This window comes from Aliiroseovarius pelagivivens, assembly GCF_900302485.1.
GTDB classification, from domain to species: domain Bacteria; phylum Pseudomonadota; class Alphaproteobacteria; order Rhodobacterales; family Rhodobacteraceae; genus Aliiroseovarius; species Aliiroseovarius pelagivivens.
This window is the reverse complement of record NZ_OMOI01000001.1, coordinates 909,357-966,767: the sequence shown is the minus strand read 5'-3', so window position 1 is coordinate 966,767 and position 57,411 is coordinate 909,357. Positions and strand designations below refer to the sequence as shown.

General features: G+C 59.1%; 54 protein-coding genes (2 of these 54 running past the window's edge). 11 read left to right on the top strand and 43 right to left on the bottom strand.

The features are described from left to right. The 28 genes from ALP8811_RS04730 to ALP8811_RS04595 all read right to left on the bottom strand — a co-directional run. Positions 1–1,363, bottom strand: the 5' portion of a protein-coding gene (locus ALP8811_RS04730; RefSeq protein WP_108856013.1) for an NADH-quinone oxidoreductase subunit M. 182 nt of this gene lie to the left of the window's left edge; only the first 1,363 of its 1,545 coding nucleotides appear in the window; the start codon lies at positions 1,361–1,363; its stop codon lies beyond the left edge, outside the window. Further along, positions 1,363–3,510: an NADH-quinone oxidoreductase subunit L gene (gene nuoL / locus ALP8811_RS04725; protein ID WP_108856012.1), complete on the bottom strand. Its 2,148-nt coding sequence runs from the start codon at positions 3,508–3,510 to the stop codon at positions 1,363–1,365. The genes ALP8811_RS04730 and nuoL overlap by 1 nt, the downstream gene beginning before the upstream one ends. A 6-nt stretch (positions 3,511–3,516) precedes the next feature. Next, on the bottom strand, positions 3,517–3,822 hold the full coding sequence (gene nuoK, locus ALP8811_RS04720) for an NADH-quinone oxidoreductase subunit NuoK (protein ID WP_108856011.1): 306 nt from the start codon (positions 3,820–3,822) through the stop codon (positions 3,517–3,519). Between the two features lie 68 nt (positions 3,823–3,890). Next, entirely contained in the window at positions 3,891–4,505 is a 615-nt protein-coding gene (locus ALP8811_RS04715; RefSeq protein ID WP_108856010.1) for an NADH-quinone oxidoreductase subunit J, read from the bottom strand. Then, complete coding sequence (locus ALP8811_RS04710) at positions 4,502–4,909, bottom strand: carboxymuconolactone decarboxylase family protein (protein ID WP_108856009.1); 408 nt, start codon at positions 4,907–4,909, stop codon at positions 4,502–4,504. Before ALP8811_RS04710 ends, ALP8811_RS04715 begins: the two co-directional genes overlap by 4 nt. A gap of 9 nt (positions 4,910–4,918) precedes the next feature. Further along, entirely contained in the window at positions 4,919–5,410 is a 492-nt protein-coding gene (nuoI, locus tag ALP8811_RS04705; RefSeq protein ID WP_108856008.1) for an NADH-quinone oxidoreductase subunit NuoI, read from the bottom strand. A gap of 3 nt (positions 5,411–5,413) precedes the next feature. Continuing rightward, positions 5,414–6,451, bottom strand: a complete 1,038-nt coding sequence (gene nuoH, locus ALP8811_RS04700) for an NADH-quinone oxidoreductase subunit NuoH (protein ID WP_108856007.1) — start codon at positions 6,449–6,451, stop codon at positions 5,414–5,416. 37 nt (positions 6,452–6,488) lie between these two features. Next, positions 6,489–8,510, bottom strand: coding sequence for an NADH-quinone oxidoreductase subunit NuoG (gene nuoG, locus ALP8811_RS04695; protein ID WP_108856006.1), 2,022 nt, complete (start codon positions 8,508–8,510; stop codon positions 6,489–6,491). A 59-nt stretch (positions 8,511–8,569) separates the two neighbouring features. Further along, the gene (locus ALP8811_RS04690) at positions 8,570–8,980 is read right to left on the bottom strand and encodes a DUF5333 domain-containing protein (protein ID WP_146183990.1); all 411 of its coding nucleotides are present in this window, start codon (positions 8,978–8,980) and stop codon (positions 8,570–8,572) included. Between the two features lie 147 nt (positions 8,981–9,127). Beyond that, a complete protein-coding gene (nuoF, locus tag ALP8811_RS04685; RefSeq protein ID WP_108856004.1) occupies positions 9,128–10,423 on the bottom strand; it encodes an NADH-quinone oxidoreductase subunit NuoF in 1,296 nt (431 codons plus the stop codon). Positions 10,424–10,429: 6 nt separating this feature from the next. Then, the gene (locus ALP8811_RS04680; protein WP_108856003.1) at positions 10,430–10,654 is read right to left on the bottom strand and encodes a DUF5337 domain-containing protein; all 225 of its coding nucleotides are present in this window, start codon (positions 10,652–10,654) and stop codon (positions 10,430–10,432) included. A 9-nt stretch (positions 10,655–10,663) separates the two neighbouring features. Beyond that, positions 10,664–11,839, bottom strand: a complete 1,176-nt coding sequence (locus ALP8811_RS04675) for an NADH-quinone oxidoreductase subunit E (RefSeq protein WP_108856002.1) — start codon at positions 11,837–11,839, stop codon at positions 10,664–10,666. Further along, on the bottom strand, positions 11,839–13,059 hold the full coding sequence (locus ALP8811_RS04670; RefSeq protein ID WP_108857430.1) for an NADH-quinone oxidoreductase subunit D: 1,221 nt from the start codon (positions 13,057–13,059) through the stop codon (positions 11,839–11,841). Before ALP8811_RS04670 ends, ALP8811_RS04675 begins: the two co-directional genes overlap by 1 nt. Beyond that, positions 13,059–13,916, bottom strand: coding sequence for a sulfotransferase (locus tag ALP8811_RS04665; RefSeq protein WP_181363689.1), 858 nt, complete (start codon positions 13,914–13,916; stop codon positions 13,059–13,061). Before ALP8811_RS04665 ends, ALP8811_RS04670 begins: the two co-directional genes overlap by 1 nt. Before the next feature lie 5 nt (positions 13,917–13,921). Then, positions 13,922–14,533, bottom strand: coding sequence for an NADH-quinone oxidoreductase subunit C (locus ALP8811_RS04660; protein WP_108856000.1), 612 nt, complete (start codon positions 14,531–14,533; stop codon positions 13,922–13,924). Between the two features lie 3 nt (positions 14,534–14,536). Then, positions 14,537–15,070, bottom strand: a complete 534-nt coding sequence (locus ALP8811_RS04655) for a NuoB/complex I 20 kDa subunit family protein (RefSeq protein WP_108855999.1) — start codon at positions 15,068–15,070, stop codon at positions 14,537–14,539. After that, positions 15,061–15,426 (bottom strand): NADH-quinone oxidoreductase subunit A, encoded by a 366-nt coding sequence (locus ALP8811_RS04650; RefSeq protein ID WP_108855998.1) that lies wholly within the window; start codon positions 15,424–15,426, stop codon positions 15,061–15,063. The genes ALP8811_RS04655 and ALP8811_RS04650 overlap by 10 nt, the downstream gene beginning before the upstream one ends. 310 nt (positions 15,427–15,736) lie before the next feature. Continuing rightward, entirely contained in the window at positions 15,737–16,102 is a 366-nt protein-coding gene (locus ALP8811_RS04645; protein WP_108855997.1) for a hypothetical protein, read from the bottom strand. Between the two features lie 17 nt (positions 16,103–16,119). Further along, positions 16,120–16,902: a crotonase/enoyl-CoA hydratase family protein gene (locus ALP8811_RS04640; protein ID WP_108855996.1), complete on the bottom strand. Its 783-nt coding sequence runs from the start codon at positions 16,900–16,902 to the stop codon at positions 16,120–16,122. Between the two features lie 2 nt (positions 16,903–16,904). Continuing rightward, positions 16,905–17,759 (bottom strand): hydroxymethylglutaryl-CoA lyase, encoded by an 855-nt coding sequence (locus tag ALP8811_RS04635; protein ID WP_108855995.1) that lies wholly within the window; start codon positions 17,757–17,759, stop codon positions 16,905–16,907. Positions 17,760–17,763: 4 nt separating this feature from the next. Beyond that, positions 17,764–18,441 (bottom strand): glutathione S-transferase family protein, encoded by a 678-nt coding sequence (locus ALP8811_RS04630; RefSeq protein WP_108855994.1) that lies wholly within the window; start codon positions 18,439–18,441, stop codon positions 17,764–17,766. Next, entirely contained in the window at positions 18,438–20,378 is a 1,941-nt protein-coding gene (locus ALP8811_RS04625) for an acetyl/propionyl/methylcrotonyl-CoA carboxylase subunit alpha (RefSeq protein WP_108855993.1), read from the bottom strand. The genes ALP8811_RS04630 and ALP8811_RS04625 overlap by 4 nt, the downstream gene beginning before the upstream one ends. A gap of 70 nt (positions 20,379–20,448) precedes the next feature. Further along, positions 20,449–20,889 (bottom strand): thermonuclease family protein, encoded by a 441-nt coding sequence (locus ALP8811_RS04620; protein ID WP_108855992.1) that lies wholly within the window; start codon positions 20,887–20,889, stop codon positions 20,449–20,451. 3 nt (positions 20,890–20,892) lie between these two features. Beyond that, complete coding sequence (locus ALP8811_RS04615; RefSeq protein ID WP_108855991.1) at positions 20,893–22,497, bottom strand: carboxyl transferase domain-containing protein; 1,605 nt, start codon at positions 22,495–22,497, stop codon at positions 20,893–20,895. A gap of 1 nt (position 22,498) precedes the next feature. After that, complete coding sequence (locus ALP8811_RS04610) at positions 22,499–23,035, bottom strand: lysozyme inhibitor LprI family protein (protein ID WP_108855990.1); 537 nt, start codon at positions 23,033–23,035, stop codon at positions 22,499–22,501. Then, positions 23,035–24,195, bottom strand: a complete 1,161-nt coding sequence (locus ALP8811_RS04605) for an isovaleryl-CoA dehydrogenase (protein WP_108855989.1) — start codon at positions 24,193–24,195, stop codon at positions 23,035–23,037. Before ALP8811_RS04605 ends, ALP8811_RS04610 begins: the two co-directional genes overlap by 1 nt. A gap of 153 nt (positions 24,196–24,348) precedes the next feature. Further along, a complete protein-coding gene (locus tag ALP8811_RS04600; RefSeq protein ID WP_108855988.1) occupies positions 24,349–25,551 on the bottom strand; it encodes a DegT/DnrJ/EryC1/StrS family aminotransferase in 1,203 nt (400 codons plus the stop codon). A 43-nt stretch (positions 25,552–25,594) separates the two neighbouring features. Further along, entirely contained in the window at positions 25,595–26,278 is a 684-nt protein-coding gene (locus ALP8811_RS04595) for an HAD-IA family hydrolase (RefSeq protein ID WP_108855987.1), read from the bottom strand. Between the two features lie 132 nt (positions 26,279–26,410). Here ALP8811_RS04595 and glmU point away from each other — a divergent pair, with 132 nt between their 5' ends. Genes glmU through ALP8811_RS04575 form a run of 4 tightly spaced genes read left to right on the top strand, consistent with a single transcriptional unit; the run spans position 26,411 to position 30,953 of the window. Further along, on the top strand, positions 26,411–27,766 hold the full coding sequence (glmU, locus tag ALP8811_RS04590; protein WP_108857429.1) for a bifunctional UDP-N-acetylglucosamine diphosphorylase/glucosamine-1-phosphate N-acetyltransferase GlmU: 1,356 nt from the start codon (positions 26,411–26,413) through the stop codon (positions 27,764–27,766). A gap of 2 nt (positions 27,767–27,768) precedes the next feature. After that, positions 27,769–29,589, top strand: coding sequence for a glutamine--fructose-6-phosphate transaminase (isomerizing) (gene glmS, locus ALP8811_RS04585; RefSeq protein ID WP_108855986.1), 1,821 nt, complete (start codon positions 27,769–27,771; stop codon positions 29,587–29,589). An 18-nt stretch (positions 29,590–29,607) separates the two neighbouring features. Next, positions 29,608–30,156: a pyridoxamine 5'-phosphate oxidase family protein gene (locus ALP8811_RS04580; protein WP_108855985.1), complete on the top strand. Its 549-nt coding sequence runs from the start codon at positions 29,608–29,610 to the stop codon at positions 30,154–30,156. Continuing rightward, positions 30,153–30,953: a DNA alkylation repair protein gene (locus ALP8811_RS04575; protein WP_108855984.1), complete on the top strand. Its 801-nt coding sequence runs from the start codon at positions 30,153–30,155 to the stop codon at positions 30,951–30,953. Before ALP8811_RS04580 ends, ALP8811_RS04575 begins: the two co-directional genes overlap by 4 nt. On the opposite strand, the gene ALP8811_RS04570 is transcribed toward ALP8811_RS04575, so the two are convergent. From ALP8811_RS04570 to ALP8811_RS04560, 3 genes are all read right to left on the bottom strand, one after another. Further along, entirely contained in the window at positions 30,950–31,576 is a 627-nt protein-coding gene (locus ALP8811_RS04570; protein WP_146183989.1) for a DUF6639 family protein, read from the bottom strand. The two genes, ALP8811_RS04575 and ALP8811_RS04570, sit on opposite strands and share 4 nt — an antisense overlap. 204 nt (positions 31,577–31,780) lie before the next feature. Further along, a complete protein-coding gene (locus tag ALP8811_RS04565; RefSeq protein WP_245924563.1) occupies positions 31,781–33,442 on the bottom strand; it encodes an AMP-binding protein in 1,662 nt (553 codons plus the stop codon). After that, a complete protein-coding gene (locus tag ALP8811_RS04560) occupies positions 33,442–33,906 on the bottom strand; it encodes a D-galactarate dehydratase (RefSeq protein WP_108855982.1) in 465 nt (154 codons plus the stop codon). The genes ALP8811_RS04565 and ALP8811_RS04560 overlap by 1 nt, the downstream gene beginning before the upstream one ends. A gap of 94 nt (positions 33,907–34,000) precedes the next feature. Between ALP8811_RS04560 and moaA the strand changes: the two genes are divergently transcribed. After that, positions 34,001–35,008, top strand: coding sequence for a GTP 3',8-cyclase MoaA (gene moaA, locus ALP8811_RS04555; RefSeq protein WP_108855981.1), 1,008 nt, complete (start codon positions 34,001–34,003; stop codon positions 35,006–35,008). Between the two features lie 20 nt (positions 35,009–35,028). Here moaA and ALP8811_RS04550 read toward each other — a convergent pair whose 3' ends face one another. Then, positions 35,029–36,192, bottom strand: a complete 1,164-nt coding sequence (locus tag ALP8811_RS04550) for a M20 aminoacylase family protein (RefSeq protein WP_108855980.1) — start codon at positions 36,190–36,192, stop codon at positions 35,029–35,031. 376 nt (positions 36,193–36,568) lie between these two features. Between ALP8811_RS04550 and ALP8811_RS04545 the strand changes: the two genes are divergently transcribed. From ALP8811_RS04545 to ALP8811_RS04530, 4 genes are all read left to right on the top strand, one after another. Then, positions 36,569–38,278, top strand: coding sequence for a peptide ABC transporter substrate-binding protein (locus ALP8811_RS04545; protein WP_108855979.1), 1,710 nt, complete (start codon positions 36,569–36,571; stop codon positions 38,276–38,278). 66 nt (positions 38,279–38,344) lie between these two features. Next, positions 38,345–39,355 (top strand): ABC transporter permease, encoded by a 1,011-nt coding sequence (locus ALP8811_RS04540; protein WP_108855978.1) that lies wholly within the window; start codon positions 38,345–38,347, stop codon positions 39,353–39,355. Then, positions 39,348–40,247: an ABC transporter permease gene (locus ALP8811_RS04535; protein WP_245924561.1), complete on the top strand. Its 900-nt coding sequence runs from the start codon at positions 39,348–39,350 to the stop codon at positions 40,245–40,247. The genes ALP8811_RS04540 and ALP8811_RS04535 overlap by 8 nt, the downstream gene beginning before the upstream one ends. Before the next feature lie 162 nt (positions 40,248–40,409). Beyond that, positions 40,410–41,507 carry a YeeE/YedE family protein gene (locus ALP8811_RS04530; RefSeq protein WP_306418706.1) on the top strand — a complete coding sequence of 366 codons (1,098 nt, stop codon included), beginning with the start codon at positions 40,410–40,412 and terminating at the stop codon, positions 41,505–41,507. Here ALP8811_RS04530 and ALP8811_RS04525 read toward each other — a convergent pair. From ALP8811_RS04525 to ALP8811_RS04480, 10 genes are all read right to left on the bottom strand, one after another. Next, on the bottom strand, positions 41,440–42,726 hold the full coding sequence (locus ALP8811_RS04525; RefSeq protein ID WP_108855975.1) for a DUF3422 family protein: 1,287 nt from the start codon (positions 42,724–42,726) through the stop codon (positions 41,440–41,442). The two genes, ALP8811_RS04530 and ALP8811_RS04525, sit on opposite strands and share 68 nt — an antisense overlap. Before the next feature lie 108 nt (positions 42,727–42,834). Then, entirely contained in the window at positions 42,835–44,241 is a 1,407-nt protein-coding gene (gene murD, locus ALP8811_RS04520) for a UDP-N-acetylmuramoyl-L-alanine--D-glutamate ligase (RefSeq protein ID WP_108855974.1), read from the bottom strand. Between the two features lie 100 nt (positions 44,242–44,341). Further along, on the bottom strand, positions 44,342–45,424 hold the full coding sequence (gene mraY, locus ALP8811_RS04515; RefSeq protein ID WP_108855973.1) for a phospho-N-acetylmuramoyl-pentapeptide-transferase: 1,083 nt from the start codon (positions 45,422–45,424) through the stop codon (positions 44,342–44,344). Between the two features lie 20 nt (positions 45,425–45,444). Continuing rightward, complete coding sequence (locus tag ALP8811_RS04510; protein ID WP_108855972.1) at positions 45,445–46,860, bottom strand: UDP-N-acetylmuramoyl-tripeptide--D-alanyl-D-alanine ligase; 1,416 nt, start codon at positions 46,858–46,860, stop codon at positions 45,445–45,447. Then, positions 46,857–48,347 carry a UDP-N-acetylmuramoyl-L-alanyl-D-glutamate--2,6-diaminopimelate ligase gene (locus ALP8811_RS04505; protein WP_181363688.1) on the bottom strand — a complete coding sequence of 497 codons (1,491 nt, stop codon included), beginning with the start codon at positions 48,345–48,347 and terminating at the stop codon, positions 46,857–46,859. The genes ALP8811_RS04510 and ALP8811_RS04505 overlap by 4 nt, the downstream gene beginning before the upstream one ends. Before the next feature lie 16 nt (positions 48,348–48,363). After that, the gene (locus tag ALP8811_RS04500; protein ID WP_108855971.1) at positions 48,364–50,169 is read right to left on the bottom strand and encodes a peptidoglycan D,D-transpeptidase FtsI family protein; all 1,806 of its coding nucleotides are present in this window, start codon (positions 50,167–50,169) and stop codon (positions 48,364–48,366) included. Further along, complete coding sequence (gene ftsL / locus ALP8811_RS04495; protein ID WP_108855970.1) at positions 50,166–50,507, bottom strand: cell division protein FtsL; 342 nt, start codon at positions 50,505–50,507, stop codon at positions 50,166–50,168. Before ftsL ends, ALP8811_RS04500 begins: the two co-directional genes overlap by 4 nt. Beyond that, entirely contained in the window at positions 50,507–51,505 is a 999-nt protein-coding gene (gene rsmH / locus ALP8811_RS04490; protein WP_108855969.1) for a 16S rRNA (cytosine(1402)-N(4))-methyltransferase RsmH, read from the bottom strand. The genes ftsL and rsmH overlap by 1 nt, the downstream gene beginning before the upstream one ends. 1 nt (position 51,506) lies before the next feature. Next, the gene (mraZ, locus tag ALP8811_RS04485; protein WP_108855968.1) at positions 51,507–52,010 is read right to left on the bottom strand and encodes a division/cell wall cluster transcriptional repressor MraZ; all 504 of its coding nucleotides are present in this window, start codon (positions 52,008–52,010) and stop codon (positions 51,507–51,509) included. Between the two features lie 659 nt (positions 52,011–52,669). Then, on the bottom strand, positions 52,670–53,743 hold the full coding sequence (locus tag ALP8811_RS04480) for an Mrp/NBP35 family ATP-binding protein (RefSeq protein WP_108855967.1): 1,074 nt from the start codon (positions 53,741–53,743) through the stop codon (positions 52,670–52,672). A gap of 430 nt (positions 53,744–54,173) precedes the next feature. Here ALP8811_RS04480 and ALP8811_RS04475 point away from each other — a divergent pair, with 430 nt between their 5' ends. Further along, positions 54,174–54,389, top strand: a complete 216-nt coding sequence (locus tag ALP8811_RS04475) for a DUF1127 domain-containing protein (RefSeq protein ID WP_108855966.1) — start codon at positions 54,174–54,176, stop codon at positions 54,387–54,389. Between the two features lie 354 nt (positions 54,390–54,743). On the opposite strand, the gene ALP8811_RS04470 is transcribed toward ALP8811_RS04475, so the two are convergent. After that, a complete protein-coding gene (locus tag ALP8811_RS04470; protein ID WP_370738875.1) occupies positions 54,744–57,146 on the bottom strand; it encodes an ATP-dependent helicase in 2,403 nt (800 codons plus the stop codon). A gap of 224 nt (positions 57,147–57,370) precedes the next feature. On the opposite strand from ALP8811_RS04470, the gene topA reads away from it, so the two are divergent. Further along, positions 57,371–57,411, top strand: partial view of a type I DNA topoisomerase gene (gene topA / locus ALP8811_RS04465; RefSeq protein ID WP_108855965.1) — the 5' end (the start) only. 2,512 nt of this gene lie beyond the right edge of the window; only the first 41 of its 2,553 coding nucleotides appear in the window; it begins with the start codon at positions 57,371–57,373; its stop codon lies off the right edge, out of view.

Sequence of the window (57,411 nt, the reverse complement as noted above, 5' to 3'; positions counted from 1 at the left end):
TGATCGACTTCAGGCTTTCCTTGATCAGGTCGCCAAAGACGACACGACGGTAAAGGTAAAGCGCGTAAGCGGCCGAGAAGATCACGCCCGAGGTCGCAACCAGAGCTACCCAGGTGTTGGCTTTGAACATGCCGACCAGCGTCAGGAATTCACCGACGAAACCCGAAGTGCCCGGCAGGCCTACGTTTGCCATGGTGAAGAACATGAAGATCAGCGCGTAAGCTGGCATCCGGTTCACAAGGCCGCCATAGGCCGAGATCTCGCGGGTGTGCATACGGTCATAGATCACGCCAACACACAGGAAGAGCGCGCCCGAGATGAAGCCGTGGCTCAGCATCTGGAAGATCGCGCCGTCCAAACCTTGTTGGTTCAACGAGAAGATACCGGCAGTGACATAGCCCATGTGAGCAACCGACGAATACGCGATCAGCTTTTTCATGTCTTCCTGAACCAGCGCCACTAGCGAGGTGTAAACAATGGCGATCGCCGACATCCACAGGACAAAGCAGGCCATCGTGTCTGCCCCAATGGGGAACATCGGAAGCGAGAACCGCAGGAAGCCATAGCCACCCATTTTCAACAGGATCGCAGCCAGAACAACCGAACCAGCGGTCGGGGCCTGAACGTGTGCATCAGGCAACCAGGTGTGCACCGGCCACATCGGCATCTTGACCGCGAAGCTTGCGAAGAAGGCCAGGAACAGCAGCGTCTGAGCGCCGCCCACGACCTGAATGCCCAGTAGGCTGAAGTCTTCCGAGCCGAAGCTGTGGTTCATCAGGGTCGGAATATCCGTCGTGCCTGCGTCGACGAACATATAGATCATCGCAACCAACATCAGGACCGAGCCAAGGAACGTATAGAGGAAGAACTTGAAGGACGCATAGATGCGCTCTTTGCCGCCCCAGATACCGATGATCAGGAACATCGGGATCAGACCTGCTTCGAAGAACAGGTAGAACAGCACCAGATCCAGTGCCATGAAGACGCCCAGCATCAGGGTCTCGAGCAGCAGGAAGGCAATCATGTATTCCTTCACGCGGGACGTAACACCCCAGCTGGCCCAGATGGTCAGCGGCATCATGAAGGTGGTGAGCATCACGAACAGGACCGAGATCCCGTCGACACCCATCTTGTACTTCAGGCCCATGATCCACTCGCCCTCTTCCACGAACTGGAAGCCGGTGTCAGCAGAATCAAACCCGATGAGCACCAAAAGCGAGAAAAGGAAGGTTGCAACCGTCGCTGCCAGCGCAAGGTATTTCGCGTTGCGCCCGGCCGCTTCGTCATCTCCGCGCAGGAACAGCGCGAGGATCACCGCCGCGACCAGCGGCAGGAAGGTGATGATGGAAAGCAGGTTGTTCATTAGTGCGCTCCACCGCTGAAGATAATCATGATTGTCACCAGAGCGACGATGCCAAGGACCATCGCGAAGGCATAAGAGAAGACGTAACCGGTCTGTGCACGGCCCGCCATTTTGGTGAACCAAGGCACGACGCCCATCGCCACTCCATTCAGGAAGCCGTCAATCACGTTGCCGTCACCGCGTTTCCACAAGAACCGTCCGATCGCAAAGGCAGGCTTGACGAAAAGGATGTCGTAGATCTCGTCGAAGTACCATTTGTTCAGCAGGAAGTTGTAGACCAGCGGGAATGTGGCCGCGAGGCGTTTGGGCAGCGACGGGTTCACAATGTAGAACCAATAGGCCGTGACGAAACCGATGATCATCGCAACGAAGGGCGACACTTTCACCCACTTCGGAGCGTGGTGAGCCTCGTCCATGACATGGTTATCGGCTGCCATGAAGATCGCGCCTTTCGGGGCCTCTCCGTGATGGGCAGCAGCGACAGGCGCATGCGCCGGATCTGCCATGGTTTCGGCATGTGCCTCGTCCGTGGCATGACCTTCGTCGGAATGCGTGTCTGCCGCATGATCATCGTCATGTGTGACAGCAGCGTCACCGTGACCGGCATCCGCCTCCGCGTGGCTTTCGATCCCGAAGAAGTGGTTGACCTTGTGGTGATCGCCAAAGAACGAGCCGTACCAGATCATGCCAGAGAAGATCGCACCCAACGCCAGAATACCCAGCGGGATGGTCATAACCAGCGGGCTTTCATGTGCGTGCTCATGCGTATGCTTGTCGCCGCGTGCCTTGCCGTAGAACGTCATGAACATCAGGCGCCAGCTGTAGAAGCTGGTGAACAGCGCCGCGATGACCAGCATCCAGAAGGCATATCCGCCTTGGGTGCCAGCATAAGCGCTCTCGATTACTGCGTCTTTCGACAGGAAGCCCGCAAAGCCGATGGTGGTCAGCGGGATGCCGACACCGGTGATGGCCAGCGTACCGATCATCATCGCCCAGAAAGTAATGGGCAGCTTCTTACGCAGGTTACCGTAGTTCCGCATGTCCTGTTCGTGATGCATTCCGTGGATGACCGAACCGGCCCCAAGGAACAGCATCGCCTTGAAGAAAGCGTGGGTGAACAGGTGGAACATAGCGACCGAGTAGACGCCGACGCCCGCAGCCACGAACATGTAGCCCAGCTGCGAACAGGTCGAATATGCGATCACGCGTTTGATGTCGTTCTGCACAAGGCCCACAGTCGCCGCGAAGAACGCGGTGGTGGCGCCAAGGAAGACGATGAAGTTTGTGGCCTCGGGGGCGTATTCCATCAGGGGCGACATGCGGCAGACAAGGAAGACACCCGCAGTCACCATGGTTGCAGCGTGGATCAGAGCCGACACAGGGGTCGGGCCTTCCATCGCATCCGGAAGCCAGGTGTGCAGGATCAGCTGCGCCGATTTACCCATCGCACCGACGAACAGCAAGAAGGCCAGCAGGTTCGCCGCGTTCCAGTCACGCCACAGGAAGTGGAGGTTGGTTTCCGCCAGCGCAGGCGCTGCTGCGAATACATCGTCAAAGCGGATGCTGTCGGTCATGTAGAACAGGCCGAAGATCCCCAGCGCGAAGCCAAAGTCACCCACACGGTTGACCACGAAGGCTTTGATCGCCGCCGCGTTGGCCGAGGGCTTCTTATAGTAAAAGCCGATCAGCAGATACGAGGCCACACCCACACCTTCCCAGCCGAAGAACATCTGCAGCAGGTTGTCCGAGGTCACCAGCATCAACATGGTGAAGGTAAAGAAGGAGAGATAGGCGAAGAAACGGGGGCGATAGCTTTCGCCCTCGAACTGCGGATCATGGGCCATATAGCCCATCGAATAAAGGTGAACCAGCGACGAGACCGAGGTCACGACGATCAACATGATCGCGGTCAGACGGTCCAGACGGATCGACCAATCAACCGACAGGCTGCCCGACTGCACCCAATCCATCAGGTGAATGATCTGTGTCTCGGACCCAAGACCAAGGAAAGTGATCCAGGACAGGAACGCCGACCAGAACAGCAGGGCTGTCGTCAGGATCTGCGCGCCCTTGTCTCCGATGAAGCGGTGGCCAAAGCCAGCGATCAACGCGCCAATCAGCGGGGCAAAAAGGATGAACTGTACCATCTTTGGTTAGCCTTTCATCACGTTGACATCTTCGACAGCAATCGTGCCGCGGTTGCGGAAGAAGCTGACAAGGATCGCCAGACCAATGGCGGCTTCAGCAGCGGCCACAGTCAGTACAAAGAGCGTGAAGACCTGCCCCGTCAGATCGCCCAGATAGGACGAAAAGGCGACGAGGTTGATGTTCACGGAAAGAAGCATCAGTTCGATCGACATCAGCAAAATGATGACGTTCTTACGGTTCAGGAAGAGCCCGAAAATGCCGATGACGAACAGCGCCGCACCAACTGCGAGATAGTGTTCAAGACCTACCATTTTGTCCCTTCCATTCCGGGTGCTTCGTTTGGCACCCACATCGTTTTGTTCTTGTTCATCTCAGCCTCTTAAAGCCCCTGCCCCGGTTTCACGTCGATGATCTCCATCGCTTTGGCCGGGTCGCGGTGCATCTGGGCCATTACGTTCTGGCGCTTCACATTCGTACGGTGGCGCAAGGTCAGGACGATGGCGCCGATCATGGCGACCAGCAGGATCAAACCAGCCAACTGGAAAAGCAGAATGTATTGGGTGTAGAGGATCTGCCCCAGAGCTTCGGTGTTATGAGCCACATCCAGCGCGGGGGTGACGGCTGCGCGTGCGGCCTCGGCCCCGTCAGCAAACTGCCAAACGCCGAAGATCGTGCCCAGTTCCATCAGCAGGATGACCCCGATCAAGAGCGCCAGCGGTAGAGACTTCGACATCTCGGCCTTCAGGGCCGCGAAGTCCACATCCAGCATCATGACGACGAACAGGAACAGCACCGCAACCGCGCCCACATAGACGATCATCAGAAGCATCGCCACGAACTCGGCGCCCAGCAGGACAAACAGGCCCGTTGCGCCGATGAAGGCAGTGATCAGCCACAGGACCGAGTGGACGGGGTTTCTTGCCATCACGGTAAAGAACCCGCCGACCACGGTGGTCATGGCAAAGAGGTAAAAGGCGAAATCGGCAACGCTCATGCGTTCCCCTCCTCGTTTTCGGCAAAGACGGCATTTGCTTCTTCAAGCGCCCGGTTCATCGCCGGCAGGCCGCCCAACATGGACATTTGATAGATCACTTCCGCGATCTCTTTTTCGGTGGCACCCGCTTCCAAAGCATGGCGCACGGTCACTTTCAGCTGAGGTCCGGCTTGCGCGCCGGCTGCGACAAGCCCGGCAAGGCCCACCAACATACGGGTTTTTGAATCCAGCCCGTCTTTGTTGAAGGTATTGCCGAACATCATGTCCATCATGTCTTTCGGCATGGTGGGCATCAGCTTGTCCAGACCCTCGGGAACGAACTTCTCGAGCGCAGGGTTGAAGGCGCGGAGCATCAGCGTGCCCTGCTCCACCATTTCAGCGTATTTCTTAGAAAAGTCGTCCATTGGATTTCCTCAGCGGTAAGGCGCGTCAAGTTCGATGTTGCGCGCGATCTCGGCTTCCCAGCGTTCGCCGTTCTCAAGCAGTTTTGCCTTGTCATAGAACAGCTCTTCGCGGGTTTCCGTCGCGAACTCGAAATTCGGACCTTCGACGACCGCATCCACCGGGCAAGCTTCCTGGCAGAAACCGCAATAGATGCATTTGGTCATGTCGATGTCATAGCGCGTGGTGCGGCGCGATCCGTCTTCGCGGGGTTCCGCGTCGATGGTGATCGCTTGCGCGGGGCAGATAGCCTCGCACAGTTTACAGGCGATGCAACGCTCTTCCCCGTTCGGATAACGGCGCAGTGCGTGTTCGCCGCGGAAACGCGGGGACAGCGGGCCCTTCTCAAACGGGTAGTTGATCGTTGCCTTCTTGGCGAAGAAATACTTCAGGCCCAGCTGGAACCCTTTCATAAAGTCCATCAGCAGGAAGTATTTCGTTGCGCGTGCGTAATCGAATGCCATTGATCAGCCCCCCACGGTCCAGCGGGCATAAGCGCCCCAGAATGCCCCGTATTGGGCGAAGAATGCGACCAGAACGACCCAGCCCAGCGACAGCGGCAGGAAGACTTTCCAGCCAATGCGCATCAGTTGGTCATAGCGATAGCGCGGCGTGATGGCTTTCACCATTGAGAAGACGAAGAAGAAGAAGAAGATCTTCGCAAACAGCCACAGGATACCATCCGGCAGGGCCTCGACCGGCGACAGCCAGCCGCCGAAGAACAGGATCGAGATCAGCGTACACATCAGAACGATGGCCACATATTCGCCGATCATGAACAGCAGGAACGGGGTCGACGAGTATTCAACCTGGTAACCCGCGACGAGTTCCGATTCCGCTTCCGGAAGGTCAAACGGTGGGCGGTTTGTTTCCGCCAATGCCGAGATCAGAAACAGGAAGACCATCGGGAAGTGCGGCAGCCAGTACCAGCTAAGCAGCCCTGCGCCGTCTTGCGCGTTCACGATGTCGCCGAAGTTCATCGACCCGGTCGAGATGATCACACCGATGATGATCAGACCGATCGAGACTTCGTAGGAAATCATCTGTGCCGCCGAGCGCAGCGAGCCAAGGAACGGATATTTCGAGTTCGACGCCCAACCACCCATGATCACGCCGTACACCTCAAGCGAGGAGACCGCGAAAACGAACAGGATCGCCACGTTCACATCGGCCAGCACCCAGTCATCGTTGAACGGGATCACCGCCCAGGCGACCATCGCCAAGACGAAGCTGAGCAGCGGTGCCAGCATGAAGACAAACCGGTCCGCGCCCGCAGGCACCACGATTTCCTTCAGCACGTATTTCAGGAAGTCCGCAAAGGATTGCAGCACGCCGAAAGCCCCAACAACGTTGGGACCTTTGCGCAGCTGAACGGCTGCCCAGACCTTGCGGTCGAAATAGAGCAGAAAGGCCAGCGCCACCAAAAGCGGAACCACGATCAGCAGACACTGACCAATGATCAAAAGCGCGATGCCTAAGTTTGTTGTGGTGAAGAATTCATACATATCTCTTCATGCCCTCAGACCGTAGGTATTCCATATTTCATTCAGCAGCGAGCTGCGCACCCGAGCGGGCACGAGCCTGCGCGGACAGTTCGGCCATCACTTCCGACGCCCGTGCAATCGGGTTGGTCAGATAGAAATCGCCAATCACATAGCGGAAGGACGCATTGCCCATTTTTTCGACCGGCAAAGCCTGCCATTCGTTGTCAGTCACCTGATCTACACCACCCAGAACCGGAGCGGCTTCGACCATTGCGCGGCGCAGGCCTGCTTGGGTGTCCCAAGGCAGGGTCGCACCCAGCTCAGCCGACAGCGCACGCAGGATGGCCCAGTTTTCCTTGGCCTCACCCGGTGCGAAATTGGCGCGCAGTGCAACCTGCGGGCGGCCTTCGGTGTTCACGAACAGGCCGCTTTCCTCGGTATAGGCCGCACCCGGCAGGATCACATCGGCGCGCATTGCACCGCGATCACCGTGGCTACCCTGATAGATCACGAACGGGCCATCAGCGATTTCGATCTCGTCCGCACCCATGTTAAAGATCACATCGGCGCCGGTTGTGGCGGCTTCCATGCCACCTTCGGTAACAGCGCCCAGATCCATCGCGCCCACACGACCAGCAGCGGTGTGCAGGATCATGAGTTTCGAGCCCGTGTCCTCGGCCAGCTTCATGGCATTGGACAGAACCGCCAGACCATCGGCTTCACGCAAGGCACCCTGCCCGACGATCACCACCGACGGCGCGTCTTTCACGGCGCCGTAGTCCTTGCCCACGATGCTTTCCAACGCGGCGCGGTCAGTGCCCACGTGCGCGTAGTCATAGGTCAGATCAACGGCTTCACCGACCAGACCAACCTCAGCACCTTTCAGCCAGGCCTTCCGGATCCGGGCGTTCAGGACCGGAGCTTCAACACGCGGGTTGGTACCGATCAGCTGGATGAACTTGGCGTTGTCGATGTCTTCGATCGACGCCGTACCGACGTAACCCGAACGGTTGCCAATCGGCAGACGCGCATTGTCGGTGCGGCATTCGACGTTGCCGCCAAGCCCCTCGATCAGGGTCTTCAGCGAGAACGCTGCCTCGGCAGACGCCAGATCACCGATCAGGCCGGCAACCTTGGTCGCACCCTTCATCGCTTCGGCAGTTTTCGTCAGAGCCTCCCCCCAGGTGGCTTTGCGCAATTTGCCGTTTTCGCGGATATAAGGCGTGTCCAAACGCTGACGACGCAGACCGTCCCAGATGAAACGCGTCTTGTCGGAAATCCATTCTTCATTCACGCCGTCATGGTTGCGCGGCAGCACACGCATGACTTCGCGACCCTTGGTGTCCACGCGGATGTTCGATCCAAGCGCGTCCATCACGTCGATGGTCTCGGTCTTGGTCAGTTCCCACGGGCGGGCGGTGAAGGCGTAAGGTTTCGAAGTCAGAGCACCGACCGGGCAGAGGTCGATGATGTTGCCCTGAAGATTGCTGTCCAGCGTCTGGTTCAGATAGCTAGTGATCTCGGCATCTTCACCGCGACCGGTTTGGCCCATCTGCGTGATACCTGCGATTTCCGAGGTAAAGCGAACGCAGCGGGTGCAGCTGATGCAACGGGTCATCGCGGTGCCGACCAGCGGCCCAAGGTCCAGATCGTCGACCGAGCGCTTCATCTCGTTAAAGCGCGTGCCAGCCATGCCATATGCCATGGCCTGATCCTGCAGATCGCATTCGCCGCCCTGATCGCAAATCGGGCAATCCAGCGGGTGGTTGATCAGCATGAATTCCATCACGCCTTCGCGGGCCTTCTTGACCATGGGCGAGTTGGTTTTCACGACCGGAGGTTGCCCTTCTGGACCGGGGCGCAAATCGCGCACCTGCATGGCACAGGAAGCTGCCGGCTTGGGCGGACCGCCCACGACCTCGACCAGACACATGCGGCAGTTGCCCGCAATCGACAGACGTTCGTGATAGCAGAAACGCGGAACCTCGATCCCGGCCACTTCACATGCCTGGATCAGCGTCATCGCGCCGTCCACTTCGACTTCCATGTCGTCAATGACGATCTTTTTCAGGTCGCTCATCACGGTCCCTTTTTCGTTCCATGAGCCGGTGTTTTCACCGTGCCCACACGTTCATGCCCTCAGCGCTCGTATAGTAACGAGCCCGTAAAAGAGCGCTTTTCAATCTCTGCACGGCCAACCGTGCAATAAGTTTCTTCCTGACCCTCAACCACACCTTTCGACGCCAAAAGAGGCTCGGCAATGGCGCGGAAACGGTCTTGTTCGGTATCGCTGTCCACATAGTCCATGACCTCGCTGTGCGAGAACCCCAGCGACATGGCGTGTTTACGCAGAGAAAACGCCTTGTTCAGAAGGCGCAGCTTACGCAAGCTCAGCGCGTCACAGTTTTCGTCGATCAGATAGGCAACAGACGCGCCAAGCAGTTCGGCATGCATGCGGCTGTCGCTACGCAGCGGATCATAGTCTGTGGCGTGTGCCATCCCGGCAGTTGCGGACAGGCCAGCGGCCAGAAAAACAGTACGAATACTCATCATCTCAAAACTCCTTTGTTTACAAAGGAGATGGGAAGCAGAGGCGTTGTCATGCAATAACAACACGCCAAAACGGGCGTAAAATCGCCTATTTTCAGTATGTTGCGTTGCTTGTTCATCGTACTGGTTTCTCTCTACAGTTCGCGCTTACTCGGCAGCGATGCTGACTTTACCCTGCTTATTCACACGGATACGGTCTTCGATTTCGTCTCGGAAATTGCGGATCAGGCCCTGGATCGGCCACGCAGCCGCGTCACCAAGCGCACAGATTGTGTGGCCTTCGACCTGCTTGGTCACGTCCCACAGCATGTCGATTTCCTCGACATCTGCCTCGCCTTTAACCAGACGATCCATCACGCGCATCATCCAGCCGGTGCCTTCACGGCACGGCGTACACTGGCCGCAGCTTTCGTGCTTATAGAATTTCGACAGGCGCCAGATCGCTTTGATCATGTCGGTGGATTGATCCATCACAATCACCGCCGCAGTCCCAAGACCCGAACCCAGCTCGCCGCGCAGGTAATCGAAATCCATGATCGCGTCGCGCATGTTTTCAGCGCGAACACAGGGCACGGACGATCCACCGGGAATAACCGCTTTCAGATTGTCCCAACCACCGCGAATACCGCCGCAATGCTTTTCAATCAGCTCTTCGAAGCTGATCGACATGGCCTCTTCAACCACGCATGGGTTGTTCACGTGGCCCGAAATGCCAAACAGTTTGGTGCCCGCATTGTTGGGGCGGCCAAAGCCCGCAAACCATTCCGGACCACGGCGCAGAATGGTCGGCACAACCGCAATCGATTCCACGTTGTTTACCGTAGTCGGGCAACCATACAGGCCCGCGCCTGCCGGGAAAGGAGGCTTCATGCGGGGCATGCCCTTCTTGCCTTCAAGGCTTTCGATCAGCGCGGTTTCTTCACCGCAGATGTACGCGCCTGCCCCGTGATGCAGGAACAGGTCGAAGTCCCAGCCAGATTTCGCAGCGTTCTTGCCCAGAAGACCCGCGTCATAGGCTTCGTCAATCGCCGCTTGCAGCGCTTCACGCTCGCGGATGAACTCGCCGCGGATATAGATGTAGGCGGTGTTGGCATTCATCGCGAAAGACGCAATCAGCGCGCCTTCGATCAGCGTGTGCGGATCATGGCGCATGATCTCGCGGTCTTTACAGGTGCCGGGTTCGGATTCGTCCGCGTTGATCACCAGATAGGCCGGACGCCCATCGCTTTCCTTCGGCATGAAAGACCATTTCAGACCGGTCGGGAAGCCCGCCCCACCACGGCCCCGCAGGCCCGAGGCTTTCATCTGGTCGATGATCCAGTCACGGCCTTTTTTGATGATCCCGGCTGTGCCGTCCCAGTGGCCGCGCGCTTTGGCGCCCGCAAGGGTGCGTTCGTGCATGCCATAGAGGTTGGTAAAGATCCGGTCTTTATCCTGCAGCATTCGCTTCTATCCTTCATCCGTCTGACGCTGACGCCAGATCCGATACGTTACGACCAGTCCGAAAACAAAACCGGCCAGTGCCAGCATATCCACCAATGCCATGGTCCGATTGGACCAGCCAAGGCTGTTGCCAGCAAACGTGCCACCGACCCACAACAGCCCCGTCGCAGCTATGACAAGTGCTGCCATACGCCCCTGACGTCTGATGTTGTTTTGCGAGTCGGTTGCCATGTTCATTCCTTAGTAGACCTTGCCTTTTTTGACCTTGGACGAGAATTCGGTCTCTCCGCCCTCGGCCAGAATTTTGGCTTGTTCTACCCAGCCGTCCCGTTCGATCCGGCCTTTGAATTTCAGATTATCGTCGACCCAGGCGATCTCGTCCGCGCCCCATTTGGCGACCTGGTCGAAATGCCAGAACCCAAGCTCGTTCAAGGTCTGCTCCAGCTTGGGACCGACGCCCTTGAGCTGTTTCAGATCATCCGCACCGGCTTTGCGGGGGGCTTTCAGGGTACGAGGTTTCTTTGCCGTGCCAGTCGCTGCGGGAGCGGCCTCGGCCTTCTCGGCTTTCTTCGGTGCGGCATTCTTCGGTGCGACCTTCTTGGGCGCCGCTTTCTTGGCAGCCGGTTTGGCCTGCTGAGCAGCCGTCTTGCCGGTCTCGGGCGCTTTCGGCGTCGGGGCGGCGGCATTGCGACCAGCCACGATCCCATCCTTACCGATCCACGGCGTCAGAAGCGGAACTTCGGTGCCGTCGATGCGCTTGACCGTGTCGCCGATATCCGTGGCCAGCTGAACCGACGCGTTATACTGCGTCTTGCCGCTATCATACTCGGTCAACGAGGTCAGACCGGACAGAGGCTCTGCCGCATAGCGACCATTCTGCGGGCCGGGCGTGGGTACATTGCCTGCACGTAGCTCGTCCACGATCTTGGCGAAGCTCTCGGCGGTCAAATCTTCGTAATAGTCCTTACCGATTTGGGCCATCGGCGCGTTGGTGCAGGATCCAAGGCACTCGACCTCTTCCCAGCTCAGCTTGCCGTCATCGGACACAACATGCGGCTTGTCGGCGATCTTCTCGCGACAGACCGCGATCAGGTCTTCCGCGCCGCAGATCATGCAACCCGTGGTGCCGCAAATCTGGATATGCGCGACCGAGCCAACAGGCTGCAGTTGGAACATGAAATAGAACGAGGCCACTTCCAGCACGCGGATATAGGCCATGCCCAGCATGTCGGCCACAGCTTCAATCGCGGGCTTGGTCAGCCAGCCTTCCTGTTCCTGTGCACGCCACAAAAGCGGAATCACAGCCGAGGCCTGACGTCCCTCGGGATATTTCGTGATCTGCCCTTCCGCCCAAGCAAGGTTGGCTGGCGTGAAAGCAAAGCTTTCGGGCTGTTCATGATGCAGACGGCGAAGCATTAGCGGTCGATCTCCCCAAACACGACGTCCATGGTGCCGATGATGGCGGCGACGTCTGCCAGTTGGTGGCCACTGGCCACATAGTCCATTGCCTGAAGGTGCAAGAACCCGGGCGCGCGGATTTTCGAGCGGTAGGGTTTGTTGGACCCGTCCGACACCAGATACACACCGAATTCGCCCTTGGGCGCTTCAACGGCGGCATATACCTCGCCTTCGGGCAGTTTAAAGCCTTCGGTGTAAAGCTTGAAATGGTGGATCAGGCTTTCCATCGACTGTTTCATGTCGCTGCGCTTGGGCGGGGTCAGCTTGCCACGGGCCAAAACGTCGCCCTGCCCTTCGGGGGCACGCAGTTTTTCAACACATTGCAGGATGATCGACAGCGACTGGCGCATCTCTTCCATGCGGACAAGATAGCGGTCATAGCAGTCGCCGTTTTTGCCGACGGGGATCTGGAACTCGAACTCGTCATAGCATTCGTAAGGCTGCGCGCGGCGCAAATCCCATGCCAGACCGGATCCACGGACCATCACCCCCGAGAAGCCCCAATCCAGAATGTCCTGTTCGTCCACCACGCCAATATCAGCGTTACGCTGTTTGAAGATGCGGTTTTCGGTCAGAAGCTCGTCCAGATCCTTGATACGGGTCGGGAAATGATGCGCCCACGTCTCGATATCGTCGATCAGCTCGGGCGGCAGATCCTGATGCACACCACCGGGACGGAAATAGGCAGCGTGCAGACGGGCGCCACAAGCACGTTCGTAAAAACCCATCAGGGCTTCACGTTCGACAAAACCCCAAAGTGGCGGGGTCAACGCACCCACGTCCATTGCCTGAGTGGTGATGTTCAGAAGGTGGTTCAGAATACGGCCGATTTCCGAGTACAGCACGCGGATCAGCTGACCGCGACGCGGCACTTCAACGCCGGCCAGTTTCTCGATCGCCAGACACCAAGCGTGTTCCTGGTTCATCGGAGCCACATAGTCCAGACGGTCAAAATACGGCAGGTTCTGCAGATACGTGCGGCTTTCCATCAGCTTTTCGGTGCCACGGTGCAGAAGGCCGATATGCGGGTCGGCCCGCTCGACAATCTCGCCGTCCAGCTCAAGCACCATGCGCAGCACGCCGTGTGCCGCCGGGTGCTGAGGCCCGAAGTTGATGTTAAAGTTTCGGATCTTCTGTTCGCCGGTTTTGGCGTCTTCGAAGCTCTTGGATCCGTCCATCATACGCTCACCATCTTCTGGGTCCATTCCGACGGAAGCTCACCCATGAACTTCTCGACGAAATTGTATTGCGGTTTCAGTGCTGCCTGAAGTTGGGCCCGTTGGGCCGCAGGCAGATCGGCAGACACGCTGCGATGTACCACGCGTTCGTACTGTGCAGGTTCCGGGGTGATCCCCAAAAAGGCACAGAGACGGGCGATTGCATCAGGCGTAAACAGCCGTTCGTAAAATTCAATGTGAAACATCTCGGACGGCATGGCCGCGCTGAGACGGTTCAGAGTGCGGCGATAGTTCGACCGCTCAAGGATATTCGTAGCCGTCCCGTCCAGAACGCCCTTGATCTTGGCGTCCAATGCGGCACGTCCCTGGTTGCCCACAACCATGCGGATGTTCGACCAGATGCGTTCCACCGGGTCACGCATCAAAAAGACAAAGCGCACCTTGTCCGTCAGCCCAGCCATTGCACGGAAGGTCGCTTCTTTCAGCATGCCATAGGCCGGAGTGAAGTCGCCGATCAGCTTTGCATCACCCGAAGCTTTGCGAACAAACTGCAGATAGGCTTCATCATCGCGGGTTTCCCCGTCAAATGCGTTCAGCCAATCCTCGCCATCAGCCAGCAAGCGCTTCTGATGCGGCTTCGGGGTGTCGTCTGCGGCCAGTTTGGCGCGCACGCCTTCCAGCCGCTCTTCAAGCTGCTTGCGGTGCCATGCCCCGCTGCCATGCTCGAGCGCGTCAAAATAGTGAAGCTCCTTCACCGCCGGAAGCTGACACTCCCGATGCGAATTGAGGTAGTCGTACAGCCAGCTGGTGCCGGCCTTCGTTGCCCCAATGCAGAATATGAAGGTTTGCCCACTCATCAGGATCAGCCTTTGGCCTCTTCCGTTTTCTCGTCGCCCGGCAGGATGTAGTTTGCACCCTCCCATGGGGACATGAAGTCGAACTGGCGATAGTCCTGCGTCAGGGTCACGGGTTCATAAACTACGCGTTTCTCGACTTCGTCATACCGCACTTCGGTATAGCCGGTGGTCGGGAAATCTTTGCGCAGCGGGAAGCCACGGAAGCCATAGTCGGTCAGGATGCGACGCAGATCCGGGTGGCCCGAAAACAGGATCCCGAACATGTCGAAAACTTCGCGTTCGAACCAGTTGGCGGATTTGTGGACCTCGGTGATCGAGGGCACCATATCGTCTTCGCGCACGGCCACTTTCACACGGATGCGCTGGTTCGTGTACATCGACAAGAAGTGGTACACCACGTCGAAACGGGGCTCGCGTTCTGGCAGGTCCACAGCGGTGATGTCCACCAGCGACGAGAACTTGCAGGCAGTGTCCGTCTTCAGGAACTCGATGAACGGTACAATTCCGGACAGCGGGACATTCACGGTCAGCTCGCCATAGGCGATATCCCAGCTGAGGACGCAGTCTGGACGCTTTGCCTCGATGGTGGCGCCAAGTTCGTTCAGGGCTTCGCTCATCGCTTACCTCACAATCGTGCCGGTGCGGCGGATTTTGCGTTGCAGTTGCAGGATGCCGTAAAGCAGCGCCTCTGCGGTCGGCGGGCAGCCCGGAACATAGACGTCCACAGGAACGATACGGTCACAGCCACGCACAACCGAATAGGAATAGTGGTAATAGCCACCGCCGTTTGCGCAGGATCCCATCGAGATCACGTAACGCGGATCAGGCATCTGGTCGTAAACCTTGCGCAGCGCAGGCGCCATCTTGTTGGTCAACGTGCCGGCCACGATCATCAGGTCCGACTGACGCGGAGAGGCGCGCGGGGCAGTCCCGAAACGCTCAAGGTCATAATGTGCCATGGCCGAGTGCATCATCTCAACCGCGCAGCAGGCCAGACCAAAGGTCATCCAGTGCAGCGACCCGGTACGGGCCCAGTTGATAATGTCGTCGGTGGTGGTCAGCAGAAAGCCCTTGTCGGCCAACTGATCATTCAGAAGACGGGTCGCGTGTTCGCGGTCACCGCCAGCCGTGTTGGCTCCAGTCATCACTCCCATTCGAGTGCCCCTTTCTTCCATTCGTACGCAAAGCCGATCGTCAGAACGGCCAGGAACACCATCATTGACCAGAAACCCAAGAGCCCGACGTCCTTGAAGGCCACAGCCCAAGGGAACAGGAAGGCGATTTCCAGATCGAAAATGATGAACAGGATCGCCACCAGATAAAACCGGCTATCAAATTTCATCCGCGCGTCATCGAAGGCATTGAAACCGCATTCGTAAGCACTAAGTTTTTCGGGGTCGGGATTGCGGACTGCCAGCACAACGGCGGCAAGGATCAGAACAAGTCCGATAACAATGGCGAGTCCGAGGAAAATGATGATGGGGAGGTATTCCCTGAGAAGATCTTCCACGTGTGGCTCCTTATAAAGCGGATTTCCCGCCTTTCGTTAGCTATGTGCGGTTTACCGCCGCACCGGTGCAGGGTCAACCGACCGGCCATCGCATTCAATCATTTGAATTCAAGAGCGCATAACGTCGATAACACGTCGCAATCGCGTTGAAAGTAAGGGGGTTGGGCGATGTTCCTCATGAAATCGCACCCGAATATTCCATCACGTGTTAATCAATTTTCCTTGCCACCTTGCAGCGCGTCCGAGCATCTGCAGCATTTCCGCCTCAAAGACGGATCGGAAAAGAGACTCACCATATGGGCCTCGCCGCCTAGCCAAACGCAAGGCGCAGGGCGCACAACGTCAGGACAACGGTCACCGGACCCCACAACATACGTTCAGCGCGTGAGGGCGTGGCAAGGTTGGCAATCGTGGTCAAAACTGTGATGGCAAGCGCTACCCAGAACGTCCAGCTCGGCAGATCGGGTGCGATGCCAGCCCGCGCCGCCATCGCTGTCCCCATGAAGATAAGAATTGCGCCCTGCCCGATGGCCGCCACGCGCATCCCGGCAGGCAAGCGGCCGCGCCAACGGCCTCCGTTTGCCAGATGCCCCCAGGGTGCCCCCAACGCCATACAGGCTTGGAAACACACAAGGACAGCGATCAACGCCACGTATATCCAGCCAGCCCAGATCATGGGCAGAGCCTAGCAGATCACGCCCAGCTTGGCTTCTCTTTTGCGAAGAAGGCTGCGATGCCTTCCTGTGCTTCGGCGCTTTCCCAACGCGCGACCAGACCGGCAATGGTTTCGTCGATGATCTCTTCCGTGATGGGCGGGCCAAGGCGGCGTGCCAAGGCTTTGGCTTCGGCCACCGCGCCGGGGGCCACCGACAGGTAGGGTTTCACCTCGGCCTCAACAGCAGCGTCCAGATCTTCCGGCGCAACAGCCTTGGCCAGAAGGCCCAGTGTCACGGCTTCATCTGCATCGAAAATACGCGCCGACATGAAGACGCGACGTGCCATCGCCTCGCCCAGTCGGGCCAGAACGTAGGGTCCGATCGTGGCCGGAATCAGGCCCAGACGGGTTTCGGTCAGGCCAAATTTTGCCCCCTGCACACCAATTGAAACATCGGACACCGAGGCCATCCCGACCCCACCGCCAAATGCTTGCCCCTGCACTTTCGCAATCAAGGGTTTGGGCATTTCATTCAATGCATTCAGCATCATAGCCAGCTTCTTGGCCTCGACGCCACGGGTCACTGGATCAGCCGCCATCTGGTCTTGCATCCAGCGCAAATCACCGCCCGCGCAGAAGCTTTTGCCGTCGCCGGTCAAGATCACCACGCGCACTGCATCATCCGCACCCAGTTTGTTCGCGGCGTCTGTCAGCTCTTCAATCATCGTGGCAGACATGGCGTTGTGCTTGTCCGCACGGTCCAAAAGCAGCGCGGCTACGCCGCGTTCATCCGTGGTGATCGAAATGGTTTCATAACCCATGATTAGTCCCCTGCCCGCATTTGCCGCGCCATCACGGCAGCTTTTTCAAGAATGTCCCGGTCCAGTCCGGTGGTGTAGCCCAGCGCGGTCACGCGGTCATATACGGCTTCGGTCGCCACATTGCCTTGCGCGCCCGGCGCGTAAGGACAGCCGCCCAGCCCGCCGACAGCGGCGTCAAACACGCGAATGCCCTTGGCCAGCGAGGCCTCGACATTGTCGCAAGCCCGCCCACTGGTGTCATGGTAGTGGCCTGCAAACTTCGACGCTTCGCCTTCGCCCAACACCGCATCCAGCATGGTCGAGATGCTGTCTGGCGTGGCCTGTCCGATCGTGTCGCCCAGCGAGATTTCATAGCAGCCCATAGCCAGCAGCTCTTTCGCAACCCACGCCACCTGCGCAGGATCGGTCGGCCCGTCATAAGGGCAGTCCGTCACGCAGGAAATGTAGCCGCGCATGGGAAGGCCCGCCGCTTTAGCGGCCTCGGCCACCGGCTGAAACCGCTCGAGGCTTTCGGCAATGGTGCAGTTGATATTGGCCTTCGAGAATCCTTCCGAGGCCGAGCCAAAGATGGCAATCTCGTCGGCTTTTGCTACCACGGCCCCTTCAAAGCCCCGCATATTCGGGGTCAGGGCTGCATAGGATATGCCCGGCGTGCGGGTGATGCCTGCCAGAACGTCGGCGCTGTCGGCCATTTGCGGCACCCATTTGGGGCTGACAAAGCTGGCGATCTCGATCCGCTTGAAGCCGGCACCTGACAACAGATCGACCAGTGCGATCTTCTCCTCGGTCGGGATCTGACGCTTTTCGTTTTGCAGTCCGTCGCGCGGGCCGACTTCGAAAATTTCCACGTATTCCATAGGGTTACTCCTCGGGGACAGGATAGAAATCCTGTGCATAGAAACGTTGTTCGCCTTCGCGCGAAATCACGCGCTGATAGGACGGCAAAGCTTCGACCCGCGTTTTGTAGGCGGTGACATTCGGGAATTCGTCCAGCTTCACATAGTAAGGTGCGGCGAAGATGTTGAACCCCATCATGATGTCCGCCGCCGAGAAACCGCGATCCAGAAGCCATTCGCGGCCCTCCAGATGTTTCTCGAGCCCGGCCACCGTGTGGCGCAACCGCGCGACGTTGATCTTGATCACAACCGGGCTGGGTTTGACCGGAGGTCGCAGGAATACCATCTGCATGTTCAGCTGCTCGATCAGACTAGCCATGGTTTCTGTATAGTGAATCCACTGCAGATAATCGGTGCGTTCAGGTTGTCCGGGGGACACGCCTAGCTCGGGCGCATAGGTCTCGGTCAGGTATTCGACGATGGCCCCGCTTTCCGACATGGTGATGTCGCCGATTTCCAACGCAGGAATGCGGGTCGCAGGAGAAACCTTGCGCAGGTCGCTTTCGAACATCTCGCGTGAGCCGATCTTGTATTCGACCACCTCGAGCGTCTCGCCCAGCTTTTCTTCCAGCCCGATTTCTTCGATCAGCCACAAGACGCGGACCGAACGGCCATATTGGACGTGATGTAGACGGAAGGTCATGCGTCTTCCTCTTCGTCTTCCAGACGGATGAGCGGCGCGCCAGCTTCCACTTGATCGCCATCGGCACACAGCACTTCGGCAACCACACCATCGCGTGCTGCTTCCAGCGAATGCTCCATCTTCATGGCTTCAAGGATCGCAAGGCGGTCGCCTTCCTTCACTTCTTGGCCAGCGGTCGCGAAGACGGCTTTCACAAGGCCCGGCATCGGGGCTTCGATTACGCCTGCCCCAGCGCCGGCACCTGCGTCCTGATCGAGAGGGTCAGATACGTAGAATTCCAGCCCCGACTGCGCAAAGACCGTTACAACGTTGCCTGCCTTGGCCACGCGCGGACCACGATCACCGCCCATTTTCCACTGGCCGTTCAGACACAGGGCCTCGATCTGGTCTTCACCCACGGTGATCATATGACGATCAGCGCCGTACGAGGTCACAACCACGTCGAATTGCTCTTCAGCATGGGTCAGGGTGACGAAATGGTTCTGGCCACCCCACAGGGTAAAACCGGTGCCTTCGCGTTTCAGCAGATCCAGTGCACAAAGGGCAGCTGCGCCAATATCGCTTAGGCTGGGTCCGGGTTCGGCGGTCAGCGCGTCCAGGTCGCGCTCGATCAGGCCGGTGTCCACGTCCCCTGCCGCAAAGCCTTCGTGACGCGTCAAGGCGCCAAGGAAAGCCAAGTTGGTGACCGATCCAGCCACTTCCGTATGCGACAGAGCTGACGAAAGCATCCGCAGCGCCGCGGCACGCGATCCTGCATGCACGGTCAGCTTGGCGATCATCGGATCATAGAAGGGGCTGATCGTGTCGCCTGCCCGCACACCGGTATCGGCGCGCGCGCCTTCAGGAAACTTCAGGTGGGACAGCGTACCAGTGGCCGGCAGGAAGCCCTTTGGTACGTCCTCGGCATAAAGGCGAGCCTCAAACGAATGGCCGTTGATGGTCAGTTCGTCCTGTTGTTTTGGCAAGCCTTCGCCTGACGCCACACGCAGCTGCCATTCAACCAGATCGACGCCGGTGATGGCTTCGGTGACGGGATGCTCGACCTGAAGGCGGGTGTTCATTTCCATGAACCAGAACCCGTCGGTGCGCAGGCCATCGGCGCCATCCACGATGAACTCAACTGTGCCGGCACCCTTATAGCCAATGGCCTCGGCTGCGCGCACGCCAGCCATACCCATTGCCTCGCGGACTTCTTCAGTCATGCCGGGGGCCGGAGCTTCCTCGATCACTTTCTGGTGGCGGCGCTGAAGCGAGCAATCGCGTTCAAACAGATGCACCGCTTGGGTGCCGTCGCCGAAGACCTGCACCTCGATATGGCGCGGAGAGAGGATGTATTTCTCGACCAACACATCGGGATTGCCGAAAGCGGTCTGGGCTTCGCCCTGTGCAGATTTCAGCGCGTCGGCGAAATCTGCAGGGTCGTCCACGCGACGCATCCCTTTGCCGCCGCCACCTGCGACAGCCTTGATCAGCACCGGGTAACCCATCTTGTCCGCCTCAGCGGCCAGAAGCGTCGGATCCTGATCTTCGCCGTGATAGCCCGGAACGACAGGTACGCCTGCGTCCACCATCAGCTTCTTGGCGGCATCTTTCAGACCCATCTTGCGGATCGCGTCCGAAGACGGGCCGATGAAGGTCAGACCAGCCTTTTCAACTGAATCCACAAAGTCGGGGTTCTCAGACAGGAAGCCATAGCCCGGGTGGATGCCCTGTGCGCCGGTGTCCAGCGCGGCCTGGATGATCCGGTCGCCCAGCAGATAGGACTGTGCTGGTTGGGGCGGGCCGATGTGGACAGCCTCATCCGCCAGTTTCACATGGCGCGAGTTTGCATCGGCATCTGAATAAACAGCCACAGTGGCCACGCCCAGCTTGCGGGCAGTGTCGATGACGCGGCAGGCAATCTCGCCGCGGTTTGCAATCAGGATCTTCGTGAACATCTCTGTTCCTCCTTCGGGTGGGGCCCTGCCCCGCTTGTGTGGCTCGCCCCGCGAGAGGGCGAAAATTCTGTTATCCGTTCAGACGCTTGCACCAGTTGATCCGGCTGCCGCGGTCATAGCGCACCGCCAGCCCTTCGCTGATCAACGCGTCCCCCACGTCGCGACCGTCGGCGGTCATGCGGACTAACTCACGACCAAACTTGTCGTAACCTTCGTGCTGAAAACTGATGCTGGCCCCATCCACGATCTGACGCAGGCGGGCTGTAGCCCGGTCGCCCAGCGCCTTTTCCGCCGCACAGCCCGGATCTTTAGTTTCCGGTGTGTCAAAGCCGACCAACCGCGCCGTGCGTTTGCGGTCCGGGCATTTCAGCTCGACCGTATCCCCGTCATAGACATAGCCCAGCCGACAACCGTCGATCTCGTTGACGCGCGGCACAGGCGCGATGCGCTCGGCCAGCGTGTAAAAGATCAACAGCGTCAGCCCGCAATATATGACGAGGTTCGTGTCCAAGGCTTACATCCGGAAGACGCCGAACTTGGTTTCTTCGATCGGGGCATTCAGGGCTGCCAGAAGCGACAAGTACAGCACCTCGCGCGATTTGCGCGGGTCGATGATGCCGTCATCCCACAGACGCGCCGAGGCGTAGAGCGGATGGCTTTGCTCCTCGAACATGTCGATGGTGGGTTGCTTGAAAGCGGCTTCTTCGTCTGCCGACCATTCGCCGCCCTGACGCTCGATCGCATCGCGCTTCACGGTCGCCAACACGCCTGCGGCCTGTTCACCACCCATCACGGAAATCCGCGAGTTCGGCCACGACCACATGAAGCGCGGCTGATAGGCGCGCCCGGCCATGCCGTAGTTACCAGCGCCATACGAGCCGCCAACAACCATCGTCACTTTCGGGACGTTTGTGGTGGCAACTGCGGTCACCATTTTGGCGCCATGGCGGGCAATGCCTTCGTTTTCATATTTGCGGCCTACCATGAAGCCGGTGATGTTCTGCAGGAAGACCAGTGGGATATTCCGCTGGCTGCACAGTTCAACGAAATGCGCGCCTTTCTGAGCAGCTTCCGAGAAGATCACGCCATTGTTGGCGATGATCCCGATGGGACAGCCTTTCAGGTGCGCAAAGCCAGTGACCAGCGTTTCGCCAAAGCGCGGTTTGAATTCGTCAAAGCGCGAGCCGTCGACGATGCGCATGATCACTTCGCGGATGTCGTAAGGCGTCTTCAGGTCTGCGGGGACTACGCCCAGCAGTTCCTCGGCGTCATAGGCGGGTTCTTCCGGTTCCTGCCACTTCACAGTGGCGGGTCTCTGGCGGTTCAGGCTTTCGACCGCACGACGGGCCAGTGCCAGCGCATGTGCGTCGTCTTCGGCCAGATAGTCTGCCACACCAGACAAGCGCGTGTGCACGTCGCCGCCACCAAGGTCTTCGGCCGAAACGACCTCGCCGGTTGCGGCTTTCACCAAGGGCGGACCCGCAAGGAAGATGGTCCCCTGCTCTTTCACGATGATGGTCACGTCCGACATGGCGGGCACATATGCGCCGCCAGCGGTACAGGATCCCATCACAACCGCGATCTGCGGAATGCCCTTCGAGGACATGCGCGCTTGGTTATAGAAGATACGGCCAAAGTGGTCGCGATCCGGGAAGACCTCGTCCTGCTGCGGCAGGTTCGCGCCGCCGCTGTCGACCAGATAGATACAGGGGAGATTGCACTCTTCCGCGATCTCTTGCGCGCGTAGATGCTTCTTCACCGTCATCGGATAATAGGTGCCACCCTTCACGGTGGCATCGTTGCACACGATCATACATTCCTGACCATGTACCTGACCGATACCCGCGATCACACCGGCGCACGGCGCAGAGTTATCATACATGTCATGGGCAGCAGTCGCGCCAACCTCAAGGAAAGGCGAGCCCGGATCGAGCAGGTTCGACACGCGGTCACGTGGCAGCATCTTGCCGCGGCTCAGGTGACGATCACGGGACTTCTGCCCCCCGCCGCCAACGGCTGCTTCAGCAGCATTCGCTACTACTTTCAGGGCTTCAAGATGGCCCTCGCGATTTGCTTTATACGCCTCGGAACCGGGCGTAGCTTGAGAAGTCAGTTTCATCTCAGCATCCTTCGTGGTTGCAGATTGGTTCGCCATAGCCATTCAGGTCAGCTTCCAGCGACCAGGCCTGGCGGGCCGTCATAAACAAGTGGCAGGATGTGGCAGCAGGACCGCCACCCGTGCCGCCGCCCCATTTCGTGCGTTCATAAGAACAAGCGGTGTCGCGAAACGTGATCCACGCCCGCTGCATTTCAAGCAGTGCCGGGGCTTGCTTTGGCGCAGAGGACCCAAGTACCGCCATCTCTTCGTCTTCGGCTTTAAGCTTCGTCATCAAAAGGCCGTAAGCATGGTTCAACCGACGATCCCAGTCGTCCAGTTCCAAGCCAAGGCAACGAGACATTCCTACTGTGCTCCAACCCCCTTGGGTGTTCTCCATACAGGCGTTGGCGGCGACCCCGTAACACTGATGCGCTTCGCCATCGGGGCCTTTTTCAGCAAGACAATCAGTGGTCGGCGCAAAGGAATAGACCATGTCCTGCGCCGTGGCTGGTTGTGCCACAGCACCAAACAAGATTAATGCGCCGACCAGTTTTTTCATCACTGGGCGCCCATCAGCTCGCGGCCGATCAGCATGCGGCGGATTTCCGAAGTACCCGCGCCGATTTCCATCAGCTTGGCGTCACGGAACAGGCGGCTGACGGGGGTTTCGTTCATGAAGCCCGCGCCACCCATGGCCTGAACAGCCTGATGCGCCTGTTTCATTGCTTCTTCCGAGGCATACAGCACACAGGCTGCAGCGTCCTGACGGGTCACTTCGCCACGGTCACAGGCTTTGGCGACTTCATAGACATACGCGCGGGCCGAGTTCATCGCGGTGTACATGTCCGCAATCTTGGCCTGCATCAGCTGGAAGTCCCCAATCGGGCGACCGAACTGCTTGCGCTCTTTCATGTAGGGCATGATCTCGTCCAGACAGGCGGCCATGATGCCGGTGCCGATGCCCGACAGAACCACACGTTCGTAATCCAGACCCGACATAAGGACCTTCACGCCCTTACCTTCCTCGCCCAGCACATTTTCGAACGGCACTTCCACGTCTTCAAAAATCAGCTCGGCGGTGTTCGACCCACGCATGCCCAGTTTGTCGAAATGCTCCGAGGTCGAGAAACCCTTCATACCTTTTTCGATGATGAAGGTGGTGATGCCTTTGGGGCCAGCTTCCGGATCGGTCTTGGCATAGACAACCAGCGTATCCGCGTCCGGGCCGTTGGTGATCCAGAACTTGGTGCCGTTCAGCACGTAATAACCGTTGCGCTTCTCGGCACGCAGCTTCATGCCCACAACATCCGAACCAGCGCCTGCTTCCGACATGGCCAGTGCACCGATATGTTCACCCGAACACAGCTTCGGCAGGTATTTCGCTTTCTGTTCGTCCGTGGCGTTGCGACGGATCTGGTTCACACAAAGGTTCGAGTGTGCGCCATAAGACAGAGAGACCGAGGCCGAAGCGCGCGCAATCTCTTCCACGGCCACAACATGCGCCAAGTACGACATGTCCGACCCGCCGTATTCCTCGGGCGTGGTTACACCCAACAGACCCAGGTCGCCGAACTCTTTCCACAGCTCGTTGGGAAATTCATTTTTCGCATCAACCTCGGCCGCGATCGGCTTGATCCGATCTTGTGCAAAGCGGTGCACCATCTCGCGGATTGCGTTGACGTCTTCGCCCAGGTCGAAATTCATAGAGTTGTTGAACATGGCGGCTTCCTTCCGGATCAGATATTCGGGATCGTATTATTGAACGCTTGTTCAGTTAATGCGCCGAAAGCACGATTCGCGTCAATACGCGCGCAAATTCACGCAGCGTCACAATGCGCGCGGGCCTCGTTTTCTGTCTGGTTTTCGAGGGGCTCAGCCTGCCTGATGAACCCGCCCCACCACGTCACGGATGATCCGCGCAATCAGGGCGCAATCGTCCAGCGAGAAGGTCAGCGGCAGGCGCAGATCCAGAATGCCTTTCAGGATCCGGTCGGTCTTGGGCAGTTCGGGCGTGTCAGCATAGCGCCAGCTGTCATAGCGGCTGGTAAAGCCCGCAGGCTCTGCGCCGCCAAACCATTTCAGCTCGACACCACACTCTGCGCATTGACTGACCACCTCGGTCACTGCCTCTTCCGACCAATCCAACAGCAGGAATTGGAACGAGGACATGACATAGTCTTCCGCCTCAGGGCGTTCGATCACCGTCAAACCCGGCGTATTACGAAGCCCCTCTTCGACGACGCGATAGCGTGCATTCCACGCCGCGCTTTGTACGTCTAGCTTTGCCAGCTGAGGCCTTAGGATTGCCGCCCGCAGATTGTCCATCCGGCCAGAGATATTGGGGGTGATGTATTTCACCTTCTCGAACGCCTCGGGCGGCGGTCCCGCAAGGTGGCGTTCATACAGCATATAGCTGCCCGACAGGATGATCGCACGGGCCATCAGGTCAGGATCGTCCGAGATCAGCAGCCCGCCCTCGCCCGAGTTTACGTGCTTATAGGTCTGGGTCGAATAGGCCGCCATCGCGCCGTGTCGCCCGGACAAGGTGCCATTCCAGCGTGCGCCCATCGTGTGTGCGCAATCCTCGATCACCTTCACTCCTGCCCCGTCGCAGATCTGCATCAGACGGTCCATGTCACAAATATGCCCGCGCATATGGCTCAGCAGCAGAACGCGTGGCGCGTCCTTCACCGCCAGAATGCCTACCAGATGGTCCAGGTCGATGGTCAGCGCCTCGGTCACACCAACGAAAACCGGCGTCGCACCAAGTGAGGCAATCGCACCCGGCACCGGGGCCAGCGTGAAAGCATTGGTCAGAACGCGGTCACCTGCCGCAACGCCAACGGCGCGCAAAGCCGTCGCGATCGCATACCCGCCCGAGGACACCGCCAAAGCGTATTTCGATCCCATCTGGGCAGCGAATTCCTGTTCCAGCAGGGCGGCATGCGCGGTTTCGCCCTCGGCCACGTTGTATCGGTGCAGACGCCCATGGCGTAGGACGTCCAATGCGGCGTCGATCCCTTCGTCGGGGATAGGCTCTTGCTGGGTGAAATTTCCGGTGAATCGCTGTGTCATGGTCGTAGAGTGCGTAGCCCGAGTGGGAAGGTCAATGAAACGGTTAGCCAATCAGCCGCGCGACCGTTTCGTCAAGGTCATCATAGTGGTTCAGCATTGCCTCTGGCTCTAACCGTGCAACGCCCGGCCCTTCGGGGCCGAACCCAACAAGAATGCAGGGGGCATTGGCGGCACGAGCGGTCTCGCGATCCGTCACGGTGTCGCCGACCAGAAGTGCACACGTCGGATCCCCTCCGGCCTGTAAAGCTGCGGCCACAAATGGCGCCGGATCGGGCTTGCGGGTCGGCAACGTATCCGCCCCGATCAGCGAGGTGAAGCGGTCAAGAATACCCAGACGGGTAAGCAAGAGCCGCGCCAGCCCTTCGGGCTTGTTGGTACAGATCCCAACCGCATAACCCGCGACATGCAGCCGCTCCACCGCCGCCATCGTGCCGGGATAGATCACAGTATGCCGATCGATATCGACCTCATAGGCGGTCAGCAGGTTGGGAAACTCGCGATCAACATCCGTTTCGTCCGCAGTGCCGTTCAATCTTTCGAACCCCAGACGCAGCATTGCGCGCCCGCCGTGAAACGCGGTCAGCGCATCGGCCACCGGATCCAGTAACGCCCCATGCCCTAGCCCTTCAAAGCAAGCATTTGCAGCAGCAATCAAATCACCCGACGTGTCCGCCAGCGTGCCATCCAGATCAAAGATCACCGTGCGTTTTCCGTTGCCCTGCGTCATTCCATCAATCCTTCTTTGGCAATTCCCCGCCGAAGCCTGTAACCTCGCGTAAGGTTAATTGAACCGGTTTCCCTTGCGAGCCTCGCCTCAAGGGGTAAAACGGGCCAAAAGGAATTGAAAGAGCAGATCGACATGGCAACAGCCTTGATTATCCTTGCCGCTGGCAAGGGAACACGGATGAATTCGGACCTTCCCAAGGTGATGCATGAAGTTGCGGGGGCACCGCTGTTTGCGCATGCGCTTGCCTCGGGCGCGGCACTTCAGCCGGAACGCGCCGTTCTGGTCGTCGGCCACGGCGCTGAACTGGTGGGCAAAGCTGCCGCTGATCTGGACCCCGAGATCACCATCGCCGTGCAAGAAGAACAGCTGGGCACCGGTCATGCCGTCGCACAGGCCCGCCCAGCGCTGGACGGGTTCGACGGGGACGCGATTGTTCTGTACGGAGATACGCCATTTATTCGCACTGAGACGCTGGAAGCCATGGCGGCCGAGCGTGCGTCTGGGGCCGATGTTGTCGTTTTGGGCTTCGAGGCCGACGATCCGGGTCGTTACGGTCGCCTGATCGTCAAAGACGACGCGCTGGAGCGCATTGTCGAATTCAAGGATGCATCAGACGAAGAACGCGCCGTAACGCTTTGCAACAGCGGCGTTGTTGCCGCGAAGGCCCAAGTCCTTTTCGATCTGATCGACGGCGTCGGCAACGACAATGCCTCGGGCGAATACTATCTGACCGACATCGTGGAAGTCGCGCGTAACAAGGGGCTGACTGCTCGCGTTGTCACCTGTGACGAGGCCGAAACACTGGGCATCAACTCCCGCGCAGAACTGGCGGCGGCTGAAGAAGTCTTCCAAGCCAACGCCCGCGATGAGGCGCTGGAGAACGGCGTGACGCTGGTTGCCCGCGACACGGTCTATTTCTCGTATGACACGGTCATTGGACGCGACACTGTCGTGGAACCCAATGTGGTCTTCGGCCCCGGAGTGACCGTCGAAAGCGAGACTCGCATCCGCGCGTTCTCGCATCTGGAGGGCTGCCACGTCTCGCGCGGCGGGGTCGTTGGACCCTACGCCCGCTTGCGCCCGGGTGCCGAACTGGCCGAACACGCCAAGATCGGCAACTTTGTCGAAATCAAAAACGCCCAGATTGAAGAAGGTGCGAAAGTGAACCACCTGTCCTATGTGGGCGACGCGCGCGTGGGCGAAGGCGCAAATATCGGTGCGGGGACCATCACCTGCAACTATGATGGGGTCTCGAAATACCACACTGACATTGGCGCACGGGCCTTCATCGGATCGAATACCTGTCTTGTGGCCCCCGTTTCGATCGGCGATGAGGCGATGACCGCCACCGGCACCGTCGTGACGAAAAACGTACCGGCAGGGGCCATGGCCGTTGCCCGCGCCAAGCTGGAAATCAAGCCCGGTCTTGCAGTGAAACTGTTTGCAACACTACGTGCGGCCAAAGCCCGCCGTCAGAAAGGATCCTGAATATGTGTGGTATCGTAGGGGTTCTGGGCAATCACGAAGCTGCGCCCATTTTGGTCGAGGCGCTGAAACGTCTAGAATATCGCGGCTATGACAGCGCGGGCATTGCAACCATTGACGCAAAAGGCCAACTGGGCCGTCGCCGCGCCGTGGGCAAGCTGGTGAACCTATCGGACACGTTGGTGCACAACCCGCTGGCGGGGAAATCCGGCATCGGTCACACCCGCTGGGCCACTCATGGCGCGCCCACCACCGACAACGCACACCCGCATCTCGCGGGCAATGTGGCCGTGGTGCATAACGGCATCATCGAGAACTTCCGCGAGCTGCGCGAAAAGCTTGCCGCCGAGGGGCTTGAGTTCTCGACCGAGACCGACACCGAGACCGTCGCCCTACTGGCGCAAAGCTTTGTCGCCCAAGGCAAAACGCCGAAAGAGGCTGTCGAGTCTACGCTTGCCCAACTGGACGGTGCCTTTGCACTGTGTTTCCTGTTTGATGGTGAAAACGACCTGATGATCGCTGCCCGAAAGGGCAGCCCACTGGCCATTGGTCACGGCGAAGGCGAGATGTTCGTTGGCTCGGACGCCATCGCTCTGGCCCCTATGACCGACAAAATCACCTATCTGGAAGAAGGCGACTGGGCTGTCATCACCCGCGACGGAGCCGAGATCTTTGACGCCGAAGGTCGCCGTGCCAACCGCCCGATGAAACAGGTGAAGCTGGACGCAGCCCGGATCGAGAAAGGCGGCTATAAGCACTACATGGCCAAAGAAATCGCCCAGCAGCCCACAGTTGTTGGCAATGTTCTGAACGCCTATCTATCCGGCGATCAGATCAACATGGATCTTGGTGGCATCAACTTCGCAAATGTAGACCGCCTTTCGATCGTGGCTTGCGGAACCGCTTACTACGCGGGGCTTGTCGCGAAATACTGGTTTGAGCAACACGCCCGCCTGCCGGTCGACATCGATGTGGCGTCAGAGTTCCGCTATCGCGAAGCGCCTTTCGCACCCAAAACGCTGGGCGTATTCGTCAGCCAGTCCGGTGAAACCGCTGATACGCTTGCCGCATTGCGCTATTCCGCCGGGAAGGTCGACAAGGTCGTTTCCTTGGTCAACGTACCCGAAAGCTCAATCGCGCGGGAAAGCGATGTGGCGGTCGAAATCCATGCAGGCGTCGAGGTCTCTGTCGCCTCGACCAAGGCGTTCACTTGTCAGCTGACCAGCTTTGCCGTCATGGCATTGAAGGCCGCTCATGATCGCGGACATCTGGATGATGCCGGACTGGCCCAGCGCCTGTCCGAGCTGCGCCAATTGCCCGGTCTGATGAGCCACGCGCTGACCATCGACGCCGCCACCAAAGCGATCGCCAGCAAACTGGCCGAGGCTCGTGACGTCCTGTTCCTTGGCCGTGGACAGATGTTCCCGCTGGCACTGGAAGGCGCGCTGAAATTGAAAGAAATCAGCTATATCCATGCCGAAGGTTATGCGTCGGGCGAGCTGAAGCACGGCCCCATCGCACTGGTCGACAAGGCAACGCCCACGGTTGTCATGGCACCCCACGACGGGCTGTTCGACAAGACCGTGTCCAACATGCAGGAAGTCATGGCCCGCGGTGGCCGCGTGGTTCTGGTATCCGACGCGCGTGCGGCGGAAGAGGCCGGCAGTGGTGTCTGGCAAACCCTTGCCATGCCTGAAGCGCCCGAACTGATCCAACCGATCCTTTATGCGGTTCCGGCACAGCTTTTGGCCTATCATACAGCGATTGCAAAAGGTACTGATGTGGACCAGCCGCGCAACCTCGCCAAATCTGTGACGGTGGAGTAGCCGGGAAAGGTACCCAATATGGCCAAGCAGTTTGACCAAATCGAAGCCGTTCATCGCGGTTTCATCGAAGAACAGCCGATGTTCTTCGTCGGGTCTGCGGCACCCGATGGCCGCGTGAATGTTTCGCCCAAGGGGATGGACAGCCTGAGGGTCATGGGACCGAACCAAGTTCTTTGGCTGAACTACACCGGTTCAGGAAATGAAACGGCGGGGCATCTGCTGCAAGCCAATCGTATGACCCTTATGTGGTGCAGCTTTGGCCAACGCCCCTTGATCCTGCGCGCCTATGGCACAGCCCGCACTGTGCATCCTTATGATGCGGATTGGGACAAGCTGGCAGCCCCCTTCGGGGCTCCGTTCGGCGCGCGCCAAATCTATGACATGTCTGTTGAGATGGTGCAGACCTCTTGCGGATATGCTGTGCCGCAGATGGAACTGACCGGCCAGCGCGATACATTGATCACCGCTCTGAAGGGCAAGGGCGACGATCTGACCCCTTATTGGGCAGAAAAGAACACAACCACAATTGACGGATTGCCAACGGGCATCCTTGGAGATGACACATGACACTGGATGATGCCCTCGAGCAATTGCGCGCCCAGATCGAACCGGGACGCGCCGAAGGGCAGAAGGCCTATCACAAGCAAACACGCGAGGTTTGGGGCATCCCGAACCCTGCGCTGAACGACCTGACCAAAGAATGGCGTCAGTCGTTGAGCGTCGACGAACGCGTGACGCTGGCCGATCAGCTTTGGAAAACCGATGTGTTCGAGGCGCGGATCGCTGCAGCGAAACTTCTGACGCAGGCGCGCATTCGTCCAGATGACGCTGCGTGGGAGCTGATCCAAAGCTGGGTGCCGGATTTCGACAGCTGGGCCATCGCCGATCACGTCTGCATGGCCGGACAGAAGCGTCTGGTCGCTGATCCGTCTCGGATTGACGATGTCGAAAAATGGACCACGTCGGATCACATGTGGGCCCGCCGTGCCGCGCTTGTGATCACCCTGCCTTGGACCAAGCAAAACAACCCGAAGGACGAAGATCTTGCCGTTCGGGATCGGGTGTTGAGCTGGGCGGACGGCTATGCCTCGGACACGGATTGGTTCATCCAGAAGGCGATTGCTTGGTGGGTTCGGGATCTGTCAAAACATGACCCGGACCGGGCGCGCGCCTTCCTGAAACCGCATGCCAAGACCCTGCAGCCTTTCGCCTTGAAAGAGGCGCGCAAGCATCTTCCGCCCCCTGCCCAGCTTCAGAAAGAAGCCAAGGACAAGTGGCGTGCAGAGAAGCGGAAATTGCGCGAGGAAAGCTGGGGCCGAAAGCGGGACGATCATCCGCAAACGGACGAAGACGAACCAAGCTAATCGCTGTCGAACCGTTCCCGGTCCAGCAAGATGTCTCGGCCGGCTACTTTACCGATGTAGTCGCAAGCATCTGGGCGTTGCTTCAGATGCGCCCAGACATCCTGTGCGAACCCATCCGGGGACATGAACAGCATCAGCTCGGACAACTTGTCACGAGAAACAGGCTGCCCCGCGCTCGGGCGCTCTCCGAACTTCTTTTGCAGGGATGGGGGCAGCGACATCACCTGCATCGCATAGGCGATGTATTCGTCGGCAACGATACAGTCGTCAAACGGGCAAGGCACCGGGTCCATCACTGCATGTGCAAGCTCGTGGACGACAACACTTCTGAAAAATATCCCGTCCTCAACAAAGCTGAACGCGCCGTCCTTGCTGCGTTGATGAGACATTGCCGAAGGGGTCAGCATCTCGATCCGGCTTTCACCACAGTGAAATTGGGCATTACATCCCTCGGGAAGCTCTTTCACAAGCGCGACCTGAACCACATGCTGCAGATCCGGAAGCTCGCATGACGCAAAAAGCTGGGCGGCAAGGCGTGCTGCATCACAGACATCTCTGTTTGCGGCTGGGTCACCAGAGCTGACCTCAACCGCCACGCCTGAGCAGGCGTGTTGCTCTGCCAATCCTGGCAGTGCACCTGACAGCGCGACACTTAATACGGCAAGGATGGGTAAATGACGGCGAGCCAATGCAACCTTTCCATGAACAGTCTATCTGAAACTATCGCCCAGCTTTGCACAGGCGGCGCGCCCAAGCAAATCACCCTGAAACGCGGCCCGTATCCCTATGCACCAAACGAATTGCCACCTTGGTCGGGTCGCAAGTGTTCACCCGTCCCGCAGCTCGCGTCGCATGATCTTGCCTGTCGCCGTCATGGGCAGGTGATCCACAAACGCGACACTCCGAGGAGCCACATGGGGGCTGATCCGGTTGCGGACCAGTTGGATCAGCGCGTCTTCCATGCCATCGCGCGCACAGCCATCGCGCAGCACCACCACCGCCTTGACGGCTTCGGTCCTCAGCGGGTCGGGCACGCCAATCACCGCCGCCATCGTGACGTCAGGATGGGTCATCAGGCAGTTTTCGATCTCGCTGGGCCCGATGCGGTATCCGGCCGAAGTGATCACATCGTCATCCCGGCTGGCAAAGGTGAAATAGCCCGCCGCGTCTCGGGTCGCCAAATCCCCCGTGCGCAGCCACTTTACCCCGTCCACATCGTGGAACTTGTCGCGTGTCTTCTCGGGCAGGTTCCAATAGTGCAGGAACATCACGGGATCGGGCGCTTTCACACAGATCTCACCCATCTCGCCCGGCCCAACGGATGAACCATCGTCAGCCAGCAGCGTCACCTCATGACCGGGAATGGGTTGCCCCATGCTGCCGGGCTTGACCTCCATCGCACCAGCGACCGAAGACAGCACCAGATTGCATTCGGTCTGGCCGTAGAATTCGTTGATCTTCACGCCCAGCGCCTGATCGGCCCAGTCGAGCAGCCCCGCCCCAAGGCTTTCGCCGCCGGACCCGATGGATCGGATATCGACGCCCTCGGGCATTGCATCCGACTGGCGCAGCAGTTTCAGCGCGGTTGGCGGCATGAACAGGTTGCGCACGTTATGGGCCGCCATCAGGCGATAGGCCAGCTCGGCCTCGAATTTGCGCATGCGGTGGCTGACGATGGGCACGCCGTAATACAGAAACGGCAGTGCCAGATCCATCAATCCGCCGATCCACGCCCAATCCGCTGGGGTCCAGCCCTTGTCGCCCGCCTGCGGAAAATCCTCGTTAAAGGTTTCGACGCAGGGAAGATGCCCAAGTAGAAATCGATGGGCATGCAACACCCCTTTGGGCGGACCGGTTGTCCCCGAGGTGTAGATCATCACCGCCGGATCTTCAGACAGTGTGTCCACCGGATCGACAAGCGGATCCGCAGCATCCATCGCTCGCCACATATCCTCGGCGCCATCACAGGGCACCACCGAAAAAACCGCCTGTAGCGTGGGCAAGTCCGAACGGATTTCAGCCAGCTTCGAGATGTTGTCGGGGTCAGTGACCACCAGCTTGGCGCCGCTATCTGACAGACGATAGGCCAAAGCATCCGCGCCAAAGAGCGTAAACAGCGGCAACACCACTGCACCCAGCTTGTAGGCCGCAAAATGGGTGATCAGAACCTCTGGCCCCTGCCCCAGCAACACCGCAATCCGGTCGCCCTTGCCAAGCCCGGCATCGCGAAGCACGGTCGCAAACCGGTCCGAGGCCTCTTTCAGGCGTCCAAAGCTCCAATCCTCAGAAGTACCATCCTGACGCACATGGGTCAGCGCGATCCGGTTGGGATCCAGCGCCGCCCAACTGTCACAGCAGCGCTCCGCGATGTTGAAGTGCTCGGGGATATCCCATGAAAACCCGTCCTGCATGTCCCGCCATGGTCCCCAGGGCGACACAAGCTTGCGGGCGCGGCCATGGGCCAGCCACGCCACGTCTGACACGGACATCACGACCCGAAGACCACCAGTTCATGCAGGCCGGACAGGTCCAGATCCAAAAGCTGCAGCGCAGAGATCGAAATCCGGCTTCCTCCGGTAGAGGTCGGTTTCAACGTAACCTTGACCGTACGTCCAGTCGCCTTGGACTGTACGCGGCCATCGGTCTCGCTGGTGACAAGCGGGGTTTCAACCCAGAAGCCTGGAATGGTCGGGTCGCCCAGATTGGCAACCGTCGTGCCCAGAGCACCTGCTGGCGTTGGGGTTGATGACAGGGCCGCCATCTTGTCGCCCTCGCTGGCGGTGTCGAATTCATCCACCGTGGTCGCATCCGCCGGAGGCGCATCCGGATTAACGATCGGTCCTGCTGGCGCCTGACGCAGGTGAGGCGGCGATGGCCAAAGATTGTTCACGTCCACACCGGCACATCCCGTGACGGCCAGACAAGAGGCAGTGATAAGAATAATCTGTTTCATACAGGCAAACTGGCGCAATTCTTCACCGCATTCAACGGTTGAAATGACGCGGCCGTGACTTGCGCACAGCTTTGCTCACGCTTAGGTTCGCTTCATGGAAACGCCCAAGCTTGTCGACCCGTTTCACCGCCCGGTGACCTATCTGCGCCTGTCCGTGACGGACCGGTGCGATTTCCGTTGCACCTATTGCATGGCTGAAAACATGACCTTTCTGCCCAAGAAGGATCTGCTGACGCTCGAAGAACTGGACCGCCTATGTTCCACCTTCATCGGGCAAGGTGTTCGCAAGCTGCGCATCACAGGGGGCGAACCTCTGGTCCGCAAGGGTATCATGGGCTTTTTCGACGCGATGGGACGGCATCTGGACAGTGGCGCGCTGGACGAGCTTACCCTGACCACCAACGGGTCACAGCTACATCGCTTTGCCGACGATCTGTTCAAGGCGGGCGTGCGCCGGATCAACATTTCTCTGGATACGCTGGACGAAGACAAATTCGCCAAGATCACCCGCTGGGGTCGCCTTCCCCAAGTTCTGCGCGGGATTGAAGCGGCCCAGAATGCCGGACTGCGCGTCAAGATCAACGCGGTGGCGCTGAAAGGCTTCAATGATGACGAGGTTTTCGCCCTAGCCGAATGGTGCGCCCAAAAGGACATGGACCTGACCTTTATCGAGGTCATGCCCATGGGCGATATGGGCGAGGAGAACCGGTTAGACCAATATTGGCCCCTGACCGAGCTGCGCCAGCATCTCGAAACCCGACTAGCCCTGACCGATTTGGACGACAACACTGGCGGCCCAGCCCGTTACGTGCGCGTCGCTGAGACAGGCCAGAAAATTGGCTTTATCACGCCAATGACCCATAATTTCTGTGAAAGCTGCAACCGCGTTCGGATAAGCTGCACCGGTCAGATCTATACCTGCCTAGGTCATGACGGCATGTCCGATCTCCGCGCGCCCTTGCGGTCGTCCGAAAGCGATACTGTGCTGATTGATGCCATCCACGCGGCAATCGGGCGCAAACCCAAGGGCCATGATTTCGACTATAGCCGTCAGGAAATCCAAGGCCAGACGATCCGGCACATGAACCACACGGGTGGGTAAGGGGCCAAGCCCCTGCCCTGTTAGCCGATCGGCATCCGGCTTTCCGCCATTTCCGCCCACCACGAACAGCCCTGCGGGATGGCCTCGTCGTTGAAATTGTATTCCGGGTGGTGAACCATCGCGGTGTCCCCGTTGCCCACCAGAATATAGGCGCCGGGGCGCTCTTCCAGCATGAAAGCGAAGTCCTCGCCACCCATGACATAGGGGGCATCGGCGCAATTTCCCGACACTTTGCGGGCGGCCTCGGCCGCGAATTCTGTTTCAGCGTCGTGGTTAACCATGACCGGATAGTTCCGCTCGTACTTAACTTTGGCCTCGCCGCCAAAGGTCGCCGCAATCCCGTTGCAGATCGCCGCAACCCGTTCCTCGGCCAGATCGCGGAGCTCGGGAGACAACGTACGAACAGTGCCCTTCAGCTGCACAGACTGCGGGATCACGTTGAACGTGGTCGAGGATGTCTCGACCGAGGTGATCGAGACGACCACCTGCAGCGTTGGATCGGCATTGCGTGAAGCAATGGTCTGAAGTGCCGTCACCGCTTGCGCCGCCATTACAACAGGGTCAATCGTGTCATGGGGCTTGGCCGCATGCCCTCCGCGCCCGATGAACTGGATATCCAGAAGGTCCGCCGCGGCAAAGAATGGGCCGGGCCGGATCGCAAACGCGCCCAAGGGCTGACCGGGCCAATTGTGCATCCCGTATATCTCTTGCACGCCGAACCGCTCCATCAGCCCGTCCTCGCACATGACGCGTCCACCACCCCCGCCTTCTTCGGCAGGCTGGAAGACAACAACGCATGTGCCATCGAAATTACGGGTTTCCGCCAGATACTGAGCCGCCCCCAAAAGCATCGCTGTGTGCCCATCATGGCCACACGCATGCATTTTTCCCGGCGTGACCGAGGCGTAATCCAACCCCGTTGCCTCGTGTATTGGCAGTGCATCCATATCCGCGCGCAATCCAACCACTTTGCCCGAATCTGTCTTTCGCCCGCGGATCACACCGACGACGCCCGTGCGCCCAACACCCTCGACAACTTCATCGCAGCCGAAGGCGCGCAGCTTATCGGCCACGATCCCCGCTGTGCGGTGGGTGTCAAACTGCAGTTCAGGATGTTGATGGAAATCCTGACGCCATGCAGTGATGTCCTTGTGAAGCTCGGCAAAACGGTTTCGGATCGGCAAAGGATCATCCTTTTCTATGTGGGGTATCGCGGCACCTGCGCATTGCCGTCGACAATGCCCAGAAACCCTCGTTGGCTCAAGTCATCTCTAGTTGATATCTCACCAAGCAAATGTCACCAGATCATTCGGATTGCTGTCCGAAACATCTTCGAATTCTATCAAGATTAGAAATGCAACAGCATCGGGAATTCAAAGAAACCCGCCCGCAAGCCCTTGCAACTGGCTTGTAATACAGTGTCATACTAATCACAGGTTTGGCAGCACGTGACACCAGTGTTTGAGTTTGTTTTCTGCCACGAACAATCGCGCATGCACTGCCATTCACCCTTCCTTAGCGGGGCTGGCTTGCAGAATCACTTAGGGAAATGACCAAGAAATGTCTGCTGTCTTCAAACATTTTACCCTGACAACACTAAGCTGTGTTGCTCTAACATCCGCCGCCCATGCCGAGCGCGGATCGCAGGGGGATCTTGGCCTGATCTATTGGCAGGCGCCGACGCTTCTGAACCCCTACCTTGCGTCTGGTCCGAAGGATTCTGAACCGGCTTCGTTGGTCTTGGAACCTTTGGCGCGCCACGACGAAACCGGTCAAATGGTACCGTGGCTGGCCGCGGCGATTCCGACCTTGGATAATGGCGGCATCTCTCCCGATCTACAGTCGATCACTTGGACCCTGAAACCGGGGATCAAATGGTCTGATGGAAGCGATTTCACCGCAGACGACGTGGTCTTTACGGCAAATTATTGCATGGACACTGAAAGCGGCTGCCAGATGACGGCCAAGTTCACCGATGTTGAACATGTGCAGGCGCTGGATGCACAGACAGTGAAGATTAGCTTTTCAAAGCCCAAGCCCTATCCCTATGCGCCCTTCGTTGGGCTTGAGGTTCCTGTCCTACAAGCCGCCCAGTTTGGGGATTGTATGGGGGCGAACGCACTGAACTGCTCGACCCAGAACCTCGCGCCGATCGGTACAGGCCCCTATCAGATCACGGATTTCAAACCGGGCGACGTGGTGACTTATGACGTCAACGCTCATTTCCGCGACGCCGACAAACCGGGCTTTGCCAAGGTGACGCTGAAAGGTGGCGGAGACGCTTCTGGCGCAGCCCGCGCTGTGTTGGAAACTGGCGAATTTGACTATGCGTGGAACCTTCAGCTGGATCCGCAAGTTTTGACCCAGATGAAATCCGCCGGCAAAGGTCAGGTTGTGTCGTCCTTCGGGACCGCCGTCGAGCGCCTTCAGGTTAACCTGACCAACGCCGCGGCTGATCTGGGCGACGCACGTTCGACCCGTGACGGCGGGGCGCATCCCTTCCTTGCCGATCCGCGTGTCACCAAAGCACTTTCCCTAGCGGTCGATCGCGACACGCTGATCGACATCGCCTATGGCGACGCAGGCCGTCCAACATGTGACGTGCTCGCCGCCCCTGCCATCTATGCGTCGGGTGCGAATGACGCCTGCCTGACACAAGATCTGGACGCCGCGCGTGCTCTGCTGGACGATGCTGGCTGGACCGATAGCGACGGCGACGGCATCCGTGACAAAGATGGCGTGCCGATGGCTCTACTGTATCAGACCTCGGTCAATCCCGTGCGCCAGACCACGCAGGATCTGCTGAAAGCCTGGTGGGCTGAAATTGGTGTCGCAACCGAACTACGTGCTATCGCGCCTTCGGTCTTTTTCGGCGGCGACCAGTCCAGCCCGGACACCTATCAGAAATTCTATGCCGATCTTGAGATGTTCACCAACTTCTTCCCCGGCAACGATCCCGAGCCCTATTTGAACAACTGGACCTGTGCCGCAATCCCGACGCCTGAAAACGGTTGGGCGGGCATGAATGTCCCGCGCTATTGTAGCCCCGAATATGACGCCTTGCTGGCAAAGCTCGGCAACACGGTGGATATCGAGGCGCGGATCGCGATCTCGAAACAGCTGAACAACATGCTGATGCAGGCGGGTGCCCTGATCCCGCTGGTGCATCGCGGCGAGGTTTCGGCCCATGCCAATTCGCTTAAGGGCGTGCGGATGAATGTCTGGGACAGCGAACTTTGGAACATCGCGGACTGGACCCGCGCCAAGTAAGACCGCTAGACTGTGGGCGCGGCTGGTTTCAGGCCGCGTCACGGAACCAAAGGCCGTCTACCGCCCATGTTAACCTATTGTTTGCGCAGGCTTGCTTTCTCGGTTCCGGTGCTGATTTTCATCAGCTTCGCCATCTTCCTGTTGATGGATATGGCCCCGAACGACCCCACCGCCAATCTACCAATGTCGATCCCCGCCGAAACCCGCGCCCAACTGCGCGAGTCCTTAGGGATCGGGGATCCGCTACTGACCCGTTATCTTCTTTGGTGCAAACAGTTTTTCATCCATGAGCCGCTAAACTGGCTAACGGACCTCACGGGCCTAAGCTTCGGAGACCCTGACCGTCTGCGCGTCCTTAGCTGGGCCTCGCGTGCGCCGGTGGCCGAGCTGATCGCGGACCGCCTGCCCCAGACGCTTTGGGTCGTGGGACTGTCCTATATTCTGGGCATCGCCATTGCCCTGCCCGTCGGCATCTATTCCGCCTATCGCCAACACGGCTGGTTCGACCATCTGGGCGGCTTCGTATCGATGATCGGCTATTCGGTCCCGTCCTTCTTTCTGGGCGTCGTGATGATCGTGATTTTCGCGGTGAAACTGAACTGGTTTCCATCGGTCTATGACACCACCCTCAACGTGACGAATTGGGATAGCCTTATGGCCCAACTGCGCCAGATGGCCATGCCCGTCACGATCCTTGCGCTGTATAACGCAGCCCAGATCAGCCGCTACATGCGCGCATCCATGCTGGAGAACCTACATCACGACTATGTCCGCACCGCCCGTGCCAAAGGCGCGTCCGAACCGCGCGTGGTATTGGCCCATGTAGCGCGCAATTCGCTTCTGCCGGTCGTAACTGTGATCGCCTTGGGCATCCCGCAGGTGCTGGCCGGCGCAATCATCACCGAGCAGATTTTCAAGATCAACGGGATCGGAGAGCTTCTTATCTCGTCGATCCAAAGCGGCGACCTGCCCGTGGTTCAAACCCTGACCTTCCTGTTCGCCGTCTTGATCGTGTTGTTCAACCTTCTGGCAGACATCGCCTATGGCCTGTTGGACCCGAGGATCAGCTATGACTGACTTGTCATATATCAGCGCCTCAACCAGCGGGTTTTGGAGGCGTTTCCAGCGGCACAAAGGGGCCGTGATCGGTGGCGGATTGCTGGGTCTGCTTCTGCTTGCTGTCCTGATCGGCCCGTTTCTATGGCCCCACAGCGCCGGGCAGATCAACGTCACTGCCCGCAATCTTGGACCCAGCCTGTCGCATCCCATGGGCACCGATCACCTTGGTCGCGACCTGTTCGCCGCCATTCTGCAAGGCGGGCGCGTGACGCTTCTGGTGGGCGTGGTCGCCATGGGCTTGTCCGTGCTGATCGGCGCAGCCGTTGGTATTCTGTCAGGCATGGTCCGTTGGCTGGACGCCCCCTTGATGCGCCTGACCGACCTGTTTCTGGCCCTGCCCGTTTTGCCCTTGCTTCTGGTCACGATCATGCTGTGGCGCGACAGCTTGCGCACGCTCTTTGGGGCCGAGGCCGGGATATTCCTGCTGATCGTTGCGATGATTGGCCTGACCAGTTGGATGCAAACAGCCCGCATTCTCCGCGCCGAAGTTCTGGCACTGAAGAAACGCGAGTTTGTCACCGCCGCGACAGCCCTTGGTCTGCGCCCATGGGGCCTGATCCGGCGGCACATCCTGCCTAATGTGATGGGGGTGATCATCGTCTCGGCCACGCTTGGCTTGGCCAATGCCATCATCACAGAAAGCGCGCTCAGCTTTCTGGGACTAGGATTTCCGCCGGACCACCCAACGTGGGGCCGGCTGCTATTTGATGGGACGGAATATCTGACGCTGACACCGGCACGCGCGATTTGGCCGGGGTTGATGATCACGCTGACCGTTCTGTGCGCCAATTACCTTGGCGACGGGCTGCGCGATGCGTTGGACCCGCGCGGCGGCAGTGGGCGCAAATAAGGACAAACCGAGCAACGGCGCGTCTGCACTGGTCCGTCTTACCGTCGAACACCTCACGGCAGGTCTATCGTTCCACCGACACCCCAGAACCAGAAAATCATTCCACCACAGCACCAATTCCAAGCAATAACAACGCTTGCACAACACAATCACTCACGCCAGATGGAACATATTCCCAAATGCGGAGACGTGAAGATGTTTGAGACCTTCGGCTTTGAGACCCTGACACCACGCACAGCCTCGATTTTGTTCGGGCTGGGCCTTGGCGCTGCCTTCGGCATTCTGGCCGAGGTTACGCGTTTCTGTCTGCGTCGCGGCGTGATTGGAGCAGGCATCGAAGGGCGTCAGGCCTTGGCCGTCTGGCTGACCGCATTGGCCGTCGCTGTCATCGGCACGCAAGGCGCGGTTTGGGCGGGCTGGATCAGCTTCGCCGACCACCGTTTTCACGCCCCGACCTTTCCGATCCTGTCGCTTGTCGTAGGTGGCCTGATGTTCGGAGCCGGAATGGTTCTGACGCGCGGGTGCCTATCACGTCTGGTCGTCCTTAGTTCGTCCGGCAACCTGCGCGCCATCATCGTGCTAGGCGTCGCTGCCTTGGCTGCTTTGGCGACCATGAAGGGTGTTCTAGCGCCCATACGAAACTCCCTGGCGGCGGTTGAAATCGCCGCCCCCTCCCTGCCAGCCCTGGGCGCCTTGTTGCCCCTCGCTCTGGCCGCTGTCTTTGTCGCACAGGCTCGTCCCAAGCTGCGCGTACTGGTACCAGCGGCTTTGCTTGGGGCATTGGTGCCTCTGGGCTGGCTGGGAACTGGATTGGTCCTGATGGACGAGTTCGACCCCATCGCCGTGGAAAGCCTGTCATTCACAGCGCCTCTGGCCGATACGCTCTTTTGGACCGCTGCCGCCAGCGCCATTGGCGGGAATTTCGGCACTGGCCTGATCGGAGGCGTCATCTTCGGCGCAGCCCTGTCCGCGCTGATCGCTGGACGCTTTGCATGGCAAGGCTTCGAAGGCGCAGGCCAGATGGGCCGCTATCTGTCGGGCGGCGTCCTGATGGGCATGGGCGGTGTGTTGGCTGGCGGTTGCACCGTGGGCGCAGGCCTGTCGGGCGTCGCAACCCTGTCGTCCTCGGCAACCTTTGCGTTGCTGTCCATCATCGCAGGCGCATGGCTGGCTGCTCAGCTTGACGCACGCGTTAATGCCCGAGGGACTTCCGAATTCGACGCACGGACATCCACACCAGAAGCACCACAGGCAGCGTAAGCAACGCAGTCAGGGTTCCTTTGGACATGTTCAATGGGCCTGCCAGCGGGTAGAACAGATAGCCTGCCAACGACACCGCGTAATAGCTGATCGCAACGACGGACAGCCCTTCGACCGTTTCCTGCAAGCGCAGTTGCATCTTGGCGCGGGCATCCATGCTTTCCAAAAGCGCCTGGTTTTGCTCGGCCCGTTCCACATCGACACGGGTGCGCAACAGCTCGCCGGCGCGGGCAGCCCTTGCAGCCATGGTCTCAAGCTGTGTCGCCGCGCTTTTCGTAGTGCGCATCGCGGGATCATAGCGGCGCATCATAAATTCGCTCAGCGTCTGACGACCGCGAAACCGCTCTTCCCGCAATGCACCAATGCGTTGGTTCAGAATAGCCTCATAGGCGCGCGTGGCCCCCATTCGGAATGACGTCGAGGCCATCAGCTCTTCCAGCTCGGCCGAGATGGACAACAGCTCGCCCAACGTGGCTTCGGCGGGCTCATCCCCACGCTTCATCGTACCAACCAGGTGGGTCAGTTCTCCGTCCACGTTGCGTAGTTGGCGGTGAATGTCGCGCGCCACGGGAAAGCCCAGCATGGACATGGTTTTATAGGTTTCGATCTCGCACAGACGCTGGACAATACGGCCAATCCGTCGCTTGCCGGTGCCTTCGGAAATGAAGGCCACGAAGCGCATATGGCCTGCGGGATCGATGCGGAAATCACCCGCCACCATCGCCGCCCGGTCCAAGACCCAGGTCGAGGCGATGCTTTCAGACACGAACCAGTCGCGTACCAGCTTGTCCATTTCCTTTTCCGTGCCCGGCATCTGCTGAACCCGAATATGGGCCGAGGTGATGCGCGCGCCCGGCGCATCCGCCAGCCAATCATCCGGGAATACATCAAAAGCCGCCGGGTCAAACGCGCGCGACGAGATCCCCTCGGAGAACACCGTGTAGCTGACGAACTCGTTGTGCTGCTCCCATTTCAGGTGATAGCGGCCGATTTCGCCAAAATAGTGGTTGGATCCGGGGCTGGGGTGCGGCGCACCAAACCGATCCAGAAGCGCGATCAAATGCTGGCGATCCGCCTCGCGATCCCGGTTTGCCGCGTTATCAGGACGTTTGATGGCCAGATAAACCGCTGTCCCCGGCACGCAAAGTGCGGGGGAAGGACGGGCGTGCAGCTCGTTCGCAAGGTCATAGCGGCCCGGATGGTCGGTCAAATTCATCATGCGCGTGTCTCCTCCGCGCAAAGTCGTAACAGAGACGTGACACATTGCAACCCCTTAAAAACAAGGGGTTTTTGATAGCTTTCGCATACCGCGGAATACCGATACCGCTCACATATCCTGAAGGCGGTCCTGAACCAGTCGGGTGAAATCCTCGCCCCGCTTTTCGAAATCAGGATACTGATCAAAGCTGGCGGCGGCAGGGGCCAACAAAACCGTATCCCCGGATTGGGCATCCTGCGCCGCTGCTGCAACCGCGTTTTCCATCGTCTCGCAGATCTCGTAGGGCACATCACCCAGTTGCAGGGCAAACTCGCGCGCCGAATGGCCGATCAGATAGGCTTTTGTCACGTTGCCAAGAGCATCCGACAGGCATTCAATCCCACCATCTTTGCCCAGACCACCCGCGATCCAGCGGATGTTGTCGAAAGCTCCTAGGGCGGCGCGCGCGCTGTCTACATTGGTGGCTTTGCTGTCATTCACATAGCTTACGCCATCCGCCTCACCCACCAACTGCGAACGATGCGGCAAGCCTTTGAAGGCGCGGAATGCGGCCTCGATCACTTTCGGCGCCAGACCGATTGAGCGGCACACCGCATAGGCGGCACAGGCGTTCTGATGGTTGTGACTTCCCGGCAATCCTTTGATGGCGCGCAGGTCCACAGAGCCGATTTGACGCCCCTTGCGATACTCGGACAAGAACCCCTTACGCGCAAAGACCTGCCATCCAGGGCCAGACAGTTTGCGGTCTACTGAAATACGGATCACCCGGTCGTCCGCCGCGCCCTCGGACAATTGCCCAGCCAAATAGCTGCCTTCAGCTTCGTCCACGCCAATGACCGCCCGATCCGGTCCACCTTCGGCAAACAGACGGCGCTTGGCCGCGAAATAGCCCCCCATTCCGCCGTGGCGATCCAGATGATCGGGCGAGAGGTTGGTGAAAACCGCGATATCCGGCGTCAGCGAACGGGCCAGATCGGTCTGATAGCTGGACAGCTCCAGCACCACGACTTCACCGTCATGGGCGGGATCGATGTCCAAGACACCGCGCCCGATATTGCCCGCCAACTGGGTGGGCTTGCCCGCATGTTCCAACACGTGATGGATCAGCGCCGAGGTGGTGGATTTTCCGTTCGACCCCGTCACCGCGACGATGCGCGGCAGGGTGTCGAAACTGTCCCATTCCTGATCGGCAAAGCTGCGAAAGAACAGGCCAATATCGTTGTCGACTGGCACACCTTCATCCATCGCGCGCGCGATCAGTTTGTTGGGTTCGGGATAAAGGTGTGGAATGCCGGGGCTGACGATCAACGCCGAGACATCCTCCCACGCGTTGCCCTTATTGAGGTCATGCAGGATTAGCCCCTGCCCTTCGGCGCGTTCGCGGGCTTCCTGCCCGTCGTCCCAGCACAGCGCCTCGGCGCCGCCAGCTTCAAGCGCGTGGGCCGTCGCAAGGCCCGAGCGTCCAAGCCCCAGAACCGCAACCTTGCGCCCTTCGTAACCTTTCACCGGGATCATGCGTACCTCCTGCATTCGTCCGCTTTATCGCTAAAGGGTTTGGCGAAAAAACAAAAGCCCCGCCGAATGGGCGGGGCGTTTGAAAAACCTTTGGAGAAGTTTAGCGCACCTTCAGCGTCGCCAACCCGATCAGTGCTAGGATCAGCGAGATGATCCAGAAACGGATGACGATCTGCGGCTCTTGCCAACCTTTGTGTTCAAAGTGGTGATGGATCGGGGCCATCAGGAACACCCGTTTGCCAGTCTTCTTGTAGTAAAGAACCTGAATGATCACCGAGAGCGCCTCGACCACGAAAAGGCCGCCGACGATGGCCAGAACGATCTCGTGCTTGGTAGCAACGGCAATGGCACCCAAAGCCCCACCAAGGGCCAGAGACCCGGTGTCACCCATGAACACAGCCGCGGGCGGTGCGTTATACCACAGAAAGCCCAAGCCCCCGCCAATTAGGGCCGAGGTGAAGACGAACAGCTCACCTGTGCCGGGCACGTAATGCACGTCCAGATACTCGGTAAAGTCGACACGGCCAACCGCATAGGCGATCACGCCCAACGTCCCGGCCGCAATCATCACCGGCATAATGGCCAGCCCGTCCAAACCGTCCGTCAGGTTCACCGCGTTGGCAGACCCGACGATTACGATCATCACGAAAGGAATGAACAGATAGCTCATGTTCAGAAGCGTGTCTTTGAACACCGGGAAGGCCAGCTGATACTGAAGCCCTTCGGGGTGCACGCTGGACGCCCAGACGCCTGCGATCCCCGCGATGGCCAGCCCAATGCCCAACCGGATCTTGCCCGACACCCCTGCGGTGTTGTTCTTTGATACTTTGGCATAGTCATCTGCAAAGCCAATCAAACCAAAGCCATAGGTCACAAACAGCGTGATCCACACATAATGGTTATCAAGTCGCGCCCACATTAAAGTCGCAACCAATAGCGCAGACAGAATAAGCAAACCGCCCATTGTCGGCGTGCCCTGCTTTTCCTTATGGCTTTCAGGGCCGTCTTCGCGAATTGGCTGACCTTTGCCTTGCTTGCGGCGCAGGATGTTGATCAGAGGCTGCCCAAACATGAAGCCGAAAATCAGCGCTGTGAAGAATGCCCCGCCCGAGCGGAAGGTGATGTAGCGAAACAAGTTGAAGACATCGCCGCCATCCGAAAACTCGGTCAACCAATACAACATATTGTAGGCCCTTTTGCTTATTAACTTTGCGCTTGGCTCATTTTGCGGATCGCGTCAACAGCTTTGGACACAAGCGACCCTTTCGACCCTTTGACCAGCACCACATCTCCGGCGTCGATCAAATTGTGAACCTGTGCGGCCATTTGGTCAGCCGTTTCGGTATAGATCCCCTGCTGATCGCCGGACAGACGCTCCCACAGCGATTTCATCAATGGGCCCGAGCAATGAACGATGTCGATCTCGGCCAAGAAGGGCAGATCTGCGATCTGGGCGTGCAGAGCGGCCTCGTCCGGCCCCAGCTCAAGCATATCGCCCAGAATGGCCATCCGGCGCCCTTTGTGGATGGTTCCCACTCCGTCAACGGGTTGGGCCACTGCCAAAACTTCAAGCGAAGCTGCCATCGAGGTCGGGTTGGCGTTGAACGCATCGTCGATCAGCGTCAGGGTCAGCCCTTCGGGCGGATCCAGCAAAATGTCTTCATGGGTGCCGCGACCGGAGGGGGGCAACCAGTGACTAATGTCGCGGGCGGCCAAGGTTACGTCCCCGCCCAAGGCGCGGGTGGCGACCAACACGGCCAACGCGTTCATTGCAAAATGCCGACCCACGCTTGCAATTTTCAACATATGCTCTTGCCCGGCTACCTTCGCCTTGCAGATCGTCGCGTCCGGGCTGAGGACCACATGCGTCAGGTGATGATCCGGGCTGCTATTTGCGCTGAAACTCTGTGTCTCAAACCCCTCGGCGGCTGCACGAAGAATTGGTGTCGTATCCAAGTCACCATTGATGATGGCCACACCATCAGGCTCCAACCCTTTGAAGATAGAACCTTTTTCACGCGCAATACCGTCCAGATCGTCGAAGGCCTCTAGATGCGCAGGTGCCACTGTGGTGACCATCGCTACATGCGGGCGGGCCATCCGGGCCAAGGGCTCGATCTCGCCGGGGTTGCTCATGCCAATCTCGATCACAGCGAATTCGGTATCAGCAGGCATCCGCGCCAAGGTCAGGGGAACACCCCAATGATTGTTATAGCTCGCCTCGGCCGCATGGGTCTTGCCCTGCCGCTGCAAGACGGTGCGCAGCATTTCCTTGGTCGAGGTCTTGCCGACCGAACCCGTCACCGCCACAACACGCGCCTTGGTCCGTGCGCGGGCGGCGCGTCCAAGATCTTCCAGCGCAGAGAGAACGTCGTCCACGATCAAAAGCGGGGCATCATCTGCTACGCCGTCCGGCACATGGCTGACCAAAGCAGCTCCTGCACCCTGTTCCAGCGCCTGCGCCACGAAGTTATGCCCGTCACGCGCGGCTTTCAGTGCCACAAACAGATCGCCCGGCGCGATGGTACGCGTGTCGATCGAGACACCAGAGACGGTCCAGTCGCCACGAGCTTCACCACCTGTGGCCTTAGCGGCCTCTTTCGCTGTCCAAAGGCTCATGCCAGCCGTCCTTCCAAAGCTGCTACCGCCACCGAGGCCTGTTCGACGTCATCAAATGGCAGCACATCATTGCCGACGGTTTGTCCGGTCTCGTGCCCCTTGCCTGCGATCAACAACGTGTCGCCCGGTCCCAGCGCGTCCACACCGCGCAAGATGGCTTCGGCCCGGTCGCCGACGTTTACGGCTTCGGGACAGCCCTCCATCACCATGGCGCGGATCAGCGCGGGGTCTTCTGTGCGCGGGTTATCGTCCGTGACAAAGACCACATCCGCATTTTCTGCTGCCGCCTGCCCCATCAGAATACGTTTCGAGGTATCGCGATCCCCGCCCGCGCCGAACACGACCACAAGCCGGCCCAGCACATGCGGGCGCATGGCCCGCAGAGCAGTCTTCAGGGCATCCGGCGTGTGGGCATAGTCCACGAACACCGCCGCCCCATTTTCGCGGGTCGCGGCGTGCTGCATCCGACCGCGCACGGTTTCCAGATCTTTGAAGGTCTCGAATACATGCTCTGGGTCAGCACCGCAGCCGATGGCCAGCCCGGCAGCGGCCAAGACATTCTCAGCTTGAAAGCCACCGATCAGGTTCAGACGAGCGGTGAAGGGCTTTCCCAACCACGTGAACATCAGCTCTTGGCCCGTGGCGTCATACCGGCGGGCCTTCAGTTGCAACTCGCAGCCCTCGCTCTGCCCCACGCGGATCAGCTTCTGACCGCGCGCCTCGGCGATGGTGGCCATCTCGGCACCCTTCGGGTCATCCATATTGATCACGGAAGTTCCACCTTCAGGCAGAACGCGGGCAAAGAGGCCCGCTTTGGCCGCGAAGTATTCGTCGAACGTCTCGTGATAGTCCAAATGGTCTTGCGTAAAGTTGGTGAAGGCTGCCGCCATCAGGCGTACCCCGTCCAAACGGCGCTGTGCCAGCCCATGGGACGACGCCTCCATCGCGGCATGGGTCACGCCAGCACCCGCCATGTCAGCCAGCACTTTGTGCAAGGTGATCGGCTCGGGCGTCGTATGCGACAGCGGCGCAGCAAACGCGCCTTCCACACCCGTGGTGCCCAGATTGGCGGCCTTGATGTCCAGAAGTGTCCAGATTTGGCGGGTGAAGCTGGCAACCGAGGTCTTCCCGTTGGTACCCGTGGCAGCAACCATATGTTCCGGTTGTGCACCGAACCAAAGCGCAGCGGCATAGGCCAACGCCATGCGAGGGTCTTCTGTGACGACAAGTGCGGCGTCGGACGCGGCCAATTCAGCCTCGGCAATACGGGCACCTTCTGGGTCGGTCAGGATCGCCCCTGCCCCCATGCGCAACGCGTATTGAATGAACTCACCGCCATGCAGCTTGGCCCCTGGGAGGGCCGCAAATAAATGGCCGGGTTTGACCAGACGGCTATCCACCGACAGCCCCGTCACCTGCGCATCACGCCCTGCCCGCGCGCTGAGCCCCAGTTCACCCAAAGTTTTCGTGACCATCTCAGCACCCATTTTGCATCGTACCTTATCAGTTTGACGTGAGTGTTACCCCAGTTGCGGCCAAAGGTTCAACGCGGGTTTCGCGCGGCTTCATGCCCAACAAGGGCGCCACGCGCTCAATAATCGTCGCAGCGACCGGAACGGCCGTCCAACCAGCGGTTCGGCGCGGCTTTGTGCCCGAGGTCTCGACCGGTTCGTCCAGCGTGACGATCAGCACGTATTTCGGGTTGTCCGACGGGAACATGCTGGCGAACGTGTTGATCACCTTGTCATCATAATACCCGCCACGCGGTTTGGGTTTGTCGGCGGTACCGGTCTTGCCGCCCACCAGATAGCCCTCGACCTCGCCAAAGCTGGCGGTGCCTTCGGTGACCACCTTGCGCAGCATGTCGCGAGCCGCCGCAGCCGCTTCGGGGGTCATCACTCGCGGGCCGCGTTCGACATGGGCGCGCTTCAGCACCGTCGGCGTGACGACGTGGCCGCCATTGGCGATGGTGGCATAGGCGGCAGCCAGATGCATTGGCGTGTTGGAAATGCCGTGCCCGTAAGAAATCGTTACCGAGCTGAGCTTGCCCCATTTCTGCGGTACCAGTGGGGTCGAGCCGGTGGCCTCGACGATTTCGAATGGCGTCCGGTCCAAAAGCCCTAGGGTTTTCAGGAAGTCCTGCTGACGTTCCGGGCCAATCTGAAGCGCCATGCGCCCCGTGCCACGGTTCGAGCTTTTGACGATGATATCTGTCACCGAAAGCTCGCCATAGTTCTTGTCGCGGAATTCACCGATGCGGAAGCCCGAGATCTTCATCGGCTTGCCCGTGTCGATCACCGTGTTCGGGTTCACCAACCCCAGATCCATGGCCTGAATGGCTGTGAAAATCTTGAAGGTCGAGCCAAGTTCATAGACGCCCTGCACCGCGCGGTTAAACAGTGGGCTGTCAGACTGATCCATCCCCTTGTCCGCCACCGTCAGGGGGCGCGGACGGTTGTTCGGATCAAAGTCCGGCAAAGACGCGACCGAAATCACCTCGCCTGTGTGCACGTCCATCAGGATCGCTGCGGCGCCCTTGGCGTTCATCATTTTCATGCCGCCATAGAGCACACGTTCCACCGCATCCTGAATGGTCAGGTCGATGGACAGCTCAAGCGGCGCGCCGCCATTGGCAGGATCGCGCAGAAAGTCGTCGAAGTGCTTTTCAACGCCCGCAACACCGATCACCTCGGCAGCCGACACACCTTCACGCCCAAAGCTCGCACCACCCAACACGTGCGCGGCCAGCTTGCCATTGGGATAAAGCCGCATCTCGCGCGGGCCAAACAGAAGGCCCGGCTCGCCGATATCGAACACGGCCTGTTTCTGCTCGGGGCTGATTTTCTTTTTGATCCACAGGAACTTGCGCGTTCCGGTGAAGTCCTTGATCAGGCGCTCTGGGTCCAGATCCGGGAAGATATTCACCAGCTCTTTTGCAGCGCGTTCCGGGTCCACCATCTGATGCGGCTGAGCATAGAGCGCGTGGGTCACAAGGTTGGTCGCCAGAATGCGGCCCTGACGATCCAGAATATCAGCGCGCGCCGTCGCGATCGAGGCACCGGGTGCCTGCGCACGAGGTTCTTGCGCCTCTGACGCCGACAAGGTCGCCATGCGCACGCCTACTGTCATAAAGGCACACAGGAAAAACCCGGCCAACACCAACAACCGCCCTTCCGAGCGTAGACGCGATTCATTGCGAATCTGATCATGTCGCTGGCTCAGGTTTTCACGTTCGATGGCATCGGGATTTTCGCCCTTTGCACGCGCTTCCAGAATACGCGCAAGCGGGCGGAGGGGGACACGGGTCATTGCTCGATCTCTCCCATAACCTCGACGGCCCCGGTGATTTCGGGCAATTCATCTTCACCAAATGCGATCTGATCCACGCGACCGAACTGGCCCGGCTCAAGCACGTTCAGTTCCAGCTTGTCATAGTTCATCCGCGCCAAATCCCGCAGACGATCCGGGCGGTTCAGATAGGCCCATTCGGCGCGCAGGACAGTCAGTTCTTCCTGCATGCGGCCAATTTCGCTTTGCAAAGCGTGTGCGCGATCAAGCGAGGCCTGCGTTTTATAGTTTTCTGAGTACGCCCAGTACGCCAGCCCCATCACGGCAAGAGCTGAAAGGATATACAGCAAGCTACGCATTACGATCTGTCCTTAAACACCAAGGGCGGCAATCCAAGCTTCTTGCGGTCCGACGGACCCGCTGGCGCGTCCGTGCGAGTCGCCACGCGCAACCGGGCAGACCGGGCACGTGGGTTGACTTGCAATTCTTCCTTGTCCGGTCCGATGGCCTTGCGCGGGGTCAGCTTGAAACGCGGGGTTTCTTCTGCGGCCTCCGGCGCATAGCGCGATCCACCTCCACCCGAAGACGCGCGCGCCTGCAAGAAGCGTTTCACCACGCGGTCCTCCATCGAATGGAAGGTTACAACGGCCAGCTTTCCACCGGGCTTCAATGCACGCTCAGCGGCCTCAAGCCCTTCTATCAATTGACCAAATTCGTCATTCACCGCGATGCGGATCGCCTGAAAACTACGTGTCGCAGGATGACTTTGTCCCGGCTTCGATCGCGGCAGGTTCTTCTCGATCACCTCGGCAAGTTGCAAAGTTGTTTCGAACGGAGCATCAGCCCGCGCCCTCACAATCGCACGCGCAATTCGGCGCGAGGCACGTTCTTCCCCGTAATGATACAAAATGTCCGCCAGCGTATCGGCATCCACCTCGTTCACCAAATCAGCCGCGGAAGGCCCAGATTGGCTCATCCGCATGTCCAGAGGGCCGTCCTTCATGAACGAAAAGCCGCGCTCGGCCAGATCCAACTGCATCGAGCTGACGCCCAGATCCAGCACCACCCCGTCCAGGGGCTTGCCAGCCAGCGTATCCATCTCCGAGAACGTGCCTTCGCGCAGCGCCAATCGGTCGCCATAATCGTCCGCCCAACCTGCAGCCATGTCGAACACCATTGGGTCGCGATCAATACCGCAAACCCAATCAGCCCCGGCCTCTAGCAATCCGCGCGTATAGCCCCCTGCCCCGAACGTCCCATCTGCCCAGTCACCAGAAACAGGCGCGACCGCTTCCAGAAGCGGCCGTAGCAATACAGGAATATGAGGACGTTTTTCGGTGGCAGCCGGGTCAGACATCTTAGCCATCCCCCTGGCCACCCAACAGGGTCAGCACATCGAAATTATCCGGCTGATCGTCCAGCCATTCTTCGGTCTTGGCGACCTCGACCTCTTCATAGGTCTCGGGCTTCCAAATCTGGAACGTATCACCGGTGGCGATAAAGAACGCTTCTTTATCCAGCCCGATTTTCTGGCGCAACTTGGCAGGCAGTACCAGACGGCCCGTTTCGTCCACGGTTGTGGGGAAGGATTGCCCGTTAAACAGACGCTCCAACATGCGGCGCTCCATCGAGCCACGCGGCATCTGCGCAATCTGATCATCCACCTCGTCGATGGCCTCGATCGTGTAGGCTTCCAGATAGCTGCGGCGATGATCGCCATATACAATAACAAGATTGGGGTTCAGACCTTCGGTCCAATCGGGGTCGCCAGCTTCAAGTACACGGCGAAACAGGGCCGGGATCGAGACCCTGCCCTTCGTGTCCACCTTGTGGTGGCTTTCACCTCTGAACCTGCGTGCCACTTGCGCGGCCCCCTTTAATCAACTGTCCCACCAGCCCTGAAAAGGGGCTGGAATAGAAACGGCGAATTGATCTGCTGCCACTGACCAATCCGCCGCCTGTCCCGTTTCCGGGTGCCCAGCTGCGCGCGCCACCTGGGGGGATGTCTGCTCGCGTACGCGCCGGATCTCTTTCGATGGATGAAGCGGGTGCCTGTATGAAACCTGACTTGGGAGTGTCATGAGGTCTTACGCCTCTTTATGTCCCGTCCTCATCTTGAATACATGGATAGCGTGGGAAATTATGGGAAGCAATAGTTTTTTGTGGGAGCACATACGGGGTAGCGCAAGAAAAATCGAGTAGATTCAAGTGCAAATGCAGAAATCACCGCGAGCATTCACTTAATGTAGGCTAAGTGATTCACCAATCCACTAGATATAGCGCTGCGCCCGCAGCATTATATTTTCCCATGAAATCCAAATTATTTTCATTTTTGCGAACACGAGAGGCGTCAGCCGCTCTATTTCAGCCCAAATCCACACCCAATACCATAGAAAGTCGGAGTATTTCAATCGACCAGCACCTCAAAGCCCATGAATTCCCAAACATCTCACTTCCCCTGAATCAAAACGCCCGGCACAGCAGGTGCACCGGGCGTTAGGAACTCTATTTGATGATCGGATCAGGCGATCCCGCGCGCCACCATATCTTTCGCAAGCTTGGCATAGGCATCGGCCAATGCCCCCTCGCCCGCGGCGATCGGTGTACCGCCGTCACCCGCTAGCCGCACATCCAAGGACAATGGAATTTCACCTAGGAACGGTGCGCCAATGGTTGTGGCCTCGTCCTTCACGCCACCATGCCCAAACAAATGCGCCTCGTGTCCGCAGCTCGGGCAGACATAAGAAGACATGTTTTCAACCAACCCCAGGATCGGGACCTTGACCTTTTCAAACATGTCGATGGCCTTGCGCGCATCCAGAAGCGCCACATCTTGCGGAGTCGAAACAACGATCGCCCCGCTGATCTGCGCCTTCTGTGCCAAAGTCAGCTGCACATCGCCGGTTCCGGGTGGCAGGTCGATCAGCAGCACATCAAGCGGCCCCCACGACACTTGAAACAGCATCTGCTGCAGTGCACCCATCAGCATGGGTCCGCGCCAGACGACCGCCTCGCGGTCAGATTTCAGCATCAATCCGATGGACATCATCTTGACCCCATGCGCCATAACGGGGCTCAGCATTTCCCCATCCGAGGATCCGGGCCGCTCGTTCGTGCCCATCATGCGCGGCTGGGACGGACCAAGAATGTCTGCGTCCAAAAGACCAACCTTGCGCCCCTGCTTGGCCAGAGCCACCGCCAGATTAGAACTCAGCGTAGACTTCCCGACCCCACCTTTGCCCGAAGCAATGGCGACAATCGACGTCACACCCGGCACCTGCATCGGGCCAGCTTGCGGCTTGGGATGCCCGCCAATCTTCAGATTTGGCGCTGGTTTGGCCGGCGCCGACCCGTGTGCGGTCAGAATGACAGACACGGTCTCGATCCCCGGCAGGTCAGCCACAGCGGCTTCGGCCGCGCGGCGCTGCGGCTCCAAGCCAGCGGCTTGCTCGGGTGTCTGCGCTTCGATCACAAACCGAACCGCCGCCCCATCAACCGTCAGGGCGCGTACCATGTCGCGCGATACAAGATCGCCACCATCCGGCAGAGCAACCGCCGAAAGCGCGCCCATGATCCTGTCTTTTACATCCGCCATTGAAGCCTCCTTGATCCTAGCCTCATTACTTGGCGTCTTTCAGCGACGACGCAAGGGGTAAAACGACCCGGGGCAAGCTGACTGATTCAACCGGTTGCCCGACCTGTGCTCCTCCGCGCAAAGCGCTCTTCTTCTGAAGCAGTGATTCAGGTGGATAGCTTCCCCAACGGCACCCAAGCACAATCATCTTTCTGCTGTGCAGCATTTTTCATCCACAGGCCACCAAACCGCATCAAAGTGCTTATTTTACTGGCACTTTCAACCTATGCACCGAGTGCATGACGGGTTTGATTGTTCGGGGTGTTGTGCACCTGCAGCATTAACCCCATGTTTGCCTCACAGCGACGACGTTGTCGCTAACGAGATGAGTTTGCCCAAGGTTACGGGCACCAAAACCGCAGTGATCTGTGATCGAAAGTGAGTACGTGCAATGGCACATGCATCTGAAATCATTTTGGCCCACGCCGGCCTGGCTGACCGCTTTGTCGCCCTGCTCGCGCGTTGGAAAGACGAATACATCGCCCGTCAGGCCTATCGCCAAACGGTGAAGGAACTGAACGCGCTGAGCGACGTTGAGCTAAATGATCTGGGCATCAGCCGCGGTTCGATCCGCCTGATTGCTCGAATGGCCGTTTACGGCAACTGAATTTCGGTTCACCGCCACCCTCCTCCCAGGTGGTGAACATGAATGGCGGCGAGGTCTCCTCCTCCTCCCGGATCTCGCCGCCCAAAATCTTCGGACTGTCGTCCTCCTCCCTGACAGTCCTTGGGCCGCGGTGATGTCTTCCTCCTCCCTGACATCACCGCACCCCCAAATTTCGGGGCGTTCCACCCTCCTCCCAGGAACGAACCGATTAGACGTGGGTCACCTCCTCCCGGCCCAAGTCACAGCGCCGGACCTCACTCCTCCTCCCAGAGGTCCGACCACATAGGAAACGGCGCCGCTCACCTCCTCCCGAGCGGCGCCGTTTTTTTATTCCGGTTGGTCTGATTTTTTGGCTTAGAAGGGGACGTCGCCCGCTTGCGCGGCTGGCACGATGAACTTGGAGACGACTTTCTTAGCGCCGGCCTTGTCAAACTCGATATCCAGCTTGTCGCCTTCGATCCCCATCACGGTGCCATAGCCGAACTTGGTGTGGAACACGCGATCGCCTTGGGTGAAGGACGACACAGCGGTGGCGTCGATCACAAGGCCCTTTGCTTCGTTGGGGCTGGGCTTGGACCGCAATGCGCCCTGCGCCTGCATCCGCTTCCAGCCGGGCGAGTTATAAGCATCGGCACGGCTGGCTTTGTCCTCTAGCGGGGATTGCCCGCCGAAATCGCCCGACATGCCACCATAGCCCCCACCATACAGGCCGGGCGCGGTCAGCACCTCGACGTGGTCCTCAGGAAGCTCATCGACAAACCGCGAGGGCAGCTGCGACTGCCATTGGCCGTAAACGCGGCGGTTGGCCGCGAAGGAAATCGTGCAGACCTCTTCGGCGCGTGTGATGCCCACATAGGCCAGCCTGCGTTCTTCTTCGAGCCCCTTGAGGCCGCTTTCATCCATCGAGCGTTGCGACGGGAACAGCCCGTCTTCCCACCCCGGCAAGAACACAGCCGGGAACTCCAATCCCTTGGCCCCGTGCAGGGTCATGATGGTGACTTTTTCCTCGGCGTCGTCGGTGTCATTGTCCATGATCAGGCTGACATGCTCGAGGAAACCTTGAAGGTTTTCAAAGCTTTCCAGTGCCTTCACCAGTTCCTTGAGGTTTTCCAGCCGTCCCGGCGCCTCGGGCGTTTTGTCGTTCAGCCACATGGTCGTGTAACCGGACTCCTCAAGGATCATCTCGGCCATTTCGATATGTGTGTCAGCCTCGGCGCGCAGTTGGTTGAACCAACGGTCGAGGTTGCCGACCAGTTCGGCCAACCCCTTGCCGCCCTTGCCCTTGATCGCGCCGCTTTCCACGGCGATCCGGGCACCTTCGACCAGCGACACACCATTGGTGCGGGCGAGCATCTGGATGGTCTGCACTGCTTTATCGCCCAATCCGCGACGGGGCGTGTTGACGATGCGTTCAAACGCCAGATCATCGTCTTGCGATACCGCGAGCCGGAAATAGGCCATCGCGTCGCGGATCTCGAGCCGTTCATAGAAGCGCGGGCCGCCGATCACGCGATAGGGCAGACCGATGGTCAGGAAGCGGTCTTCAAAGGCACGCATCTGGTGCGAGGCGCGCACGAGGATGGCCATATCATCCAGCGACTTCGGCGCCATGCCCCGTGTGCCGGATTGCATCGCCTCGATCTCTTCGCCGACCCAGCGGGCTTCTTCGTCGCCGTCCCAATGGCCGATCAGGCGGACCTTTTCGCCGCCCTCGGCCTCGGTCCACAGCTCTTTGCCCAGACGGTCGGCGTTGCCAGCGATCACACCCGAAGCAGCGGCCAGAATATGCGCGGTCGAGCGATAGTTCTGCTCCAACCGGACGACCTTTGCGCCCGGAAAATCCTTTTCAAACCGTAGGATATTACCCACCTCGGCCCCGCGCCAGCCATAGATCGACTGGTCGTCATCGCCTACGCAACAGATGTTTTTATGCCCCGCAGCCAGAAGGCGCAGCCAGAGGTATTGGGCGACGTTGGTATCTTGGTATTCGTCAACGAGGATGTAGCGAAACCAGCTTTGATACTTGGCTAAAATATCGTCGTGCTGCTGGAAAATCGTGACCATGTGCAATAGCAGATCACCAAAATCACAGGCGTTCAGCGTCTTCAGGCGATCCTGATACTGCGTATAGAGTTCCGGTCCGCGCCCGTTGAAGGCCTGCGCCTCGGAAGATGGCAGCGTTTCCGGCGTCCACGCCCGGTTTTTCCAATTATCGATCACGCCAGACAACAACCGCGCAGGCCAGCGCTTTTCGTCGATATTGTTGGCGGCAATCAGCTGTTTCATCAGCCGGATTTGGTCATCCGTATCCAGAATGGTGAAGTTGGTTTTCAGCCCAACAAGTTCGGCATGACGTCGGAGTAGCTTCACACAGATCGAGTGGAACGTGCCCATCCACGGCATGCCTTCAACCGTCTGACCCAACAGCCCGGCCACCCTTTCCTTCATCTCGCGCGCGGCCTTGTTGGTAAAGGTCACGGCAAGAATTTCGTTGGTCCGCGCGGACCCGGTGGTCAGCAAATGCGCGATCCGTGTGGTCAGCGCCTTGGTCTTGCCAGTTCCCGCGCCCGCCAGCATCAGAACTGGGCCGTTCAGCGTCTCGACCGCCTCGCGTTGGGCGGGGTTCAAGCCATCCATGTAGGGTGCGGAACGTGCCCCCAAAGCTGCACCCATCGCACGCTGCGACAGCGGCACTTTCGGCGCGCCTGCCCCATCATCGGAATCATCAATCAGATCGTCATTATCAATGCTGCTCATTTGCTCTTCTTAGCAACGCCATCGCCACAGGGGAAGAGCGTGTTCCACATCTGTTCCAACCGCCCCCTAAAAACGCCCATAACTTTCCGCCCCCTACGGGGGCGTGGCGAAATGCGCCCCTATATAAGAAGAGTGCCCATTGACAAGCTGCCCCTTCCCGACCCATCTAACGCCCCCAGAACAAGGCTGGTATTGCGCAGCCTGAATGAGTCGAGAGGAAGTTCATGCCAGTAGTCGTCGTTGAAAGCCCGGCCAAAGCCAAGAC

Coding starts and splice junctions, on each gene's coding strand:
- nuoL (WP_108856012.1), bottom strand. CDS start 3,510: ATGGTACAGTTCATCCTTTTTGCCCCGCTGATTGGCGCGTTGATCGCT.
- nuoK (WP_108856011.1), bottom strand. CDS start 3,822: ATGGTAGGTCTTGAACACTATCTCGCAGTTGGTGCGGCGCTGTTCGTC.
- ALP8811_RS04715 (WP_108856010.1), bottom strand. CDS start 4,505: ATGAGCGTTGCCGATTTCGCCTTTTACCTCTTTGCCATGACCACCGTG.
- ALP8811_RS04710 (WP_108856009.1), bottom strand. CDS start 4,909: ATGGACGACTTTTCTAAGAAATACGCTGAAATGGTGGAGCAGGGCACG.
- nuoI (WP_108856008.1), bottom strand. CDS start 5,410: ATGGCATTCGATTACGCACGCGCAACGAAATACTTCCTGCTGATGGAC.
- nuoH (WP_108856007.1), bottom strand. CDS start 6,451: ATGTATGAATTCTTCACCACAACAAACTTAGGCATCGCGCTTTTGATC.
- nuoG (WP_108856006.1), bottom strand. CDS start 8,510: ATGAGCGACCTGAAAAAGATCGTCATTGACGACATGGAAGTCGAAGTG.
- ALP8811_RS04690 (WP_146183990.1), bottom strand. CDS start 8,980: ATGAGTATTCGTACTGTTTTTCTGGCCGCTGGCCTGTCCGCAACTGCC.
- nuoF (WP_108856004.1), bottom strand. CDS start 10,423: ATGCTGCAGGATAAAGACCGGATCTTTACCAACCTCTATGGCATGCAC.
- ALP8811_RS04680 (WP_108856003.1), bottom strand. CDS start 10,654: ATGGCAACCGACTCGCAAAACAACATCAGACGTCAGGGGCGTATGGCA.
- ALP8811_RS04675 (WP_108856002.1), bottom strand. CDS start 11,839: ATGCTTCGCCGTCTGCATCATGAACAGCCCGAAAGCTTTGCTTTCACG.
- ALP8811_RS04670 (WP_108857430.1), bottom strand. CDS start 13,059: ATGGACGGATCCAAGAGCTTCGAAGACGCCAAAACCGGCGAACAGAAG.
- ALP8811_RS04665 (WP_181363689.1), bottom strand. CDS start 13,916: ATGAGTGGGCAAACCTTCATATTCTGCATTGGGGCAACGAAGGCCGGC.
- ALP8811_RS04660 (WP_108856000.1), bottom strand. CDS start 14,533: ATGAGCGAAGCCCTGAACGAACTTGGCGCCACCATCGAGGCAAAGCGT.
- ALP8811_RS04655 (WP_108855999.1), bottom strand. CDS start 15,070: ATGGGAGTGATGACTGGAGCCAACACGGCTGGCGGTGACCGCGAACAC.
- ALP8811_RS04645 (WP_108855997.1), bottom strand. CDS start 16,102: ATGATCTGGGCTGGCTGGATATACGTGGCGTTGATCGCTGTCCTTGTG.
- ALP8811_RS04640 (WP_108855996.1), bottom strand. CDS start 16,902: ATGGGTTATGAAACCATTTCGATCACCACGGATGAACGCGGCGTAGCC.
- ALP8811_RS04635 (WP_108855995.1), bottom strand. CDS start 17,759: ATGGAATACGTGGAAATTTTCGAAGTCGGCCCGCGCGACGGACTGCAA.
- ALP8811_RS04630 (WP_108855994.1), bottom strand. CDS start 18,441: ATGACCTTCCGTCTACATCACGTCCAATATGGCCGTTCGGTCCGCGTC.
- ALP8811_RS04625 (WP_108855993.1), bottom strand. CDS start 20,378: ATGTTCACGAAGATCCTGATTGCAAACCGCGGCGAGATTGCCTGCCGC.
- ALP8811_RS04615 (WP_108855991.1), bottom strand. CDS start 22,497: ATGAAACTGACTTCTCAAGCTACGCCCGGTTCCGAGGCGTATAAAGCA.
- ALP8811_RS04610 (WP_108855990.1), bottom strand. CDS start 23,035: ATGAAAAAACTGGTCGGCGCATTAATCTTGTTTGGTGCTGTGGCACAA.
- ALP8811_RS04605 (WP_108855989.1), bottom strand. CDS start 24,195: ATGTTCAACAACTCTATGAATTTCGACCTGGGCGAAGACGTCAACGCA.
- ALP8811_RS04600 (WP_108855988.1), bottom strand. CDS start 25,551: ATGACACAGCGATTCACCGGAAATTTCACCCAGCAAGAGCCTATCCCC.
- ALP8811_RS04595 (WP_108855987.1), bottom strand. CDS start 26,278: ATGACGCAGGGCAACGGAAAACGCACGGTGATCTTTGATCTGGATGGC.
- glmU (WP_108857429.1), top strand. CDS start 26,411: ATGGCAACAGCCTTGATTATCCTTGCCGCTGGCAAGGGAACACGGATG.
- glmS (WP_108855986.1), top strand. CDS start 27,769: ATGTGTGGTATCGTAGGGGTTCTGGGCAATCACGAAGCTGCGCCCATT.
- ALP8811_RS04580 (WP_108855985.1), top strand. CDS start 29,608: ATGGCCAAGCAGTTTGACCAAATCGAAGCCGTTCATCGCGGTTTCATC.
- ALP8811_RS04575 (WP_108855984.1), top strand. CDS start 30,153: ATGACACTGGATGATGCCCTCGAGCAATTGCGCGCCCAGATCGAACCG.
- ALP8811_RS04565 (WP_245924563.1), bottom strand. CDS start 33,442: ATGTCCGTGTCAGACGTGGCGTGGCTGGCCCATGGCCGCGCCCGCAAG.
- ALP8811_RS04560 (WP_108855982.1), bottom strand. CDS start 33,906: ATGAAACAGATTATTCTTATCACTGCCTCTTGTCTGGCCGTCACGGGA.
- moaA (WP_108855981.1), top strand. CDS start 34,001: ATGGAAACGCCCAAGCTTGTCGACCCGTTTCACCGCCCGGTGACCTAT.
- ALP8811_RS04545 (WP_108855979.1), top strand. CDS start 36,569: ATGTCTGCTGTCTTCAAACATTTTACCCTGACAACACTAAGCTGTGTT.
- ALP8811_RS04540 (WP_108855978.1), top strand. CDS start 38,345: ATGTTAACCTATTGTTTGCGCAGGCTTGCTTTCTCGGTTCCGGTGCTG.
- ALP8811_RS04535 (WP_245924561.1), top strand. CDS start 39,348: ATGACTGACTTGTCATATATCAGCGCCTCAACCAGCGGGTTTTGGAGG.
- ALP8811_RS04530 (WP_306418706.1), top strand. CDS start 40,410: ATGGAACATATTCCCAAATGCGGAGACGTGAAGATGTTTGAGACCTTC.
- ALP8811_RS04525 (WP_108855975.1), bottom strand. CDS start 42,726: ATGATGAATTTGACCGACCATCCGGGCCGCTATGACCTTGCGAACGAG.
- murD (WP_108855974.1), bottom strand. CDS start 44,241: ATGATCCCGGTGAAAGGTTACGAAGGGCGCAAGGTTGCGGTTCTGGGG.
- mraY (WP_108855973.1), bottom strand. CDS start 45,424: ATGTTGTATTGGTTGACCGAGTTTTCGGATGGCGGCGATGTCTTCAAC.
- ALP8811_RS04510 (WP_108855972.1), bottom strand. CDS start 46,860: ATGAGCCTTTGGACAGCGAAAGAGGCCGCTAAGGCCACAGGTGGTGAA.
- ALP8811_RS04505 (WP_181363688.1), bottom strand. CDS start 48,347: ATGGGTGCTGAGATGGTCACGAAAACTTTGGGTGAACTGGGGCTCAGC.
- ALP8811_RS04500 (WP_108855971.1), bottom strand. CDS start 50,169: ATGACCCGTGTCCCCCTCCGCCCGCTTGCGCGTATTCTGGAAGCGCGT.
- ftsL (WP_108855970.1), bottom strand. CDS start 50,507: ATGCGTAGCTTGCTGTATATCCTTTCAGCTCTTGCCGTGATGGGGCTG.
- rsmH (WP_108855969.1), bottom strand. CDS start 51,505: ATGTCTGACCCGGCTGCCACCGAAAAACGTCCTCATATTCCTGTATTG.
- ALP8811_RS04480 (WP_108855967.1), bottom strand. CDS start 53,743: ATGGCGGATGTAAAAGACAGGATCATGGGCGCGCTTTCGGCGGTTGCT.
- ALP8811_RS04475 (WP_108855966.1), top strand. CDS start 54,174: ATGGCACATGCATCTGAAATCATTTTGGCCCACGCCGGCCTGGCTGAC.
- ALP8811_RS04470 (WP_370738875.1), bottom strand. CDS start 57,146: ATGAGCAGCATTGATAATGACGATCTGATTGATGATTCCGATGATGGG.